Raw genomic sequence first — 55964 nt, forward strand, 5'->3', positions numbered from 1 at the left:
GGGCCCGTCCGACATCGTCGGCCCGCCTGCCCAAGGGCCTGAGTTCGCCGACCGCGGCGCTGGTGGAGCGGGTGTTGCGGGAGCGGCCCGGCGGGGTGTCGGCCACGGAGTGCGCGGAGGCGACGGAACTGGCCCGCGTGTCGGCACGGCGGTACTTGGAGCACTTCGTGGCCATCGGAAAGGCCGAGGTGCGCCTGCGGTACGGGGGAACGGGCAGGCCGGAACGCCAGTACTTCTGGCTCGACTGACACCCGCTGGAGGCCTAGTCCCAGCGGCCGGTGCGGCCCTGCTTCGTCTGCGCCCGGCGCTTCTTCTCCGCGATCCGGCGCTCCTGCGAGCCCTTGGTCGGCTTGGTGGGCCGCCGCTTGGGCGGCGGGGGCGCGGCCGCGTCCCGCAGCAGCCGGACCAGCCGCTCCCGTGCCGCCTGCCGGTTCTTCAGCTGGGTCCGGTGTTCGCTCGCCGCGATGGTCAGCACGCCGTCCACCAGCCGGTTGTCGAGGCGGGCCAGCATCCGGGCCCGCAGGTGCTCGGGAACCGCCGGCGAGGACGCCAGGTCGAACGACAGCTCGACCCGGCTGTCCGCCGTGTTCACGCCCTGGCCGCCGGGGCCGGAGGACCTGGAGAAGCGTTCGCTCAGCTCGGCCGCCGGCACCACCAGCGTCCGCGTCACCACCAGGTCCTCGGCCACGCGACCAAGGTTAGAACGTCAGGCCGGGGATCGCCGCCAGCTTTACCGCCTGCTCGGCGGTCAGCGGCCGTTCGCCGTTGCCCACGGTCTTGTCACTGCTGTTCGACACCTGGACGTGCACCCGGCCGCCCGGGATGGCGACGTCCACCAGCAGCAGCCTGATGCCGTTGAACTCGCTGGTGCTGACGAACACCTCCCGGCCGTCGGGCTGCCGGACCACCTCGCACCCAGGGTCGCACGTCGGCGCGGCACCGGGCGAGAGGTAGATCAGCACCATGCCCTTCCCGGCCGGCGTGGTCACGTCGGTGACGACGCGGTACTCGTTGCCCGAGGCCTGGAACTCCCACGGCGGCAGCGGGTCCCGGGGGATCGGCTTGGCCTGGGCGTCGGCCGGGATCGCGCCCGAGGACGCGAGCAGCGCGGTGAGCTGCCGGGCGCGTTCCTCGGTCACCGGCCGCGGCGGTTCCGGGCGGGGCATGGACGGCACCTCCGCGCCCGGCTTGGTGGTCACCGTGTCCTGCGGTGGCACGTTGGCCGTGGACGACGCGGGCGGAGCGGTGGTGGTGGTCAGGGTGGTCGACGGCGGAGAAGCCGCGACCTCCACCGAGCCGGTGGAGCCCCCGCTCGACCCTCCGCTGGACCCGAGCATGGCGGGCACGCACACCGCCGTGACGGTCGCGAGCACGGCGACGCCGGTCGCGGCGCGGCGCACGGTCACCCGGCGCTTGCCCGCCTTCACGATCTTCGGCACGTCGAGGGTGAGCGGCGGCTCGCCGTCGAACGCGGTTTCCAGGGTCTGCTTGATGTCGGTCATCGCTGCTCCTCGAAGACGTGGCGGCCGAGAAGTTCCCGCAGCGCGGCCAAACCCTTCGCCGCCTGGCTCTTCACGGTGCCCTCGGACCGACCGAGGAGGCGGGCGGTCTCGGTGATGCTCAGGTCCTCCCAGTACCGCAGGACCACGACGGCGCGCTGCCCCTTCGGCAGGGCCGCCAGCGCCTCCCGGACGTCCAGGTCGGCGGGACCGGCGCCGGGCACGGGTGTGTCCGGCAGCCGCTCCACGACCGTCTCCCGGCTGCGGAACCCGCGCCGCGACTCGTCGATGGCCGCGCGGACCAGGGTCTTCCGCGCGTACGCGTCCAGCCCGCCGTCGCGGCGGACCCGGGGCCACGCCACGTACAGCTTGGTCAACGCGGTCTGCACCAGGTCCTCGGCCCGGTGCCAGTCGCCGCACAGCAGGTACGCGGTCCGCCGCAGCACCAGCGCGCGGGCTGCGACGAACTCGGCGAACTCGCGGTCGCGTTCCACTCGCCCTCCCTCGGTCGCCGGTCAATACGGGACCGGGACGGCGCGGGGTTGCCTCACGAGTCGAACGACATCCCGGCGTCCACGTCCAGCTCGACGCGGTCACAGCCCCCGCCCGGGCCGCGTTCGGCGGTGAACACGAACTCCCGGCCGCTGACCAGCGGGAACTCCACCCGGTCGGTCGGCTCGCCGGTGCCGACCGCCACCCCGTCCACGGTCACCCGCCACCGCACGTCCGCGTCGCAGCCCGGCTGGTGCACCGACAGCCGGCCGACACCGTCCCGCGGCCCCCGCCGGTCGACCCCGGCGAACCGGGTCTCCACCTTCCCGCCCGCCGCCAGCTCGTAGCGGTACACCTGCTGGCACACGGTGGAGTCGTTGAGCTGGAAGCACTGGTCCACGGTCCGCGGCCGGTCACCGCCGACGACGTCGACCGCCACCCGGTCCGGCAGCAGCCGGCCGATGGCGAAGGCGGCGAGGATCAGCACCACCGCGGCCCCGGCCGCCGCGGTCACCGCCCGCAGCCGCTTCCGCAGCGCCGCGTCCCGTCGGCGCTCCTCCGCCTCGAACTCCGCCAGCAACTCCGGCTTGTCCGTGGCCAGCGCGACCACCTTGACGAAGTCGCGCGAGGACGCCTTGGCCGCGCGACCCGCCATGACCGCCGCGACCAGCGCGACCACCGCGCTGAAGATGCCCGCCAACCACGAGAAGCGCTCGATCGACTCCCACGACACCCGCACCATCCAACCGGACGGCGCGGGCGGTCATGAGCGTTTCCCTAGAACCTCGGGTGGTCGCCGACGAGCGCGGTCGCGCCGTCGTCGGACCGGGTCACCTCGCCGAGCACCCAGGCGGGCACGTGGCGGGCGGTCAGCACGGCCAGGGCGCGGTCGACGTCCTCCGGGGACACCACGGCGACCATGCCGACGCCCATGTTGAACGTCTTCTCCATCTCCTCGCGCTCCACCCGGCCGCGCTGGGCGATCATCTGGAACACCGGCGCCGGCGTCCAGGTGCCGCGGTCCAGCGTGGCGTGCAGGCCCTCGGGCAGCACGCGGGCCAGGTTCGCCGCCAGGCCACCGCCGGTGACGTGCGCGAACGTCCGCACCTCGGCCTCGGCGGCCAGCGCCAGGCAGTCCTTGGCGTAGATCCGGGTCGGCTCCAGCATCTCCTCGCCGAGGGTGCGGCCGAACTCCTCCACGTGCCCGGACAGCGGCATGCGGGCGATGTCCAGCAGCACGTGCCGGGCCAGGGAGTACCCGTTCGAGTGCAACCCGGACGACCCCATCGCGATGACGACGTCGCCGTGCCGCACCCGATCCGGCCCGAGCATCCCGGACGCCTCGACGACGCCCACGCCGGTGCCGGAGATGTCGTAGTCGTTCTCGCCCATCAGACCGGGGTGCTCGGCGGTCTCGCCGCCCAGCAGCGCGCAGCCGGCCTGGACGCAGCCCTCCGCGATGCCCTTGACCAGCGCCGCGACCTTCTCCGGCACCACCTTGCCGATGGCGATGTAGTCCTGCATGAACAGCGGTTCCGCGCCGCACACCACCAGGTCGTCCACGACCATGGCGACCAGGTCGATGCCGACGGTGTCGTGCTTGTCCAGCGCCTGGGCGACCGCGATCTTGGTGCCGACGCCGTCGGTGGACGACGCGAGCACCGGCTCCTTCCAGCGGTCCAGGCGCAGCTGGAACAGGCCCGCGAACCCGCCGATGCCGCCGAGCACCTCGGGCCGCTGCGCCTTCGCCGCCCACGGCTTGAGCTTCTCCACCGCCTCGTCACCTGCGGTGATGCTGACTCCGGCGGCGGCGTAAGTGGCCTTGGGGGTGTCGGTCACGTCACTGGCTCTCATGTTGTGCGGGCAGGTCTGTCAGGGACGCCGCAAGGCGTCCTCGGCACCGTACCCGTTCGCCAGAACGGGAGCCGCCGAGCCCGCCACGCCCCGGATGCCCTCCAACAGGTGCTTGCCGATCAGGGCGTCCTCGGGCAGCGGGATGGGGTACTCGCCGTCGAAGCACGCCGAGCACAGCCGGGTGCGGGGCTGTTCGGTGGCCGCGACGAGCTGCTCCAGCGACACGTAGCCCAGCGAGTCGGACCCGATGGAGCGGCGGATGCCGTCGTCGTCGAGGCCGTTGGCGATCAGCTCGGCGCGGGAGGCGAAGTCGATGCCGTAGAAGCACGGCCACTTGACCGGCGGGGACGCGATCCGGACGTGCACCTCGACCGCGCCTGCCTCGCGCAGCATCCGGACCAGGGCGCGCTGCGTGTTGCCGCGCACGATCGAGTCGTCCACGACGACCAGGCGCTTGCCGCGGATGACGTCGCGCAGCGGGTTGAGCTTGAGCCGGATGCCCAGCTGCCGGATGGTCTGCGACGGCTGGATGAACGTGCGGCCCACGTAGGCGTTCTTGACCAGGCCGGACCCGTAGGGGATGCCGGAGGCCTGCGCGTAGCCGATCGCGGCGGGCGTGCCGGACTCGGGCACCGGGATGACCAGGTCGGCCTCCACCGGGTGCTCCTGGGCGAGCCTGCGGCCGATCTCGACGCGGGTGGCGTGCACGGACCGGCCGGCGATCGTGGTGTCCGGGCGGGCCAGGTAGACGTACTCGAAGATGCAGCCCTTGGGCTCGGGGTTGGCGAACCGGGACGAGCGCAGGCCGTTCTCGTCGATCGCGATCAGCTCGCCGGGCTCGACCTCGCGGACGAACGAGGCGCCCACGATGTCCAGCGCCGCGGTCTCGCTGGCGACGACCCAGCCGCGCTCCAGCCGGCCCAGCACCAGCGGGCGCACGCCGTGCGGGTCACGCGCCGCGTACAGCGTGGACTCGTCGGAGAAGGCGAGGCAGAACGCGCCGCGCAGGGTCGGCAGCAGCTGCATGGCGGCCTGCTCGATGCCGATGTCCGCGGCCTGCGCCGCGAGCAGCCCGCACACCAGGTCCGAGTCGGTGGTCGCGCCGTGGCTGGTGTCCACGCCCAGCTCGCGGGCGCGGGCCAGCAGATCGGCGGTGTTCACCAGGTTGCCGTTGTGGCCCAGCGACAGGCCCGAGCCGGTGGCCGTGGTGCGGAAGGTGGGCTGGGCGTTCTCCCAGGTCGTGGAGCCGGTGGTGGAGTACCGGCAGTGGCCGACGGCGACGTGGCCGCGCAGGCTGGACAGCACCTGCTCGTCGAACACCTGGCTGACCAGGCCCAGGTCCTTGAACACGACGACCTGGCTGCCGTCGCCGACCGAGATGCCGGCGGCTTCCTGCCCGCGGTGCTGCAACGCGTACAGGCCGTAGTAGGTGAGTTTGGCGACCTCTTCACCGGGCGCCCAGACACCGAAGACCCCGCATTCCTCGCGGGGCTCCTGCTCGGTATCGGTGCGGCCGGCTGCTGACTGGTCGGTGACCACCGAGTGCTCCCTAGCGACGCGGGCGGGGCTGCACGTCCGAGTGTAAGGCGAACGGGGGGTGAACCACCCCCATCAGGACCCGTGGGACGTGAGCAAGCACACCCCGTCAGTCCAGCTTGATCACGCTGAGCACGCTCTGGTCACCGGTGGTCTTGAGCGGCAGCCGACCCCACAGGCCGTAGTGCACGATCTGCGCCTCGCCGGTGATCTGGAGGTCGGTCTCCTCCCCCGGCCACGCGGCCCGCAACTCCGGCACCACACCGGGTTCGAGGGTGACCACCCAGGCCTCGGGGACATCGGTGAGCTGGATGAACGCGGTGCCCTTGGCGGTCGGGGGGACGTCGGTGGCGTACTTGGCGGCCAGCAGGGTGCCCAGGGACTCCTCGATGCCGTCCACGGCGAAGTCGGTGTCGCCGCTGACCAGCTCGCGCAGGGCGGCTTGGGCGTCCCAACGGCGCAGGTCGAGTTCGTGGGCGATGCGGCGGTGCCAGACCCAGGCCAGGTCGGGCGAGGCGGGCGAGAACGTCCAGGCGGGGCGGTTGCCGGGGACGGCGGGCAGCACTTCGGCGGCCAGCGCGAGCTGCGCGTCCAGGTACTCCAGCGGCACGATGTCCTGCGGCACCGGGGGCAGGTTGAGCCGGACCGTGCTGCCGCTGCGCAGGTACTCGAGGGAGGTCTGGAGGAACCGCCCGACGTGCAGGGTCAGCTCGGTGAACGTCCAACCAGGGCAGCTCGGCACCTTGGCCTCCGGGTCGGCCTTCCCGACCGCCTCGCGGAACATCGCGGCCTGTTCGTCGAACTTCGCCGTCCACCGCTGCGGGTTCCAGCCAGCCACTTGCGCCTCCCGGTGTTCCTGTCACGCCGCCTCCACCGACGCGGCCACGGCGGACATGGTTCCGCATTCCCGACTTCCGGGCGTGGGAACCGGGGATGATCGTGCTGCGTCGGACCGTCCAGCGGGTAGCGGCACGAAGGGTGGGGAACCGTGTTCGGTGTGCGACCAGAGACGTTGCGCGCGGCGTCCAAGCAGTTCCACGAGGGTGCGGACGCGGCGGGCGACGGTGCCGAGATGATCTCCATGCTGCGGCTGGACGCGAGCGCCCTGGGCGAGGTCGCCGCCGCCGCCGAGTTCGCCGACGCGCTGGCCAAGTGGGCCGGCGAGCAGTCCGACGACCTGCGCCGCGGCAGCGCCTGGTACCGCGACGCGGGCGACGGCCTGAACGAGAACGCCGACGCCTACCAGCGCGCCGACGACGACTCCAACAACTCGTTCCGCTCCCTGGAAGGTGGCCTGGCGTGAGCTACGTCGACCCGGAGGTCCTGTACCGGCAGCTCGCGTCCGGCGACGCGGGCCGAGTCGCCGCCGCCGCGGACCCCATCAGCGGCGCGCAGAGCGCCGTGGGCAGGGCGGGCCAGTCCGTGACGACGGGCGGCCAGACCGCCACCGCGAGCTGGCAGGGCGAGTCCGCCCAGAAGTTCGGCGCCCGCGCCGAGCTGTCGAGCAGGTCCGCCACCGTCGCCGGCGAACGCCTGGCCGCGGGCATCGACATCGTCCAGGCCGCATCGAGGGCCTACGGCCAGATGCGCGGCAGCGCCGACCAGCTCATCGACTTCTGGCGCGGCCGGTCCCCCGCGCTGGACGAGGCCCAGACCCGCGAGTTGGCCAACAAGGTCAACGAACAGCTGACCAACGTCAAGAACAGCTACGAGAACGTCCTCCGCTCCTACGCGAAGGCCCTGTCCGGCGTCCGCCCCGCCTTCCAGGAGGTGGCCGCGAAGGACGCCGGCTGGAACACCGCCGTCCAGGCCATGCGCACCACCGCCACCGTCCCGCCGCCGGGCACCGACCCGAAGAAGGTCGCCGAGTGGTGGAAGTCGCTGACGAAGGAACAGCAGGACGAACTGCTGCGCACGAAGTTCCAGGAACTGGGCCAACTCCGCGGCCTCCCGTCCGAAGTCCTCGACACCGCGAACCGCGCCCGCATAAAGGACGACATCCAGCGCTTCGGCGCGGAGCGCGACCAGCTCCAGTCGCAGATGGACGCCCGCGCCCGCGAGCTGGGTCTCGACCCGAACAAGTCCGAAGACTTGAACAAGCTCATGAACGACCCGCAGTACGCGTCGCTGTCGGAGCAGCGGCAGGAAGCGGCCACCAAGGCGGACAACGCCGCGAAGGCCGAATCCAGCCTCCGCGACGCCACGCGGATCGCCGGGGAGAAGGGCTGGAACGAGAGCGACGTCCGGGTGCTCGCCTACGACCCGTACGGCCCGCGCGGCGACGGCGGCATGGCGATCGCCTACGGCAACCCCGACACGGCCAAGAACCTCGCCGTGTGCGTGCCGGGCACCGGTTCCGAGCTGGACAGCTTCTCCGTGGGCCAGGCCGCCAACCTGCGCGAGGCGATGGGGCCGAACGGCAACGCCACCATCCAGTGGCTCGGTTACGACGCACCCGGCTGGGCGCCCGGCGAGGTCGACAACCCGGCGCAGGCCCGCGAGGGTGGCGCGAACCTCGTGGCCGACGTCGACGGCTACCGCGCCGCCGCCGAGGCAGCGGGCAACCGCCAGCACCTCACGGTGATCGGCCACTCCTACGGCTCCACCACCGTCGGCTACGCGGGCATGAACGGCCTCGCGGCCGACGACATCGCCTTCGTCGGCTCGCCGGGCGTGGGCGCGTCCAACGTCAACCAGCTCTCGGTGGGTCCCGGCCACGTCTACGCCGGCGCGACCGAGCACGACCCGGTGGTCCAGGGCACCAGCTCGAGCTGGTTCACCCAGGACGGCTCGTCGATCGGCCCGTACGACGACCGCTTCGGCGCGAAGGTGTTCGGCACCTCGGACTCGTCCATGATCGACCACGCCCACTCCGCCTACTACGACAAGGGCTCGGAGTCGGTGCAGAACCTCGCCCGGATCGCCAACGGCGACGGTGCCTCGGTCACAGAGCAGAAGTGGCACGACAACCCGGTCGGCCCTTCGCTGCCCGGCTCGCACATCCCGGTCGTAGGCCCGGTCATCGACGCGGTGAGCGGCACGGCCGTCGGCGCGGCCGACCTGGTGACCGACGCCGGTTCCGGCCTCTACAACGCGGGCCGCGAGGCGTGGAACGGCAACTGGTCCAACGCGGGCACCGGCCTGGTCAACACCGGCAAGGAGATCGTCAGCGACGGCCTCGACGTCGTGGTCGGCGGTGTCGGCGACGTCGTCGAGGGTGGCCGGGACGTCGTGGAGGGCGCGAAGGGCGCCTGGGACCGGACGGTCGGTTCCTGGTTCTGACCGGTCAGGGTCGGCGGCACGGCCCGGTCTCGTCCTGGGGGTCGATGCCGTCGAGCCCGTTGTCGTCCCAGCGGCGGTGGTGGCAGACCACGACGTCGCCGACCTTGATGTCGGGCGGGAACTGGTCGACGTTCGCGCCCTCGGTGGTGATCGGGGGCAGCCCCTCGGGCTGCTCCTGGTCCAGCTCCATCACGACGTAGGGCGGGCGCGTCTGACCGACGCTTCGTACGCGGGGGGATGCGGACGACCTTGAACCGGATCTCGCCCGTCCACTCGCTGCACCCGGTGAGGAGCGAACCGGCCACCAGCAGCACCGCACCGATGTTGACCGCCTTCACGGGGCAGACGTTAGCCGGCCGCTCGCGGCGCTCAGGCTTTGCGGCAGGAACTGATGGCCTGCACACCTTCGGCGTCGTCGAACTTGCTCTCGTCGCGCTGCTTCACCTTGCAGACCAGGGTGTCGCCGACCTCGACACCGGAAGGCGCCTCGTCGAGCCGGACGAAGCCCCCGGTGATGGGTGCCGCGCCGGACGGCTGCTCCTGGGCGAGTTCCAACGACAGCTGGCCCTCCCACTTCTGGCCGGACACCAGCACTTCGTCCTTCGTGACCTTGGTGACCTTGAAGCGGACGTCGCCCTCCCACTCGCTGCTGCCGCACCCGGCGAGGACCGTTCCGACCGCGAGGATGGCGGCGACCGCCTTGAGCGCCTTCACCCGGTCGAGCTTAGTCAGATCCGGACGACCGGGAGCAGGGTGGACAGGTCCGCCCTGCTCCCGGAGGCCGTCACCTTCGCGTCCTCCACGGCCTGGGACCACTCCAGGCGGCCCGTGGCCAGGAGGAGCCACGTCTCCGGGTCGGTTTCCACCACGTTCGGCGGGGTGCCGCGGGTGTGGCGGGGGCCGGCTACGCACTGGACCGCGGCGAAGGGTGGGACCCGGACCTCGACGCTGCGGCCCGGGGCGAGTTGTTCCAGGGTGCGCAGGCTGAGCTTCACCGCCGTGGCCAGAACCGGGCGGTCCGGTTTGTCGGCCTCGCCCGTCAGCCAGGGGAGGACGGCGGCCACGGCGGTGCGCAGCTCGGTCGGGTCGACGGGCTTGGGCGGCATCCGACCAGGTTAGCGGTGGCGCAGGGCGCGTTGGGCCTGGTGCAGGTTGCGGGGCTCGACCGGCGTGCCGTAGGACTCCAGGACCGAGTCCAGCGGGCCGGTGAAGTCCGGTTTGTCGATCTGGCCGAACTCGGTGACCTCGCTGATGCCGGCGGTCGCGCTGAGCGGGGCCACGTGGTCGATCTTCACGCAGCCCGCGCGGCCGTTGGTGACCGTCACGTTCCAGTGGGTGAACCTCGCCCCGTACAACGGTCCCGCGTCCGCCGAGCCGCCGTGCGCGCCGTCGTTGTGGATCGTGATCTCGGTGCGGACGTTGGCGAACGGCAGGCCGCGGTGGGTGTCGAACGTGCCGGCGTCCATCCGGCCGCGGGACCAGACGTTGCCGCACGACAGGCCTTCCACGTTGATGCCGTGGTGGCCGGAGCCGGGGGTGGGCGGTTCGGTGAACGCGCCGATCGCGAAGTCCTGCACCAGGTTGTCGTGCGACTGCTCGCGGCACGCGTAGGAGTGGTGCTGGCCGCGGCCCTCGACCCGGGTGCGGAGCAGGGAAACACCCTTGGCGGACACCAAGAGGAAGCCGTTGTCACTGTCCACAACGGACACGTCGTCGGCCCAGCAGTCCCAGGCGCACTGGAACGCCAATCCGTTGTACCCCTTGTCCCGCAAGTGTGCCGGGCGGACGGTCTTCACCATGCGGATGGTCAGGCCTTCGATGCCGGCGCCCGTGATCGGCGGCACGAGCGTGGTCAGGCGGGGGTTGAACGACGGGCGGGCGTCCAGCGGGAGCGGTTGGGCGAGGCGGACCTTGTTGCCGCGCACCGACTCCACCCGCACCGGCCACACGAAAGGCCGGTAGGACAGGAGTTTCGTCTTGTCGCTCCACTTGTAGGTCCGCGTGCCCGGGATGTCCCCGCACATGTGCTTGAACAGCCCGTAGTCGCCGTCGTCGTCGAGCTGGAGCAGAACCCGTTGCCCGCCAACGATTTCGGCCCCGTTGGCAACGGTCAGTTCAAACGCTCCGCGATCCGCGTGTTCAACAATTCGCGCCAGGAGGGTGGTTTCGTCACCAGCGTTGCCGGTCCACCCCTCGAACGGCCACCGCTGCGCCTTGATCGCGTCGACCAGCCCCCGGAACCGGTCCCGGTGGCACACCCACACCAGCCCGCCGCTCCAACTCCAGGCGGAACTCGTGCCGCCGTACCGACTGCGGTTGACGCCGACGATCTCCTCCAGCGAGCGCGTGGCGAACAGGGTCGTCCGGTCGCTGCCGACACCGCGGAGGACGACGTCGGAGTAGCCGATGCGGACGATGTCGTCGATCCGGTAGGTGCCGGCGGGCAGCAGAACGGTGCCACCACCACGCCGACCGACGTCCTCGACGGCCCGGTTGATGGCGGCGGAGGCGTCGGCGGAACCGTCCGGCTTGGCGCCGTAGCGCAGGACGTTGGCGCGGACGGCGGGTCGCGGGGGACGTCGGCCGGTCCGGTAGCCGGCGAAGGCGACGTTGGGGATGCGCGGGTGCGCGTAGGGGTTGGCCGCCAACTCCCGCCACAGCCCGCTGGTGTCGATGTTCGGCATTCCTGCGTGCAGGGGCTCTGCGTGCGTGGGTCCTGCATGCGCGGTGCCGGCGAACACCGCGCTACCGAGTAGGGCCGCTCCGGATCCGATCAGGAACTGCCGTCGCTCGATGGTCATCCAGCCGTCTCCTCGTGCAAGGGGGCGGCGGCGGTGACCAGATCAAACCCCAGGAACGACCCGAACACCAGACCCGGAAGCCGGAAACGGAAACGGGACCGGACCGGGACGGCGGGAGCTGAAGGCTGAGGTGCTGATCGCGCTGCGCGAGGATGAGCGGGATTCGAGGATTGGGCGTTTGCGGCGGCTGCGGGCGGGGATGGCGGCCGCGGCTGCCGTGAAGGCGCGGCTGCCGGTTGCTGGGGGAGGGCGTCAGCGGGGATTGTCGTACCCGTGTGGGATGATCGAGACGGGGGCCGGAGGCCGGCCCCGCCCACGAAACACCCGCAAAACCGCTGGTCAGATCTTCGCCGCCCGCACGGCCTCCGCCAGCAGCTCCTCCACCTGGTGCATCAACCGCCGCGCGTCGGTCGGCGTGAACGTGCTCCACGGCTCCGACCCGTTCGACGCCCGCCGCTGCTGCAAGTACCGCCCGTCCTCCGTGTCGAAGAACGCCACCACCCGGTCCGGCCGGCACCGCTTGCCGTACTTGTCCCTCGCCGCCGCGCCGAAGTTGCCGGTGTGGACCAGGCCGGTGAACATCTTCACCAACGTGGTCGCGTCCTCCTGGCGCACGCCGTGGTTGCGCAGCGAGTTCTCCAGGCTCTTGGGCGAGCCGTCGGAGTTCTTCACCGCCTTCTCCAGGTCGGCGCTGGGCATGGTCACCGAGTGGCCGGACCCCGCCGGGTGTGCGGGCAGCGTGCCGAGCACCGCGCTGGGCAAACCGCTGCCGGCCGCGCGGCGGAAGGTCAGCTGGTTGTCGGTCAGGGTCGCGACGGCGCCGTGGTCGCCGTTGGCCACGCCGAGCACGCGCACGCTGCGGCCCACCCAGATCCGGCCGTCGACCTCGCGCTCCGGCCGGACGAACTGCCGCAGCAGGTAGTCCAGCTCCGGGTGCAGCCCCGTCGGACCGCCCAAGCCGCGCGCGCCGACCGCCTGCCACACGCGGCGTTCCAGGTCGGCCCGCTCCTGGTGGGTCTTGCCCGGCGAGGGCACCTTGATCACCAGCGGCATCGGCCCCAGGTCGAGCCGCTCCCACAGGACGTCGAACTCCTCGGCGGAGAGGGTGATCGGCTCCCTCTCGGCCTGCCCCCCGAAAATGGTCACTGCCGCTCCACGTCACCGAAAGCACCGGCCCCACCCCGACGATGGGGCCCTCTTGCCAGTCCAGGCCGGGACCCGCGAGGAGGTCCCGGCCTGGACGCCGAACTGTCGAGAACTACTGCGGGGTCTCGCCGATCACCGGCGGCGCGACGAGGCGGTCGTCGCCGAACACGTCGTCCGTCTCGACCAGGTAGTCGGCGGCCTTGTGCTCGATGTCGTCCTCGCCGTTCGCGCCGTGACCGACCGCGCCACCCGCGCCCATGCCCGCGCCCGGACCACCGGGACGGCCACCGGGTCCACCCGGACCGCCAGGGCCACCGGGACCGAAGCCGCCGACACCGGCCATGCCGCCGCGACCGGGCATCCCGCCCGGGTTGCCGCCCATGCCGGGACCACCGGGCATGCCGGGCATACCCGGACCGAAGCCGCGGCCGGCACCGGGACCACCGGGGCCACCGGGACCGCCCGGCACGCCGGGCATGCCCGGACGCATCGGCGGCCCGCCCGGCCGGTTCTGGCCACCGGGCACGCCCGGGCCCTTCGGCGGGACCGGCGGGTTCGTGCCGGGCTTCCAGCCACCCGGCGGCACCGGGCCGGTGGGCGGGGTGCCCGGGGGCAGCCCGCCGATGGGCGGCGTCGGCGTCGGGGTGACCGGCGGCGGGGTCGGGGTCGGCGTGGGCGTGACCCACGACGGGTTGGTGTTGCCACCCTGGAACGTCGGCGGCTGCGCCGTGGGCGGCGCGGTCGGCGGCGGGGTCCACGACGGCTTGGTGGTGCCGCCGTTGTCACCCGGCGGGGTCCAGGACGGCGTGGTGTTGTAGTTCGCGCTGCTGTTGTTGTAGCTCTGCTGACCGCCCGGCGGCGGGGTGTCGACGACGACCTGCGGCGGGGGGACGAACTCGCCCAGCGTGTTGGAGTTCCACTCGCTGCTGGACTGGTAGTTGTTCATCACCTCGACGGCCTTGGCCTCGGCGTTGTCCTGCGCCGCTTCCTGGGCCTCGTGGTCCTTCTGCTGGTTGATGACGTGCATCATCCCGGCCGGGCCGCCCAGCGCGCCGAGGATCTTGTCCCCGGTCGACGGGGCCTCGGTGGTCACCTTGACCGGCTCGGGCATCTCCTTGCGGGCGTCCGCGATGTAGTCCGCCTGCAGCTGGGCGGAGGCCTTCATCGTGTCCGAGCCCTGCTTGGCGTCACCGGCCCACTGCGCCAGCGGCGACAGCGCCTTCTGGGTCTCGTCGGCCGTCGAGCCCTCCCACTTCGCGCCCAGCTTCTCCAGGCCGCGGTGGATCGACTCGTCGATGTCGGCGAGGGTGTCCGAGAGCGCCTTCCACTTGTCCTCGATGGGACGGGAGGCGGCGACACCCGGGCCTTCGTTGATCATGCGGTACAGATCGGGGTGGGCATACCCGCGCCAGCGGTGGTCACCCATCGTGCTCGCCCCCCTCGGGTGCGTTGTCCATCAGTCTGTGGTCGGTGGTGGTCAGTCGCGCTTGACGCGTCCCCAGGAGGCGACGTTGTCACCCTCGACGCGGCGGTAGTTGTCCTCGATCGCCTGGAGCTGCTGCACCACGCCGTGGAGCTGGTTGCGGTACTCCTTGATGGCGGTGTACGCGGCGGAGTCACCGGCCTCGAAGGTGTCCTGGTTGAACTTCTGGGCGGTCTCCCGGCTCACCGGGTCGCCCGCCCAGTTCCGCGCCCGCAGCGCGTCTTCCGCGTCGCGCAGCTGGACGTCGAGGCGGTCGAGGGCCTCGACGAACACCTTCTTCGCCTCGGGAATGGCCGAAGGGTCGACGTGCAGCTTCTGCTGCGTCCCGCTGTACGCCGGCGGAGTATCCGTGGTACCCCCGCCACCACCATCCGCGATGAACACGGCACACCCTCCTGTAGTGCTGCACACATACCCCAGCGTGTGCATTTGGGACGACTCTAGCTCTGATGCGTCACGCGAGTGGATGGTTCCACGTGCAAACCGAGTAGTTTTACTCGTCTCACCGCGCCGCGAGGGTCGTCGTGGCGGCGCCGGCGACCTGCTGCGCCAGCTCGCACAACCGGCCCTGCTCGACATCGCCGTTGACGCTGGTCGTCTGGGCCACCACCATCTGGCCGTCGGACACGTCGACCGCCACCCAGCACGAGGTCTTCTGCTTCGGGGTGCTGGCGAGCACCGCCGGGAACCCGGCGACCTGGAGCTGCTGGGCCTCCGCGTCGAAGCTGCCGTCGGTGTAGAACTCCACACCGGCCTTGGTGGCGGTCACCACGGTGGTTCCCCACGTGCGGTCCGACCGGTCGAAGCCGCAGGTCGGCGACTGGTGGACGGTGGACGTGCTCTTCTGCGGGGGCCGGTCGAGGCCGAGTTCGCCGCGCTGGGCGTCGGTCAGCAGGGTGCAGGGGTCGACGTCCTTCAAGTTGATCGTCTTCGGCCGCTTGGCCGGTTCCTTGGACGTGGACGTCGGCTTGCCGGAGGACTGGGTGCTCTCCCCGGTCGTCGAGCCGGCGGTCGGGGAGCCGGTGGTCGACTCGGAGCAGCCCGCGAGGAGCAACACGGCGGCGAGGAGCGGCACGGCACGGCGCATGGGCCCCAACGTATCCGATCGGCGGGCACGGAGCGTCGCCATTGGGAACTCCCGCGTCACCCGTCGGCAGCACCGTCCGCGCCGCGCAGGCCGGCGTCGTAGCCTCTGCCCGTGGGTGACACGGTGCGGGCCGCGATGGTGGTGCCAGGCAAGCCCGACCTGGCGACGGTGGTGGACCACGAGGTCGAGGCGCCGCCCGGCGACGTGCAAGTCCAGGCCCTCCTCGCCGGGATGTGCGGGACCGACGTGGAGATCATCCGCGACGGCTTCGGCTGGCTGCCGCCCGGGCGGGACAGCCTCGTGCCGTTCCACGAGTCGGTCGGCCGGGTCGTGGCCGCGCCCGACGGGTCCGGGTTCGCGCCGGGGGACCTGGTCGCCGGTGTCGTGCGCCGACCCGACCCCGAGCCCTGCCCGGCGTGCGCCGCCGACGCCTGGGACTTCTGCCGCAACGGCAAGTACCAGGAGCGCGGCATCAAGGAACTCGACGGGTACGGGATGCGGCGGTGGAGCGTGCCGCCCAAGTTCGCCGTCCGGCTGGACCCCTCACTGGGTGACCTGGGCGTCCTGACCGAACCTGCCTCCATCGTCGCCAAGGCCTGGACCCAGGTGGAACGGCGCTCGGAAAGCGCCCACGTGAAGCCCAGGTCGGCACTGATCACCGGCGCGGGCCCGATCGGACTGCTCGCCGCCCTCCTGGGCGTCCAACGCGGCCTCGAAGTCCACGTCGTCGACCGGGTGGACAAGGGGCCGAAGCCCGACCTGGTCCGCGCCCTCGGCGCGCACTACCACCGCGACCTCGACGAGGTGGGCGAAGTCGACGTGGCCATCGAGTGCACGGGTGCGGCCAACGTCCTCTGGGAAACCGTCCGCCGGGCGTCGACCACGGTCCTCGCGGGACTGTCCGGCGAACACGGCCCGGTCCCGCTCGACCCCTCGGTCTTCGACGGGATCGTGCTGCACAACAAGGCCGTCGTCGGCACGGTGAACGCCGGCCTCGCCGACTACCGGACCGGCGCGGACGCCCTCGCCGCGGCGGACCGGACGTGGCTCGCCGGACTCGTCACCCGGAAGGTCCCGCTCGACCGCTTCACCGAAGCGCTGGACAAGCACGACGACGACGTCAAGGTGGTCATCGACCTCACCTGACCCGACCGCACCGGACCGCCGACGGACCGGACCTATCGCCGGAGCAGCTCGTCGATCTCGCCGGGGGTCATCGGCTTGGCGAAGAACCAGCCCTGCCCGGTGTCGCACCCGATCCGGTGCAGCCGCTTGGCCTGCGCCGGCGTCTCCACGCCCTCCGCGGTGACGCCCAGCCGCAACGCGTGCGCCAACTGCACCAGCGTGGACACGATCTGGACGTCGACCGGGTCCTCCTCGTCGGCCGCCCGCAGACCTTCCATGAACGACCCGGCGATCTTCAGCTCGTGCACCGGCAGGTGCTTGAGGTAGGCCAGGTTCGAGTACCCGGTGCCAAAGTCGTCGATGGCGATCCGCACGCCCATCTCCGACAATGCCCGCAGCGCCTCCAGCGGCTCGTCCGCGGTGCCCATGATGGCGCTCTCGGTCAGCTCCAGCTGGAGGTGGTGCGGCGGCAGGGCGCACTCGTCCAGGATGCGCTTCACGTCCCGCACCAGCTCCGGGTCGCGCGACTGCCGCACGGCCAGGTTCACCGACACGAACGGGGCGGTGTCGCCGAACTCCTCCAGCCACTGCCGCGCCTGCCGGCACGCCGCGCGCAGCACCCACCGGCCCAGCGGCACGATGAGCCCGGTCTCCTCGGCCAGTTCGATGAACCGGTCCGGCGCGAGCCGCCCGAACTCCGGGTGCTGCCAGCGGACCAGCGCCTCGACACCCACGACCGTGCTGTCCTCCAGCCGCACCAGGGGCTGGTAGTCCACGTAGAACTCGTCGCGCTCCAGCGCCGCGGGCATGGTCGCGGACAGGGTGAACCGGGCGACCTCGCGGGCGTTGCGCTCCGGGTCGTACAGCGCCCAGCGGGATTTGCCGTCGGCCTTCGCCCAGTACAGCGTGATGTCGGCGTCGCGCATCAGGTCGGCCGCGGTGGTGCCGGACAGCGCGCGCTCCACGATGCCGATGGACGCGGACACGGTCAGCTCGTGGCCGCCGATGCGGATCGGGGACTCCAGCTCCCGTAACACCCGGTCGGCGACGTCGACGATGTCCTGGGTGTCCGCCGAGCCCTCCACCAGGATCACGAACTCGTCGCCGCCCATCCGCGCGACCAGCTTGCCCTCGCCGGACACCGAGTGGTCCAGCCGCCGGCCCACCTCGACCAGCAACTGGTCGCCGATGTCGTGGCCCAGGCTGTCGTTGATCACCTTGAACCCGTCGAGGTCCAGGTAGCACAGGCCCGCCCGGCGCCGGGCGCGGTTGTTGAACACCCGGCCCAGCCGCTCCAGGAACAGCGCCCGGTTGGGCAGGCCGGTCAACGGGTCGTGCAACGCCTGGTAGCGCAGCCGGTTCTGCAGCAGGTGCCGGTCGGTGACGTCCTCGATCATCGCCACCTGGTACTGCGGGTCGCCGTGGTCGTCGCGCACCAGGGACAGGGTCAGGTGGGTCCACACCTGCTCGCCGTCGGCGCGGCGGAACCGCTTCTCCGCCCGGTAGTGGTCGCACTCGCCCGCGGTGAGCTGGTCGTACAGCCGCCAGACGCTGGAGCCGTCCTCGGGGTGCATCAGGTCGCGGATGTTGTACTGCCGCATCTCCTCGACGCTGAACCCGAGCATGTCCTGCAACGCCTGGTTGACGTCCAGGATGCGGCCCTCGATGTCGGCGATGCCGATGCCGATCGCGGCCTCGGTGAACATCGCCCGGAACCGCGCCTCGGACGCGCGCAGCGCCGCCTCGGCCTGGTCGCGGGCGTCCAGCACGGCCGCCCGGATCGCCTCCTGCTCGGCCAGCGTCCGCTCGCGCAGCGCGCGGGCGTACCCGGCGGACAGCGCGCCCTGCAACGCGGCCAGCCGGGACCGCATCAGCTCGTCGGGCGCGATGCCCAGCTCGCCCAGCAGGTCGTCGCCCAGCAACTGGATCGTGCGGCCCAGCGTGTCGGTGCCGGTGAAGTGCGCCTCCACCAGCCGCGCGCCGATCTCGTAGCCGGGCGCGGTGCGGAACGGGCTCGCGTAGAGGGCGTGCACCAGGACCTCGGTGAGGGCCTGGAGGTGCTCGGCGACCTCGGTGCGGGTCATCGGGACGTAACTGCTGCCGATCACCGCGGTGGCCCACGTCCGGGCGAAGGACTCCGCCCCGGCCAGTACGGCGGGGTCGAGGTTCGATCGGCCCGGTGCTGCCACCCGATGGTCAACCTGTTCCGTCATGTCCGCCGGCCTACCGCCACAACGCAGAGGATACGGGCGAGCGCGGGCTGGAGTCGAACATCAGGGCTTCCGCCCCGCCGCGCCGAAGCCCAGGAAGTGGGCGGCGTCCTCGTCCACGTCGTCGGGCGACTCGGGGTGCCACAGGGGCAGTCGCGCCACGCCGGGCTCGACCAGCTCGAAGCCCTCGAACAGGGCTTCCACCTCGGACTTCTTCCGGTAGGTCATCTCGCTGACGCCCCGGTTGTAGGTGCCGCGCGCCTCGTCCCACGCCGGGTTCCACTCGCCCTCCTCGTAGCCCGCGTGGGAGACGGCGAGGAAGCTGCCCGGCGGGATCGCGTCTCGATAGGCGGCGACGATGCCGTGCGGGTCGTCGCTGTCCGGGATGAAGTGCAGCAGCGCGATCATCAGCACCGCGATCGGCCGGTCGAAGTCCAGCAGGTCCTGCACCTCGGGGGACTTCAGCACGCCCCGCGCGTCCCGCACGTCGGTCTGCAGCACGTTGACCGACTCGTTGCCGGTGAGGATCGCGCGGCTGTGGGCGACGGCGACCGGGTCGATGTCGACGTAGACGACCTTCACGTCCGGGTCCACGGCCTGCGCGATCTCGTGCACGTTGCCCACGGTCGGGATGCCGGACCCCAGGTCGAGGAACTGCCGGATGCCCTGCGACAGCAGGTACCGGACGGCGCGCCGCAGGAAGGCGCGGTGGTTGAGGATGACGTTCTTCAGGATCGGCACGTCGGCCAACACCTTGTCGCCCACGGCCCGGTCGACGGCGAAGTTGTGCGCGCCGCCCAACCAGTAGTCGTAGACCCGCGCGATGCTCGGGCGCCCGAGGTCGATGTCGACGGGCGCCCAGTTCGGCCGCTCCACGCTGTCCACGGGGTTCTCCTTACGCCTTGGTCGGGCTCACGCCTTCGTCCGGCCGGTCGCCCGCCGTTGCGGTGACCCACACATCATGGGCCAATCCGGTGAGTTGGCACACCGGTCCCCGGCCGGTAGTTGTGTTCCCGTCACCGTGTCGGCGGTCACCGGGAAGAATGCCCCGCTTGTGGGTTACCTGTGGATCGCGGGCGCGGTGACCGTCGCGGGGGCCTGGGTGTGGCTGCTGGTGCGGGCCAAACAGCGGCGCTCCCGGGTCAAGCCGGTCCTGGTCGCCGCGGCGGGCTCGTTCCTGCTGGTCGCGGGCGTGCTGCTGGCGCTGGACCCGGGCGCGCCCAAGCACGAGGCGATCAAGACCGGCGGGCTGGCGGGCGGTTCGATCGTCGCCCTCTACGCGCTGTGGCTCAACGACCGGCGTCGCCGGATCGACGAGAAGCGCCACGACCTGGAGACCGCGCGGCAGGAGCTGGAGATCGCGCGGGCCGAACACGACCGGTCGCGGGTTGCCGATGAGAGGTTCGCCCGATCGGTTGAATTGCTGGGTCACGAGACCGAACAGGTGCGGGTGGGCGCGATGCACGCCCTGGCCGGCCTGGCGCGCTCCCGACCGGAGTACACGCAGACCGTGCTGGACGTCCTGTGCGCCTACCTGCGCCGCCCTTTCAAGCCCGAGACCGCCGAGGACGCCGACCGGCAGGACTCCGCGCAGTACACGCCGGAGAGCGAGCGTGAGCTGGAGGTCCGGCTGACCGCCCAGCGCCTGATCGCCGACCTGCTGCCGCCCGACGACCAGGGCGGGGCCGAGCTGTACGACCTCAACCTGACCCGCGCCTACCTGGAGTACTTCGACCTCTCCCACCGCCAGGTCGGGGAGCTGACGGTGCGGGCGGCCCGGCTCGCCCGGTCCAACTCGTTCCACCACCTCGTCGTGCACGGCGGGGCGTGGTTCACCGACTCCCACAGCGAGGGCCGGCTGCACATGCACGACATGGTGTTCTGCGACCTGGGCTGGTTCAGCCGCCTGCGCTGCGACGACCGGGCGGACTTCGCGCGGACCCGGTTCTTCGGGCCGGCCAAGTTCGCCGGGGCGCGGTTCCGCGGGCCGGTGTCGTTCGAGGGCGTCGAGTTCGAGGACTCGGTGGACCGGACCGACCTGCAACTACCGGCGGACGCCGTGCTGCCGGCGGGCCGGGTCGACGAGGCGGTGGGGAGTTGAACGCGCGGGGACGCGCCTTGCTGGCGGTGAGCGTGGCCGCCGCGGTCCTGGTGACCGTGGTGACGACGTTCGTGCTGCTGTGGGTCGAGCCGAAGCTGTCCAAGGCGGAGGCGATCAAGACCGGCGGGCTCGCCGGTGGGGCGGTCGTCGCGCTGTACGCGCTGTGGCTCAACGACCGGCGCCGCCGCACCGAGGAGGCGCGGCACGAGCTGGAGAGCGACAAGGTCGCCGACGAGCGGTTCGCGCGGGCCGTGGAGATGCTGGGCAACGAGGCCGACCAGGTCCGGGTGGGCGCGATGCACGCCCTGGCCGGGCTCGCCCGGTCCACGCCCCGCTACAAGCAGACCGTGCTCGACGTGCTGTGCGCCTACCTGCGCCGACCATTCGAGCACCCGGCCTACGAGGAGCTGCCCGAGGACCCCGACCAGGCGTTGCACCGGAACCCGAACAGCGGCAAGAAGCCGACGCCGGAGGAGGACCGCGAACGCACCGTCCGGCTCACCGCGCAGCGGCTGATCACAGACCTGCTGCCGTGGGGCCAGGACACCGACCCGGTCCTCTACCACCTCGACCTGACCGGGGCGGACGTCGAGTACTTCCGGCTGGAGGGCCGCCGGGTCGGCCGGCTGACCGCGCGGCGCACCCGGTTCCACGGCATCACCGCGTTCCACGAGGTCCGGTTCGGCAAGCCGGCGCTGTTCTCCGGCGGGCACTTCAAGGGCCGGGTGGACTTCCGGCGGGCGCAGTTCGCGGGCGGCCTGTCGTTGCAGGACGTCCGGTTCGACCGCCGGATGGAGGTCAAGGGCGCGCAGGTGGGCCTGTTCCTGCACCTGCCGCCCGCGCCGCCGCCGCAGCTGCTCGGGGCGCTGGAGCTGCTGCCGGAGACCCGGGTGAAGGAGGACCCGACCGGCTGGGAGCTAACCGGTCGCGAGCGCGCGACCTTCCAGGACCATGTCGAGCAGGACTGACGCCGCCGCGCTCACGCTCGCCCCGGTGACCACGGACGTGCCGGTCGTCGGGGCGTCCGTGATCGGCACGAACCGGGCGCGGGTCGGCTTGTGCCGGAACGACTCCGGCACCAGCGCCACGCCCAGCCCGAAGCCGACGAAGTCCAGCAGCGAGTGGACGTCGTTGACCTCCACCGCGACCCGCCGCTCCACCCCGGCCTGGGCGAGCGCCCGGTCGACGTCGTCCCGGGTGCCCCAGTCCGGGTTGAAGTCCACGAAGGACTCTCCGGAGAGGTCCGCCAGGAACACCGAATCCTCTTGCGCGAACCGGCTTTCCGGGCCGCACACCAGCACCATCGGTTCGGTGTCCAAAGTGGACTGGGGCAGGTCGCCTGCGGGCGCCGAGGTGATGAACGCGAGGTCCAGCCGACCCGCCCGCACCTCCTCGGCCAGCTCGCCGGAACCGCCCTGGCGCAACCGGATCTCCACGCCGGGGTGCCGGTCGTGGAACCGCGCCAGCACCTCCGGCAGGTGCACCGCGTGCAGGCACTGGACGGACCCGACGGACAGCGTGCCGCGCAGCAGTCCCTGCACGCCGGCCACCGCGTTGCGCGCCGCGTCGACCGAACCGAGCACCCGCCGGGCCTCGACCAGCAGCGCCCGGCCGGCCTGGGTCAGCTCGACCTGCCGGGTGGAGCGCAGGAACAGCGGCGCGCCCAGCTCCACCTCCAGCGCCCGGATGGACGCGGACAGCCCGGACTGGGCCACGCGCATCCGCCGCGCGGCGCGGGTGAAGTGGCACTCCTCGGCGACCGCGACGAAGTACTCGAGCTGGCGGAACTCCACGATTCATCACCCGAAATGCTGAATGGCATCAGGTCCTTCTGTTGGACAGCTTAATGCGAACAGCGCAGGCTGGTGGCACACCAGACGGAAAGGACGAGCACACCATGCAGCAGCGCCGGATCGCCGACGCCGAGGTCAGCGCCATCGGACTGGGCGCCATGCCCCTGTCCATCCAGGGCAGGCCGTCGCGCGAGCAGGCCCTGGAGACCGTCCGGGCCGCCCTCGACGCCGGGGTCACGCTGATCGACACGGCCGACGCCTACTCCCTCGACGAGCACGACTTCGGGCACAACGAGGAACTGCTCGGCGAGGCCCTCAAGGGCGTGACCGGCGTCATGGTCGCCACCAAGGGCGGCCACACCCGCACGGCCGGCGGCGGCTGGGGCCTGAACGGCCGGCCCGAGTACCTCAAGGCCGCGTGCGAGGACTCGCTGCGCCGGCTCGGGGTGGACGTGATCGACCTGTACCAGTACCACCGGCCCGACCGGGACGTGCCGATCGCCGAGTCCGTCGGCGCGCTCGCCGAGCTGCTGGACGAGGGCAAGATCCGCTTCGCGGGCGTGTCGAACTTCAACCCGGCGGAGATCCGCGAGGCCAACGACGTGCTCGGCGGGCGGCTCGCCGCCGTGCAGAACCAGTTCTCGCCGGCGTTCCGGTCCAGCGAGCCGGAGCTGGAGCTGTGCCACGACCTGGGGATCGCGTTCCTGCCGTGGAGCCCGCTGGGCGGGATGGGCGCGGCCGGGCAGCTGGGCGAGCGGTTCGGCGAGTTCGCCGAGGTGGCCCGCGACCACGGGGTGAGCCCGCAGCAGGTGTGCCTGGCGTGGATGCTCGCCAAGTCGCCCGTGGTGGTGCCGATCCCGGGTTCGTCGCGGCCGGCGAGCATCCGCGACTCGGCCGCCGCCGTGCACCTGGTCCTCACCGAGGAGGAGCTGAAGCGCCTGGACGGGTGACACCCGCCCGGATGCGGAACGGCACGTGTTGGCCGACGATCTAGACCAGGCGCACCAACGGTCTACGGCGAACGAGGGGCTCGACGATGAGGTTCCGCACCTGCCTGGCGCACCTGGGCGCGGTCGCCATCACCCTGGCGGCCGCCCCGGCCGCGCAAGGCCTCCCGGAGGGTTCCGCCGACCACTTCGCGGGTTCGCAGATCGCCAAGCACGAGGGCTGGGGGCGCACGGCCGATCCCCCGACCGACGGCAAGGTGCCGGGGATGGACGTGAGCAGCCACCAGGGTGACGTGGACTGGCCGAAGGCGTGGGCGGACGGCGCGCGGTTCGCCTACGTCAAGGCGACCGAGGGCACCGGGTACCGCAACCCGAAGTTCGCCCAGCAGTACGACGGTTCCTACGCGGTGGGCATGATCCGCGGGGCCTACCACTTCGCCCTGCCGGACCGGTCGTCCGGCCGCGAGCAGGCGGACTTCTTCGTGGGCAACGGCGGCGGCTGGTCGCCCGACGGCCGGACGCTGCCCGGCGCGCTGGACATGGAGTACAACCCGTACGGCGACACCTGCTACGGCCTGGACCAGGCCGCGATGGGCGCGTGGGTCAAGGACTTCAGCGAGCGGGTGCGGGAGCGCACCGGCCGGCACCCGACCATCTACACGTCCACGAGCTGGTGGAACAAGTGCGTCGGCGCGACTGAGTCGTTCGGCCACACCAACCCGTTGTGGGTCGCGCAGTACGACGACACCCTCGGCCCGCTGCCGCACGGGTGGAGCTACGAGACCATCTGGCAGTGGCGGGCGGCCGGGCTGTTCCCGGGCGACCAGAACCTGTTCAACGGCGGCGAGGACCAGCTGCGCCGATTCGCGCTGGTGTAGCCCCGGCTACTCCGTCTTCGTGACCAATTAACACGAAGTCTGGCTATCCGGTTAGAACAGCGGCACACTGCCCAACGAGTCAACCCCTGCACTGGCTCGAAAGGTGTTCGCCATGAGAGCACTCCTCCGCGGCGCCGTGCTCGCCGCGACCACGCTCGCCATGATCACCACCACCCTGACCCCCGCCCAGGCCGCCCCCGCCGTCGACGACCACGCCATGGGTTCCCAGATCCGCAAGCACGAGGGCGGCGGCGACCGCCGGATCGTCATCAACACCGACCCCAGCGCCCAGGCCGCGGTGTACGGCATCGACGTCAGCTCCCACCAGGGCAACGTCGACTGGGCGTACTGGTGGGGCCAGGGCAAGCGGTTCGCCTACGTGAAGGCGACCGAGAGCACCACCTACCGCAACCCGTACTTCGCCCAGCAGTACAACGGCTCCTACAACGTCGGCATGATCCGCGGCGCCTACCACTTCGCCCTGCCCGACCGGTCCAGCGGCGCCGCCCAGGCGGACTTCTTCGTCAACAACGGCGGCGGCTGGTCGAGGGACGGCAAGACCCTGCCCGGCGCGCTGGACATGGAGTACAACCCGTACGGCTCGACGTGCTACGGCCTCAGCCAGGCGTCGATGATCGCGTGGGTGCGGTCCTTCTCGGACCGGTACCACTACCGGACCGGGCGGTGGCCGGTCATCTACACGTCCACGAGCTGGTGGAACCAGTGCGCGCCGGGCGACTTCACCACCACCAACCCGTTGTGGGTGGCCCGGTACGCGTCCACGGTGGGCACGTTGCCCTACCGGTGGAGCTACTACACGTTCTGGCAGTACTCGTCGAACCCGATCGACCAGAACGTCTTCAACGGCGCGTACGACCGTTTGCAGGCGTTGGCCAACGGATGAGCGAAAGGGCGCGCGGCGACCGCAGTCACCGCGCGCCCTTTGGTGGTTTCTCAGTCGAACAGGGCCGGCAGGGTGCCTTCCCAGGCCTCGCGGAGCTCGGCCAGGCTCAGCTCGCCCAGCCCCTGGACCTCCAGCGCCTGCGACTCCGGGTCCACCACGCCGACCTTGCGCCACGGCAACCCGCGGGCCGTGCACATGTCGGTGAACCGCAGCTCCTCGGTGCGCGGCACGGCGACCAGCACGCGGCCGGCGGACTCGCTGAACAGCTCGGTGAACAGGTCCCCTTCCAGGAACACCCGGGCACCGGTCTCACCGATCAGGCAGGTCTCCACCAGGGCCTGCGCCAGACCGCCCTCGGCCAGGTCGTGCGCGGCCGACAGCATGCCGTCGCGCGACCCCGCCACCAGCACCTCGGCCAGCAGCTTCTCGCGGGCCAGGTCCACCTCGGGCGGGAGGCCGCCGAGGTGGCCGTGCACCACGTGCGCCCACTCGGAACCGCCGAACTCCTCGTGCGTCTCGCCGAGCAGCAGCAGCGTCTCGCCGGCCTCCGCGCCGATCCCGGTCGGGATGCGGCGACGGACGTCGTCGATCACGCCCAGCACGCCCACGACCGGGGTCGGCAGGATCGCCGTGGCGCCGGTCTGGTTGTAGAAGCTGACGTTGCCGCCGGTGACCGGGATGCCCAGCTCGGCGCAGCCGTCCGCCAGGCCCTTCACGGCCTGCTCGAACTGCCACATCACCGCCGGGTCCTCGGGCGAGCCGAAGTTCAGGCAGTTGGTGACCGCCACCGGGGTCGCGCCCGTGGTCGCCACGTTCCGGTACGCCTCGGCCAAAGCCAGCTTCGCGCCCGTGTACGGGTCGAGCTTGGTGTAGCGGCCGTTGCAGTCCGTGGACAGGGCGACGCCGCGGTGCGTCTCCTCGTCGATCCGGATCATGCCCGAGTCGGCCGGCTGCGCGAGGACGGTGCCGCCGCGCACGTACCGGTCGTACTGCTGGGTGACCCACTGCCGCGAGGCCAGGTTCGGCGACGCGGCCATGGTCTTGATCAGGTCGAGCAGCTCCTCGCGGGCCGGCTTCGGCAGCCGGTCCGGGGTGTCCGCCTGGAGGGCGTCCTGGTCGGCGGGGCGCTCGATCGGGCGGTGGTAGACCGGGCCCTCGTGGGCGACGGTGCGCGGCGGGACGTCCACCACGACCTCGTCGTGCCACGTGATGACCAGGCGGTCGCCCTCGGTGACCTCGCCGATCTCGGTCGCGATCACGTCCCACTTGGCGCAGACGGCCATGAACGCGTCCACGTCCTCGGGCCGCACGACCGCGCACATGCGCTCCTGCGACTCGCTGGACAGCACCTCGGCGGGCGTCATGCCGGACGCGCGCAGCGGCACCCGGTCCAGCTGGACGCGCATGCCGCCGTCACCGGCGCTGGCCAGCTCCGACGTCGCGCACGACAGGCCCGCGCCGCCCAGGTCCTGGATGCCGACGACGAGCTTCTGCCGGAACAGCTCCAGCGAGCACTCGATCAGCACCTTCTCGGTGAACGGGTCGCCCACCTGGACGCTCGGCAGCTTCTTGCGCTTGCCAGCGGTGTCATCGAACGTCTCCGAGGCCAGCACGGACACGCCGCCGATGCCGTCGAGCCCGGTCCGCGCGCCGTACAGGATGATCTTGTTGCCCGCGCCCGAGGCGTGCGCCAGGTGCAGGTCCTCGACCCGCATCGCGCCCACGCACAGGGCGTTGACCAGCGGGTTCCCGGCGTACGACTCGTCGAACACGACCTCGCCGCCGATGTTCGGCAGGCCGAGGCAGTTGCCGTAGCCGCCGACGCCCGCGACGATCCCGGGCAGCACCCGGCGGGTGTCCGGCGCGTCGGCCGGCCCGAACCGCAGCGGGTCCATCACGGCCAGCGGCCGGGCGCCCATAGCGAGGATGTCCCGGACGATGCCACCCACACCGGTCGCCGCGCCCTGGTAGGGCTCGACGTAGGACGGGTGGTTGTGGCTCTCCACCTTGAACGTGATGGCCCAGCCGTCGCCGATGTCGACGACGCCCGCGTTCTCGCCGATGCCCGCGAGCATCTTCTCGCGCATCTCGTCGGTGGTGGTCTCGCCGAAGTACTTCAGGTGCACCTTGGACGACTTGTAGGAGCAGTGCTCGCTCCACATCACCGAGTACATCGCCAGCTCGGCGTCCGTGGGGCGGCGGCCGAGGATCTCGCGGATGCGGGCGTACTCGTCGTCCTTCAGGCCCAGCTCCTTGTAGGGCTGCTCCTGGTCGGGCGTGGACTCGGCGTTCTTGACCGTGTCGAGGCTCATGCGCTCACCACCGCGTCGAGCAGGGACAGGAACATGCCGAGGCCGTCGTCCGTGGGGCCGGTGAGGGCGTCGATCGCGTGCTCCGGGTGCGGCATGAGGCCGACGACCCGGCCGTTGGCGCTGGTGATGCCCGCGATGCCGTTGCGCGAGCCGTTCGGGTTGTCGCCGACGTAGCGGAACACCACCCGACCCTCGCCCTCCAACTCCTTCAGCGTCTCGTCGTCGGCCTGGTAGCCGCCCTCGCCGGACTTGAGCGGGACGAGGACCTCGGCGCCCTTGTCGTAGCGGGTGGTCCAGGCGGTCTCGTTGTTCTCCACCTTCAGCCACTGGTCGCGGCACACGAAGTGCAGCTTGTGGTTGCGGATCAGCGCGCCGGGCAGCAGGTGCGCCTCGCACAGGATCTGGAAGCCGTTGCAGATGCCCAGCACGGGCATCCCCTTGTTCGCGGCCTCGACCACTTCCTGCATCACGGGGGCGAACCGGGCGATCGCGCCGCAGCGCAGGTAGTCGCCGTAGGAGAACCCACCGGGGACGATGACCGCGTCCACGCCCTTCAGGTCGTGGTCGGCGTGCCAGAGGCTGACCGCCTCCCCACCCGCGTACCTGACCGCGCGGGCCGCGTCGACGTCGTCCAACGTGCCGGGAAAGGTGATGACCCCGACCTTCATGCGTCGACCCGCCGGACGACCCAGTCCTCGATCACGGGGTTGGCGAGGAACGTCTCGGCGATCTTGGCGAGCGTGGCGTCGTCGACGTCGTCGGCGACCTCCAGCTCGAAGTGCTTGCCCTGGCGGACACTGGCGATTCCGTCGAACCCGAGGCGGGGCAGCGCGTTGGCCACCGCCTGTCCTTGCGGGTCGAGGATTTCGGGCTTCGGCATGACGTCGACGACGACTCGGGCCACGACAGGCTGCTCCCTGGTAGGAGGGCTGGCGGTACTGCCGAAGCCTACCTGACCTGGGTGTTCATCAACTTCACAGGTGGCGGGGGGCACACGTTCACCTGGGTTCACCCGATCGAGAGGAGGGGGTGCGGGGGTGCCGGGTGCCAATCTGATCACGCCCCGGCCGGTGGCTCGGGGAAGTGAGCGCGGCACCCGTCCGGACGGTCGGCTGGCCGCGCTTCGCGCTTTCCAGGGCCGATCCAACCGGACGACGTCCCCCGACACCGGCCCGATCCGCCGAGCCCAGTCACCACCCGCGCCGTGGCACCAGGCGGCGACATCCGCGATCCACAACAGCGGCTCGTCCTGGCTGGCGACGTGTTCGTAGGCGAAGGGCGCCTCACAACCAGCGTTGCCGAGCACCCGCCCGATGGTCTGCCGGTCGCGGAGGTCACGCCCCTCGCGACTGTCGAGCACGAGGCGCATGGCGCCCACCCCGAGCAGGTCGTGCGTCAGCCGGGTCACGCACTCCTGTCGTGCCCGCTCCTCGCCCAGGCGGCAGTTCGCCGAGTAGAGGTCGACCTCCCCGCCGAGGGTGCGCAGTGTGGAGACGATCAGACGCTTGCTGGGAAGCGTCTCCTTCTTGAAGCGCAACTCCCGCTGACCGGGGAAGAGCAGCCGCGCAGCAGCGACCTCGCGGAGCGCAGCAGACGGGGTTGGATGATCGCCGCAGCCAGGGTGTCCTGGCGGCGGGATTCGTCGACGAAGGCGTGCACGGTCACGACCGTGTATCGGCATACGACCGACCGGGCTACAGCACCCGAACGCCTGTTCACCCGAGCCGGGCGCTTCACCCGATCGAGAGACGGGTTTTGCGAGTGGCCGGTGCTAGCCTTGTGGTGCTCCGGCCAATAGGCCGGGGAAGTGAGCGCGGCACCCTACCGGACGGCAGGCTGGCCGCGCTTCGCGCTTTCTACGGCCAGTCCAGCCGGGTCACCGAGCCGATCACCGGCGCGATCCGCCGAGCCCAGTCGCCACCCGCTCCGTGGCACCAAGCGGCGATGTCCGCCAGCCAGAGCAGCGGATCGCCGGCGCTGTCCATGTGCTCGTAGACGAACTCGTGGTCGGGTGCGCGCTTCTTCAACGCGTTCCTGATCGTGATCCTGTCGAGCGGATCGCGTTGATCCCGGCTGTCCATGACCAGGCGGTGCGCCCCGATGTCGAGCATGTCCTCGATCAGCCGCGCCAAACACTCCTGCCGACCGCGCTCCTCGCCCTTGCGGCAACTCCCGAGGTAGACGTCAACCCGAACCTCGAACCGCACGACCTCGGCCAGGACGGCTCGACGGCGCACGGGTTTCTCGTTGTAGAAGTGGAGTTCACGCTGACCGGGGAAGAGCAGACCCCGCAACCGCGAACGCAGCCGCGGCCAGGTCTCGGGGTTGGACGATGGCGGCGGCCAGGTAGTAGGTGTCCTGGCGGCGGGATTCGTCGACGAAGGCGTGCACGGTCACGACCGGGTATCGGCATGCCGCCGTCCGGGCTACAGAGCCCGAACACGCGTTCACACGCCCGCGCGTTCGCCGTGGGCTGATCGGCTGGCGACCGGTGCCGAAGCGCCGGAGGGTGGGGATCATGCGGATCCTGGTGCTGGGTGGGACGGTCTTCCTCGGGCGGGCGGTCGCGAAGGAGGCTGTGCGGCGGGGGGTTGAGGTGGTTTGTGCGGCTCGGGGGGAGTCCGGGGTGGTGCCGGACGGGGCGGTGCACGTGCCGGTGGACCGAAACCGGGGGCTCGGGGAGCTGCAAGGGGAGTGGTTCGACGGGGTTGTGGACGTGGCGCGCAGTGTGACCTGGGTGCGGGACGCCGTCAGATCCCTCCAGGCCCGGCACTGGACGTTCGTCTCCACCTGCTCCGTCTACGCCGACCACGCCACCCCGGGCAGCACCGAAACCCTCCCACCGCTGGAAGACGACCCCGACGCGCCGATGACGCCCGAGCGGTACGGCAGCGTGAAGGTCGCCAGTGAGAACGCCATCAAAGAGGTCCGGGACGCGTTCATCGTGCGGGCTGGGCTGATCACGGGACCCGGCGACACCAGCGACCGGTTCGGGTACTGGCCCAACCGGCTCTCGCGCGGCGGCCGGGTCGCCGTGCCGGACACCCCCGACCAGCCCGCCCAGCACATCGACGTCCGCGACCTGGCCGCCTGGATCGTCGACGCCGCCGAGAACGGCCTCACCGGCACCTTCGACGCCATCGGCCCCTCGAACCCGCTCAGCCTCGTGCTCGGCGAGATCGCCGGCGCCACCGCCCCACCCGGCACCGAACTCGTCCGCATCCCCGAGGAGGTCCTCGAACAGCACGAGATCGCGCCCTGGGCCGGACCGCGCTCCCTCCCGCTGTGGCTGCCGTCAAGCCACCGCGCGCTGATGTTCCGCGACGCCGGACCCGCCCTGGCCGCCGGCCTCAAACCCCGGCCCACCGCCGAGACCGCGCTCGACTCCCTCGAGTACGAACGCGGCCTCGGCCTCGACCGTCAGCGCCGCGCGGGGCTGCCCGCGGACGCGGAGGCCGAACTGCTCACAGCAGTGGGTTGACCTGCGCCGCGATCAGGTCGATCCGCACCCCCTGGTTCGGGCACCCGCCCCAGTGGTGCAGGCCGATCACCTTGTGCGTCCGCCGGGACAGCACCGGCGAACCCGACGACCCGCCCTCGGTGTCGCACTTGTACGCGATGTCGGACTGCGCGGAGTCGCCGTTCACCCGCACCGCGGTCACCTTGCAGTACCCGCCGCCGTTCTGGTCGTCGCGCAGGGACAGCTTCTTCAGCTTCCCGGCCGGGTGGCCGACGATGTACATCTCCTCGCCGACGGCCGGCACGCGGGCGTCCAGCTCCAGGTAGCCGAACGAGCTGATGGTCGAGAAGTTGGTGACGCTGAACAGCGTGTAGTCCAGCGCCGCGCTGGTCTTCAGCACCGACGACACCAGGACCTTGGTGACGGTCGCGGACGTCGTCCCGCCGCACGTCGGGCACTGGTAGTTGAACCACACCTCGATGCCGGTGCCGCTGGTGAAGCAGTGGTTGTTGGTCAGCATCCGGTTGTTCGGCCCGACCCGCCACGCCGTGCACAGCGAGCCGCCGTTGCGCAGCAGCTTGGCGACGGACCGGACCTTGCCGAACTCGGTCGGGTTGCTCGTCTGGTAGCACGCGACGTCGCGGTAGTCGTTGGTGCCGCAGATGCTCTGCGGCGAGATCTCGGCTTCCCGGGCCAGTTCGGCGTCGGTGAACCCGCGGGTGATCCTGTCGAGCTTCACCCGGGACGCCGGGTGCGGCGCGCCGCCGTCCCGGCCCTTGATCGACACGACCGCGCGGTCGCCGGTGATCGACATCGCCCAGAACCCGGTGGCGTCGGCGGACGCGGTGCCGGACGCGAGCGGGTCGGCGGTGTACCGGTAGGACTCGGTGCCCGCCGGGTTGGCCACGGTCAGGACGTCGCCCGCCACCAGCCGCAGGGCGCTGAAGTGGGCTTTGAGGTACCACGCCCCGGGCCGGGAGATCGTGGTCTCGGTCGAGCGGCCACCGACGACGGTCGAGACGACCTCGTCCTGGCCGACCTTCCGGGTCTGCTCGAAGTGCTCCGCCGAGGCGGCGGTTGCGGTTCCCGTCAGCACGGGTACAACGAGCAGGGCGGCAGCGAGGAGGCGCAGGGTGCTCCGCACTGGTTCACCTCACGTTGTGAGCAGGGACAATTACATCCAGTGATGCTCCTCACATCACCCGATCGTGTCTCCCCGCCGAAGGTCGGTACTTCACGCGGAAGGTTTCAAGGATGCGAATCGTCCACTTCGGACACTCGTGCGTGCTGGTGGACACCGGCACCGCCCGCCTGCTGTTCGACCCGGGCTCCTGGTCCACCGGGTTCGAGGAGGTCAGGGACCTGGACGCGGTCCTGGTGACGCACCGCCACCCCGACCACCTCGACCCCGGCCGGCTGGGCGACCTGCTCGCCAACAACCCGAACGCGGCCTTCTACGCGGCCGACGAGCTGGACGGCGCGATCGCCGCCCGCCCCGGCGAGGCGCTGGACGTCGAGAACGTCTCCGTGCGCGTGGTGGACGCGCCGCACGAGCAGATCCACCCGTCCGTGGAGGTGCCCGCCAACGTCGGCTACCTGGTCGAGCACGGCGCGTTCTACCACCCGGGTGACTCGCTCACCGTGCCCGACATGGAGGTCGACATCCTCGCCGTCCCCACGGCCGCGCCCTGGATGAAGGTGTCCGACGCCGCCGACTTCATCGCCAAGGTCCGCCCGCGGATCGCCATCCCGATCCACGAGGCGATCGTGGCCCGGACCGAGATCTACTACCGGGTCCTGTCGAGCACCGCGCCCGACGGGACGGAGTTCATGGTGCTGCCCAGGGGTGAGTCGGCGGAGCTGTAAGAACCGGGGACGGCCTCGTGGTGCAGGGCCAGGTCCACGGCCTCCAGAAGAGCGTCGCGCACGCCGATCCGGTCCAGGTCGGCCGCGTCCACGCCGATCCGCACCAACCCGCCGCGCCGGGCCGCGCGCGCCACGCCCGCCAGGTAGGTCCAGTGCTCGGTCACCATCCGCACCCGGCCCGCCCGCACGTCACCGGTGCGCAGGTCGCGCACGCCCGCCATGTCCGCGCACACCGCGAACCGGTGCCGGCGCAGCGCGACCAGCGTGCCCGGTGACGCCAGCCAGCCCGGCGGCGCGAAGGAGTCCGTCGCCAGGCCCAACCGGTGCAGCGCCGACCGGGCGGCGACCAGCCGCAGACCCGCCTCGTGCGCGGGCAACGCGGAGAACTCGGCCCGCCGGCGCAGCGACACGGGCCGCCGGCACGGGTCGGCGTCGTGGTCGAACCCGTGCAGGACCAGGGCGTCCGCGCCGCGCACCCGCGCCCGCACCCACTCCAGCGCCTCGCCGGGCACGGCCTTGCGCGGCGCGAGCAGCAGCGACAGCGGCACCCGCCGGCGGTCCAGCTCGTCGGCCAGGTCGGCGCACCGGGCGAACGTGCTCGGCCCGATGCCGGCCAGCGAAACCACGAGGGTGGCGACCATGCCGTCCAGTGCGCCGCACCGGCGTGTCGCCCGCCTGACGACGAGGTGACGTGCCGTGACCGATCGCGCGAACTCCGCCTACGAGATCCAGTCGTCGAACGACAGCCCGGTGATCCGCTCGTACGCCTCGACGTACCGGGCGCGGGTCGCGGCGACCACCTCGTCCGGAAGCGGCGGGGGCGGCGCGTCCGACGCGCGGTCCCAGCCCGACTCCGCCGAGGTCAGCCAGTCGCGCACGTACTGCTTGTCGAACGAAGGCTGCACCCGGCCGGGCTGGTAGCCCTCGGCCGGCCAGTAGCGGGACGAGTCCGGCGTCAGCACCTCGTCACCCAGCACCAGCGTGCCGTCGGCGTCCAGCCCGAACTCGAACTTGGTGTCGGCCAGGATCACGCCGCGCGACCGGGCGAACTCGCGGGCCGCCGCGTACACGTCCAGCGTCGCGGTCCGGAGCCGTTCGGCCAGGTCGAGGCCGACCGCACCCACCACGTGCTCGAACGACACGTTCTCGTCGTGCTCGCCGATCGCGGCCTTCGTCGCGGGCGTGAAGATCGGCGAGGCCAGCTCGGAGGCCTCCACCAGCCCCGGCGGCAGCTCGACCCCGCACACCGCGCCGCTCTGCCGGTACTCGACCATGCCCGACCCGGTCAGGTAACCCCGCGCCACGCACTCGACCTGCACCATGTCCAGCCGCCGGACCAGCAGCGCCCGGCCCCGCACCTCGGCCGGGATGCGCGGGTCGTCCCACGCCACCAGGTGGTTGGGCACCAGCTCCGCGAACTTCTCGAACCAGAACACGCTCATCGCGGTGAGCACGCGGCCCTTGTCCGGGATGGGCGTGGTCAGGACGTGGTCGTAGGCCGAGATCCGGTCCGAGGCGACGAGCAGCAGGAGCTTGTCGTCCACCTCGTGGATGCTGCGGACCTTGCCGGCCGCGATCTGGCGGTAGTCAGCGAGCTTGGGCACGGGCCGAAGCCTACTTCGTCCCAGGTCATGGGCGGCCCTTCCCACCTGCGGCAAGATTCCTGCCATGCGTGCACCCGCATCGATACTCACCGTGGCCGCCCTGCTGGCCGCCGCCTGCGCCCCCGCGGACCAGGCCACCCCGACCCCGACCCAGGTGGACGGCGTCGCCTGCACCAAGGACAAGCTGGCGACGCTGACCCCCGGCAAGATCACCTTCGGCACCGACCAGCCGGTCTACCAGCCGTGGTTCGTGGACGACGACCCCACGAACGGCAAGGGCTTCGAGTCGGCCGTCGCCTACGCGGTCGCGGAGGAACTCGGCTACGCCAAGACCGACGTGGTGTGGACGCGCGTGCCGTTCAACGCGGCCATCCAGCCCGGCAAGAAGTCCTACGACGCCGACATCAACGAGTTCTCCATCACCGAGGAGCGCAAGCAGGCGGTTGACTTCTCCGCGCCGTACTACGACGTGGACCAGGTGCTGATCACCCTCAAGTCGTCCAAGGCCGCGTCGGTGAAGACGCTCGCCGAGGTGAAGAAGGTCAAGATCGGCGCGCAGGTCGGCACCACCTCGTTCGAGGCGGCCAAGCGCCTGTCGCCCGAGCAGGACGTGGCCGTCTACAACACCAACGACGACGCCAAGGCCGCCCTGCGGGCCGGGCAGATCGACGCGCTGGTGGTGGACCTGCCGACCGCGTTCTACATCACCTCCGCCGAACTGGAGGACGGGCAGATCATCGGCCAGGTCCCCGCCGGCGACGGCCGGCCCGAGCAGTTCGGCATCGTGCTGGACAAGGGCAGCCCGCTCACCGGCTGCGTCTCCAACGCCGTCGAGTCCCTGCGCTCGAAGGGCACGCTCGCGAAGCTGGAGCAGGAGTGGCTGTCGTCGGCGGGCAAGGCGCCCGAGCTGAAGTGACCGTCTCCGAGTTGCAGCGGGAGCGCCTGGCGTACAAGCGCTTCCGCTCGCGGCGGTCCACGGTGGTCGCCCTGCTGTCCACCCTGGTGTTCGCCGCGGTCGCGTACGCCACCGTCACCGGCGCGCCGGGCTGGCCGCGGGTCCGCGACTCGTTCTTCGACGTCGACGTGGCGTGGCGGGCGCTGCCCGCGGTGCTCGAGGGCCTGTGGCTGAACCTGCGCGTGCTGATGGTGTGCGGGGTGCTGATCGTGGTCCTCGCGCTGGGCGTGGCGGCGCTGCGCACGCTGCGCGGTCCGGTGTGGTTCCCGGTGCGGGCGCTGGCCACCGGGTACGTGGACCTGTTCCGCGGGATGCCGCTGATCCTCACCCTGTACCTGGTGGGGTTCGGGCTGCCCGCGCTGCGGCTGACCGGCGTGCCGAACGACTACGTGGTGCTGGGCGGCGCGGCGCTGGTGCTGACCTACACGGCCTACGTGGCCGAGGTTTTCCGCGCCGGCATTGAATCGGTCCATCCGTCGCAGGTCGCGGCGGCCCGGTCGTTGGGGCTGGGGCCGCGCCGGACGCTGCGGCTGGTGGTGCTGCCGCAGGCGGTGCGCCGGGTGCTGCCGGCGCTGTTGAACGACTTCGTGGCGCTGCAGAAGGACTGCGGGCTGATCTCCGTGCTCGGCGCGGTGGACGCGGTGCGCGCGGCGCAGATCGAGCAGGCCCGGACGTTCAACTTCACCCCGTACGTGCTGGCCGGCCTGCTGTTCGTGCTGCTGGCCGTGCCGTCGGCGCGGTTCGCCGACGCGATGGCGCGGCGCGCGGAACGCCGGGAGGGCCGCCGATGACCACGCCCGTGCTCAGCGTGCGGAACCTGGTCAAGCGCTACGGGCCGCACACCGTCCTGGACGGGGTCGACCTGGACGTGCGGGAACACGAGGTGGTGGCGCTGATCGGCTCGTCGGGGTCGGGCAAGTCGACGTTGCTGCGCTGCGTGAACCTGCTGGAGGAACTGGACGACGGCCAGGTGCTGCTGGACGGCGTGGACGTGTCGGACCCGAGGGTCGACGCCGACGTGGCGCGGCGGGGGATGGGGATCGTCTTCCAGGCGTTCAACCTGTTCCCGCACATGTCCGTCCTGGACAACATCACCCTCGCACCCCGCGTGGTGCACCGCGTGCCGCGAGGCGAAGCCGAACGCACCGCCCTGGAACTCCTGGACCGCATGGGCCTGGCCGACAAGGCCCGCAGCTACCCGGACCGGCTGTCCGGGGGCCAGCAGCAACGGGTCGCCATCGCCCGGTCCCTCGCGTACTCGCCCCGGCTGCTGCTGCTGGACGAGATCACCAGCGCGTTGGACCCGGAGCTGGTCGGCGAGGTGTTGGCGCTGGTCAGGGAGTTGGCGGGGCAGGGCCGGACCATCCTCATGGCCACCCACGAGATGGGCTTCGCGCGGCAGGTCGCCGACCGGGTGTGCTTCCTGGACGGGGGACGCCTGATCGAGTCCGGCCCGCCCGCGCAGGTCCTGGGCGAGCCGGAGCACGAGCGGACCCGGCAGTTCCTGCGCCGGATCATCGAGGCCGGCCGGTTGTAGCGACTGGTCGAACGCCGGGTGGAGGCCGGGTGAGGAGAGGGCCACTTGGGTATCGGACGGGTGCCCCCTACCCTGCTACCCGTGATGGCACGGAAGGTCGTCTGGGCACCGGTCGCGGTAGGCGTCGGCCTCCTGGTGCTGGGCGCGTGCGGCAAGCCCCACGCGTCCCCCACCCCGGTGCCGGTGCCGAGCATCACCCCGTCCCCGACGAAGGTCTCGGTCCCCGCGAACGCCTCGATCTCGGTCCGACCCGCTCCGACCACGGTGACGACGACGGTCGCCGCCACCACCGAGCCACCGCCGCCACCGCAGGCCCAGCAGCCACCCGTCCAGGTGCAGCCCGAGCCGACGTGGGTCGAGCCGACCCACCAGCCCGTGCACGAGGTGGCCCTGCTCGGATTCCCCTGCGACGCGGAGGGCGAGACGGCCGTCGACCCGGCGGGCAGGCCGCTGGTCTGCGAGAAGTCCCGCCGGGGCAAGCTCTACTGGGCGCGCCCGTAGCGCCGCGCGGCGGCCGTTCCCCGCCGCGCGGCGGGTTCCGCTAGAGGATCGGCGCCGGCACGTACCCGGCGGCGGTCGGGTACTTGGCCAGGACGTCCTCGACCTGGGCCACCACGCTCGCCACCTGCTGCCCGGCCACGCCGGTGAACGACAGCCGGTCGTCCAGCAGCGCCTGCAACTCCGCCCGGTCCAGCGGCAACCGCTCGTCGGCCGCCAGCCGGTCGAGCAGGTCGTTGCCCGCGCCCTCCTCGCGCATGGCCAGGGCCACCGCCACCGCGTTCTCCTTGATGGCCTCGTGCGCCGTCTCGCGCCCCACGCCCCGTCGCACCGCGGCCATCAGGACCTTCGTGGTCGCCAGGAACGGCAGGTAGCGGTCCAGCTCGTTCGCCACCACGGCCGGGTACGCGCCGAACTCGTCGAGCACCGTCAGGAACGTCTCCAGCAGGCCGTCGAGGGCGAAGAACGCGTCCGGCAGGGCCACCCGGCGCACCACGGAGCACGAGACGTCGCCCTCGTTCCACTGGTCGCCGGCCAGTTCGCCGACCATGGACAGGTACCCGCGCAGGATCACCGCGAAGCCGTTCACGCGCTCGCAGGACCGCGTGTTCATCTTGTGCGGCATGGCGCTGGAGCCGACCTGGCCCGGCTTGAAGCCCTCGGTGACCAGCTCGTGCCCGGCCATCAGCCGGATGGTCTTGGCCAGGCTCGACGGACCCGCGGCGAGCTGGACCAGGCACGACACGACGTCGAAGTCCAGGGAGCGCGGGTACACCTGGCCGACGCTGGTCAGCACCCGCTCGAAGCCCAGGTGGCCGGCGACGGTCGCCTCCAGCTCGGCCAGCTTCTCGTGGTCGCCGTCGAGCAGGTCCAGCATGTCCTGGGCGGTGCCGACCGGGCCCTTGATGCCGCGCAGCGGGTAGCGGGCGACCAGTTCGTCCAGCCGGCGGAAGGCCACCAGGACCTCGTCGGCCGCCGACGCGAAGCGCTTGCCCAGGGTGGTGGCCTGCGCGGCCACGTTGTGCGAGCGGCCGGCCATCACCAGGTCCGCGTGCTCGGCGGCGAGCCGGGCCAGGCGGGCCAGGACGGCGGCGGTCTTGCCGCGGACGTGCTCCAGCGAGCGCAGGACCTGCAGCTGCTCGACGTTCTCGGTCAGGTCGCGGGAGGTCATGCCCTTGTGGACGTGCTCGTGGCCGGCGAGGGCGTTGAACTCCTCGATGCGGGCCTTCACGTCGTGCCTGGTCACCCGCTCGCGCTCGGCGATCGAGGCGAGGTCGACCTGTTCGAGCACCCGCTCGTAGTCGGCCACCGCCCCGTCCGGCACGGCGACGCCGAGCCCGGCCTGGGCCTTGAGCACCGCGAGCCACAGCTGCCGCTCCAGCACGATCTTGTGCTCGGCGGACCACAGCGTGGCCAGCTCGGCGGAGGCGTAGCGACCTGCGAGGACATTGGCGATCCTGGGCTTGCTCGTCACCGCCACAGGATAGTTGCCCGCCAGGCGCCCGCCCGACGCCTCAGCCGGTCACGGTCAGCATCGGGTCGGTGGCCATGGCGATGAGCTGCTCGGAGGTGACGGGCGGGACCGTGTCCGTGCTCTTGTCGTAGTTGTGGCCGGTGATCATCACGACCGTCCCGTCGGTGCGGAAGTGGGCGACCATGTGGGTGAACAGCTCGCGCTGCGGGGCGGCGGACGACGCGACCTCGACGCGGCTGCCGTCCGGCTGGATGCGGGACGGGTCGCACCGCGCGGGGGCGCAGAAGGCGGCGCGCGTCACCACGACCGGCGGGCCGATCAGCTCGACGGTGAGGCGGGCGGTGCCCCGCTTGTCGGACAGGTAGACGAAGCCGGTGACGTGGCCGGGGGCCTTCTCGACGTCGGGGAAGTCGACCTTGACGTCGAACGTGGTCGACACGACGTCGGCGACCCGCTTGGTCAGGTACCCGGAGAGGTGCTTCACGCCCCCCTCGACGGGCACCGTGGTCACGGGGAGGCTCGCGGCCGGCGACGGGGTCGCGGACGGCAGCTCGGTCGTGGTCAGCACGCGGGCCGCGTCGACGGTGCCCCGCGGCGGGGCGAGCACGCTGGGCAGCGCGAGCACCGTCCCGATCAGCGCAAAAGTCGCCACACCCACCGCCACCAGCGCCCGCCGGCGCCGGCGAAAGGACTCCGCCCGCGCGATCAGGACGTCCGGGTCGAAGTTCAGCGGCGGCTCTTCGGCGACCGCCGCGCGCAGGCTCTCCCTCAGCTCCGCTTCGCTCATGACGCCACCACCGCCCCTTCCTCCAGTTGCTCCACGGCCGCGCGCAACGCGGCCAGCCCACGTGCCGTCTGGCTCTTGACCGTCCCCTCGGTGCACCCCATCGCCACCGCCACCTCGCTGACCGGCAGGTCCTCGAAGTACCGCAGGACCAGCACCGCCCGCTGGCGCGGCGGCACCCGCAGCAGGGCCGCGTGGACCAGGTCGCGGGCCCACAGCTGCTCCTCGGCCAGTTCCGGGTCCGCCGAGAGGTCCGCCCGGTCGGGCACCTCGCCGTCGCGCTGCTCGGCCCGCCGCCACGGTCTGCGCTTCTCGTCCAGCCACGTGCGCAGCAGCACCTTCCGCGCGTAGGCGGACGGGTTGTCCCGCCACTCCACGCGGTGCCACGCCTGGTAGAGCTTGAGCAGGCTCGCCTGCATCAGGTCCTCGGCGGTGTGCCAGTCGCCGCAGAACAGGTAGGCGGTGCGCCGCAGCGCTGCGGCGTGGCCCACCGCGAACTCGCGGAACCCCTGCTCATCGGCCTTGCCCATCCGCACCCCTTCCGGCCCTCCACCCCTTACACGTCCGAGCGGGTGCCAGGGGTTGCACCGGGTTCAGCGCAGGCCCATGGCCTTGGCGAGCATCCGGCGGGCGGCTGCGCGCGGGTCGGGGCTGATCTCGATCAGGGCGTTGACCACGGCGCCGTCGACCAGGGCGATCAGCTCCTCCACGCGCTCCTGGCCCACCGGTTGGCCGGCGTGGGTGAAGATGTCCAGGAGGAGGCCGTGCAGTTCGCCGCTGAGCTTGCGCATCAGCGGGCGCAGGTACGGGCGGCGGCCGGTGGCCACCAGGCGCTCGTAGCGCAGCAGCACGGCCTCGGCGTCGCGGTCGCCCGCGGGCGGGCCCAGGAGGAGGTCCAGGACGAGGTCGATGAACGCCTCGCCGCCGCACTCCTCGGGGTCCAGCTCGGCCAGCCGGGCCTTGCCGTACTCCAGCTCGGCCCGGCCGTGGAACTCCAGCGCGGCGGTGACCAGGTCGTCCAGCGAGTCGAAGTAGTACGTGGTGGACGCGAGCGGCAGGCCGGCGCGCTCGGCCACCGCGCGGTGCCGGACCGCGTCGAAGCCGCCGTCGACCAGGAGGCCGGCGGCGGCTTCGACGAGCGCCTGTCGGCGGCGCTCGCCCTTGGGCGTCGCTGCAGTCATCGGGAGAAAGGTACTAGTGCCCGCCACCGGCGAGGTTCAGGCCGATGACACCGCTCACGATGAGCCCCAGCGACACGAGCTTGAGCGTCGAGACGCCGTCGCCCAGCCACACCATGCCGATGACGGCGGTGAGCGCCGCGCCGATGCCGGTCCACACCGCGTAGGCCGGTCCGGCGGGCAGCTGCTTCATCGCCCACGCCAGGCCCGCGAAGCTGACCAGCGCGAACACCGCGAACGCGACCGTCCACCACAGCCTGCTGAACCCGTCGGACAGCTTCAACGCGACCGCCCAGCCGGCCTCGAACAGGCCGGACACGATGAGCACCGCCCACGCCATGACGACCACCTCCGGAGTAATCTGGCACAACCGTACCAAATTACTGGCACAGCCGTACCAGAAGGTGGCCGACACCTCCGGTTCAGAACTCCGCGGCGATCTCCCGCGCCAACTGCGCCAGCTCCGCCGCGAACGGCGCCACCGACGACCCGGCCTCCGGCTCGCTCAGCACGTGCACCACGCCGGTCCGCCCCGGGCTCGACGCCTCGGCGGTCGCGCTCGACGGCACGGTCGACGTCCCCGGCGGCACCAGCACCACCGACACCACACCGGGGATCGAACCGTCGCGGACCAGGTACGAAGCGCCCCGCGCGCCCGGCGGGCACTGCGCGGCGGCGGGCGCGGCCCGGAGGCCGTCGGCGGCCGGGAGCTTGTCGGCGAGGGCGACGGCAAGCTCCCGGTCCACCTCCTGGCACCCGGAGGTGCCACCGGGCGCGATGCGACCGGCCGTCCCCGACGTGCCGTCCCCCTGCGTAGACGGGGCGTCGGGGCCGCTCTTGGGCGGCACTTCGCCGCGTTGGTCGGTCTCCGCGCGCGGTTCGCCCTCCTGCGGAACCGCGAACGGGGTGAGGTTAGGGGACGGGGAGTCCTGAGCGGAACCCGCCGAGGCCGTGAGCCCCTCGGGCTCCTCCCGCGCGAGGTCGGTCGTCACCAGGACGCCGCCGAACAGCAGCACCACGGCCAGGGTGGACCCGAGCGCGATCCGCGTCCGGTGCTTGGCGGTGGCCCGCGCCGACGCGGCGCGCACGCTGCCCACGTCGAACGACGGCGGCGGCGCACCGCCCGCCGCGTCGCGGAACAGCTCCGCGAGCTTGCGCTCGTCCACTCTCAGCACCTCCCCTTCACGACGCGGGCCGCAGGTCGTCGATGGCGTCCCCCAGCGCCTCCCGCAGGGCTTCCAGCCCGCGCGAGGTCTGGCTCTTCACGGTCCCCTCGGAGCACCCGAGCACCTCGGCCGCGGCCGACACGTCCAGGCCCTCCAGGAACCGCAGCACGAGCACCGCCCGTTGCCGCGGCGGCACCCGCTTCAAGCCCGCGACCAGGGTCTCGCGCGTCGCCACCGCGTCGCCGACCTCCCCGTCGCGCGCGGGCGTGTCCGGGACCTCGTCCACGAACCGCTCGCGCCGCCAGGGCCGCCGCGACTCGTCGATCACCGCGCGCACCAGCGTCCGGCGGACGTAGGCGTCCAGGGCCTGCTTGTCCCGGACCTTCCGCCACCTCCGGTGCAGCGCGACGAACGCGGTCTGCGCGAGGTCGTCCGCCCGGTGCCAGTCACCACAGAGCAGGAACGCCGTTCGGCGCACGGCCTCCCGGCGAGCTGCGAAGTACTCCGCGAACTCCTGCTCGTCGCGCTGATCCACGCGGACTCTCTCCGCTCGTCGTGCTTGCACCTACCGGACGGAGCCGGGGTCGCCCACGGTTGCACGCCCTGCGTCCGAGACTTGCGTCACCCCCATCGTGGTACCGGCGACCGCGCTCGGTAAGGCCTTGCCGCGTGTGATGTGATCCATTCGTGACCCAGCTCGCACCCCTGGACTTCCGGTCCGACACCGTCACCCGCCCCGACGAAGCCATGCGGCTGGCCATGTCCACCGCCGTGGTGGCCGACGACGTCCTCGAACACGACCCGACCATGCTCGCCCTGGAGGAGCGGGTCGCCGACCTGCTGGGCGTGGAAGCGGCCCTGTGGGTGCCGTCCGGGTCGATGGGCAACCTGATCGCGCTGACCGTGCACCTGCGCCCCGGCGACCGGTTCCTCGCCGCGCGCGGCGCGCACGTCCTGGACAACGAGCTGGGCACCGCCGCCTGGATCGCCGGCGGGATGCCGCACCCGCTGGAGTGGGACGCCCCCGGCCGGTTCACCCCGGACGCCGTGCGCGCGGCGGCGGGCGCGGACGGCCCGTACTACTCGCTGCGCACGACCCTGCTGTGCCTGGAGAACACCCACAACGCCGCCGGCGGCACGGTCACCCCGCCCGACGAGCACGCCCTGCTGGTGTCCGCGGCCCGCGAGACGGGGCTGAAGGTCCACCTCGACGGGGCGCGGCTGTGGAACGCGGCCGTGGCGCTGGGCGTGCCGCCGGCGGCGCTGACCGTTGGCGTGGACACCGTGCAGGTGTGCCTGTCGAAGGGGCTGGGCGCGCCGGTCGGGTCGGTCGTGGCGGGCACGTCGGCGTTCGTCGCGGAGGCGCGGCGGGTGCGCAAGATGCTCGGCGGCGGCGTGCGGCAGGGCGGTGTGCTGGCGGCGGCCTGCCTGGTCGGGCTGGACCGCATCGACGACCTGGCCACGGACCACGCCAACGCCCGCGAGCTGGCCCGCGGCCTGACCGAGCTGGGCTGGCAGGTGGTCGAGCCGGAGACCAACATCGTGCTGGCCGGCGTGCCGGACCTGGAGATCACCCTGACCGGCCTGCGCCACCTCGGCGTGTTCGCCGGGCCGATGGCGGGCAAGGTCCGGTTCGTGCTGCACCGGGACGTGACGGCGGCGGACGTGGCGGAGGCGTTGCGGAGGATCGGGTCGGTCAGCTCGTGACCCGGTGGGTGGTGTTCTAGGTGCTGCGGGAAGCGCGGAGTTCGGCGCGCAGTTCGGCCAGCTCCGCCTTCACCGACCGCAGCTCGGCCAGCGTGGCCTCCTCGGCCTCGGCGACCTGGCCCTCCACCCCGCTCAGCCGCTCCACCAGCCACGACGCGATGGTGCCGGTGATGACGCCGAGCAGCGCGATCCCTCCGATCATGAGCAGCGCCGCGACCAGCCGGCCCTCCCAGGTGACCGGGTAGCGGTCGCCGTAGCCGACGGTGGAGATCGTGGTCAGCGTCCACCAGGCGGCGTCGCCGAAGGTCGTGATCGTGGCGTCCGGGTGGTTGCGCTCGGCGTCCAGCACCGCCAGCGACGCGGACAGCCCCACCAGCACCGTCACGCCCGCCGCGTACAGGCCGATGCGTTGGCGCATCCTGACCGCGAACCGCCGGTTGAGCACTTTCAGGACGGTGATCAGCCGCAGCACCCGGAGCTGGCGGACCATCGGCAGCAACACCGTGAGCAGGTCGAACAGGTGCGTGGCGAAGAACCGCCGCTTGTCCACGGCCAGCGCGAACCGCGCCAGGTAGTCCAGCGCGAACACCAGCCACACGCCCCACAGCACGACCTCTAGGGCCAGGTGGAGCCCGTTCGTGGCCCGGTTGTCGAGCACCTGCCAGGCGTAGGCCACGAGGAAGACGACCGCCAACAACGTCAACGGCCACTCGACCCGCCGCTCCCACTGGGCGAGCCTGCGCTCATCACTGTCCAACACCGCCCCATGGTGAACTTCGGAGCAGCGGTTTTCCAGCTAACGAGGCCCGTTGATGCCCTTCCGACCGCTGCTCTTGATCGCCCCGTAGGCGGCCGTGCCGAGGAACAGCACCCCACCGATCACGGCGAGCCAGAACAACCCCTCCACGACCGCGCCCACCAGGCTCAGCGCCACCCAGATGGCGAGCAGCCACAGGATTATCTTGACCATGCCCGTCTCAACGGGTGGGCTGACCTGGGAGTTCCGGCAGCCACGCCTTGAGCCGGCGCAGCGCCTCGGTCATGTCGTGCGCGCTGCCCGCGAAGGAGAACCGGACGAACTCGTGGCCGTGGACGGGGTCGAAGTCGATGCCGGGGACGATCGCCACGCCGGTGTCGGCGAGCAGCTTGCGGCAGAACGCCATCGAGTCGTCGGTGAGGTGCGAGACGTCGGCGTAGGCGTAGAACGCGCCGTCCGCCGGTGCGATCCGGGTGATGCCGAGGTCGTGCAGGCCCTGGAGCAGGACGTCACGGTTGTGCCGGTACCCGTCGACCAGGGAGGCGGTGTACTCGTAGGACTCGGGCGTGAACGCCTGGACCGCCGCGTGCTGGGCGAGGGCGGGCGGGCAGAGGGTGAAGTTGCCGGTGAGCCGGTCGGCGGCGGCGCGCAGGGCCGGGGGCATGAGCATCCAGCCGAGGCGCCAGCCGGTCATGGCGAAGGCCTTGGAGAACGAGTTGACGACGATGGAGTCCCTGCTCGTCTGCCACGCGCAGGCGAGCGGGGTGCCGTAGCTGATGCCGTGGTAGATCTCGTCGCTGATCAGGCGGGTGTTGTTTGCGGTGCACCACTCGGCGATGTTCCTCAGCTCGTCGGGCGTGAGCGCGGTGCCGGTCGGGTTGGCCGGGCTCGCGACGATGAGCCCGGCCAGCGGGCCGGCGGCGTCGAGCATGTCGACGGTCGGCTGGAACCGGGTTCCCGGGCCGCACGGCAACTCGACGACTTCGCAGCCGAGGGCGCGGAGGATGTTCCGGTAGGCGGGGTAGCCGGGTCGGGCGAGGGCGACGCGCGCGCCGGGGTCGAAGGCGGAGAGGAAGGCGAGGAGGAAGGCGCCGGACGAGCCGGTGGTGATCACGAAGTCGTCGGCGGTGACGTCGAGGTCGTACTGGCGGCCGTAGTGGGTGGCGAGGGCGGTCCGGAGTTCGAGGATGCCGACCTGCTCGGTGTACCCGAGGGGGTTGTGGCGCAGCGCGTGCTCGGCGGCGCGCAGGACGGGTTCGGGGGCGTGGCTGGAGGGCTGCCCGGCGGCGAGCGAGACAACGTCCCCGTGCGTCCGCTGCCGCTGGGCGGCGGCGGACACGATGTCCATGACGTGAAACGGCGGCACGTCGGCCCGCGCGGCAACACCCAACATGCCCCCAGGCTAATCCGCCCAACCCTCACATCTCCCGCGCCCGTCCCCCATGGGCCCGCGACGACGCGCGCGGCCATCCACACCCAGCCCGCCGCGCAGGTGCCTTCCCACCTGCGACACAGCCGCACACCAGCCCGCAGCACAGCCACCGATCCGACCGCCGATGCCCACCCCGCCGGCTCAACCACCCCACCCCCCGCCGGTTCCGCCGCGCCTCCCCGGCCGCAGCCCGCCGCCGGTCTTGCCGCGCCTTCCCGGCTCTACCCCGCCGGTTCCGCCGCACTTCCTCCCGCCGGCCCCGCCGCAGCCTCCCGGCCCACCAGCTCCGCCGCACCTTCCCGGGCACACCCCGCCGGCTTACCGCCCTGGCCCCCCCAGTCCGTTGGCCCCTCGATCCCACCGCACCACTGAAATATTTAGTCCACTGAACTAAAAATTTCAGCCGTCTGGAACGGTACGGCGCCGGAGGACATGTCAGACGTCCGACGGGAGCGCAGGTCAAGGTCAGAGATCGTCCAGCAACGCGCTCACCGCCGAGCGCAACACCGTCGGATCGGTCGGACCGTGGAAGTCCACGACGTCCGACGCCCGCCTCCGGTTCCCATCGGCGTCCAGCACAGCCGCGCCGAACCGTCCCCGCAGATCGGCACCACCGACGTGCCCGCCGCCCAGCACCGGCAGCAGCCCGACGAGTGCCGCCGCCAGGTCCGACTCCAGCTCCCGGACCGTCACCACGTCACCGGTCAGCACCGCCAGCACCGTCCCGTTGCCCGCCGACGCAGCCAGCGCCCGCACTGCCGATCTGCCGATCCCCAGGCGCAGGTCCGCCGACCGCGGCGGGTTGGCCAGCAGCTTGAAGGCCGCACCCAGCCACGGGTCCAGCTCCGCGCCGCGGGCGAGTCCGGCGGCGGTCAGGTCGTGCCACGGCGCGGGCTCGTCCGGCACGTGCAGGACGATCGGCATCGCACCGAGGTCGAGGTGGTCCCAGGCGGTGCGGAACGCGGCGGCGCTCATCGTCGCGGTGGTCACCAGACGTCACTCCCGGCTGACGGCGGGCCGTGGTGCCCGCAGGTGAGTTGACGCGGCGACCGCCGCCCGGGTTCCCGTCAGACCTCGTCGATCAGCTCCCACACGCAGGTGGCGAGGCGCGCGTTGTCGATCGGGGTGACGGTCGACCAGCTCCGGCCGTCCGAGCTGGGGCGCACGAGGTGCAGGTAGCGGCCGGACGGGGTGTCGTGCCAGGCGACGACGCGCCGCGCCCGTGCCGGCGGACCGCCGCGCTGCGCCCGTTCCGCGCCGAACTGGCCGCGCGTGCTCATGCCGTCGCACATGCCCGCCAGTTCCTGGGCGTCGCTGAGCGGCAACCCGTGCCGTTCGAGGGCGAGCACCAGCTTCTCGGCGTTGCGCCCGGCCTCGTCGGACGCGGCGCGCAGCACGTCGTTGGGCAGGCTGATGGACCGGCCGCGCCCGGCGGGCATCTCGCCGGTGACCGACACCGCCGCCTCCGCCAGCGCACTGGCCCGCGACTCGATCAGCCACACTTCGTCGCCGTCCACCACGGCGAGGATCGCCTCCTCGCCGGACGCGGCGGCCAGTCCCTTGATCTTGCGGCGGTCCACCCAGATCCAGATGTCCACCGAGATCTGGGGGTTGGCCAGCAGGGCGAAGGTGTCCGCCAGTTCGGGGACGAGCCTGCGCCCACCGGCCAGCCCGCGCTGCTCCAGCGACGCCCACGCCTGCTCCACGAACCCGGCCCGTTCGGTGTGCGTGACACCCGGGCTGGGCACGTCGAGGGCGACGTTGCGCCGCTGGAGCCGTTCGGCCTCCCACGCGACGTCGAACTCCAGCGTGGACAGGACGACCGCGTTGCTCACTTCTTCTCGGGCTCGTCGCCGATGACCTGCTGCACGACCATGCGCTCGTCACCGAAGACGTCGTCGGAGTCCACGCCGTACTTGCGGATGTGCTCCGCGTCCTCCTCGCCGTCCTTGCCCCGCGGCGAGGCGGCGGCCTGCATCATCGACCCGGCCCCGGCCTTGCCCGCCGCGGCCCCGGCGGCCGTCCGGTTGCCCGGAACCCGCTCGTCGGCGTCGATCGCGCCGATGGTCGCGGAGATCCCGGCCTTGCCCGCCAACCCGTTCGCGCCGGGAACGGCACCCGGCATCCCGGGCTTGCCACCACCGCCGGGACCCTTCGCCCCGTCCGGCTTGCCCGTGCCACCACCGGGCGGCACCGGCGTCGGCGAGTTCCGCACGACACGGGCGGCCTTGGCGGTGGTCGCGAGTCCGGTCAACGTCGCACCGGCCGCGAGCCCCAACCCGAGCCCGAGCCCGAGGTGGTTCGACCCGCCGACCTTGCCCGGCAGGACCGGCGACGCACCGGGCGTCGGCACGGAGGTCGTCGGCGGCAGGACCCCCGTCGAACCGCCCGGGACCTGCGGCGGCAGCGGAACCTGACCACCACCGGGCACCTGCGGCGTCCCACCGGGCAGACCCCCCGGCACACCGCCGGGCACCTGGCCGATCCCACCACCGGGCTGCTGCACGGCGGCGACCGGCGTGCCGACCGCGCTGGAGGCCGTGGTGACCTCGAAGGTCGGCGGCTTGTTCATGCCCTGGTACTGGTTGAGCGAGTCCCGACTGGCGTCGACGTACTGGTCGAACCCGCGGATGACCTGCTCGCGAGCCGCCTGCGTCTCCTTGACCTCTTTGGCGTGGTCGGTCTCGTAACCGAAGAAGCCGCCGGCGTCGTCCCAGAAGTTGGTCTCGGTGTCGCCTTGCAACCTGGAGGGCTCGGGCATGCCGTTGCGGGAGTCGCTGTAGGCGTCACCCTGGACGGCGGTCGCCTTGGAGTTCCGCTGGCCCGCCTCGGTCCCGGAGGTGGCAGCCTCGGCGGTGTAGGTCACCTTCTCGTGGCCGACGTCACCCGCGGCGCCCTGCCAAGCGTGGCCCATCGGAGCCAGCAGGCCCCGGATGGTGTTGTCGACGGATTCCAGGCTCGCCGCCAGCTCGCGCAGCGCCTGCGAAGCCCGGCTGAACCGCTCGGCCGCGTTGCTCTGCGTGAACTGCTGCACCAGCGTCATGAGGCCGGCGTTGTCAAGGCCCTGGAACCGGTGGTCCTTGAGCTGCTTGAAGTCGGTCACGCTGTCCCCCTCACTTCAAGGTCTGCAAGGTCGCGAGCGCCAACTCGGCACCCTTGGCGGCGTTCTGGCACATCGTGTCCTGCGTGGTGTCGCGGCCGATCGGCAGGAACTGCACGAAGAGTTGCTGGCCGTCGGCGACGTCGACTGCCACCGAGCAGTCCACGGAACTGGTGCCCTTGAAGGTGACCTGCTTCGCGGGGAAGCCGGAGACCTTCTTCTCGGCGATGTCGAGGTTGCCCGACGAGTTCCAGTAGTCGATGCCCTTGCTGGTCACCAGGTGCACCGCGTACGAGTAGACCTTGGAGGCGCCCGGGCCGGTCAGGAAGGTGCAGGCCGGCGTCTTCGCACCCTCGACCACATCCGACTGCTCGGCTTGCGTCACCACCGTGCCGAGCTGCTTCTGGTCGTTCGCGGTGAGGGCCTTGCACGGGTCGAGGCCGTCGACCTTGATGTTCTTGGGGCGCTCCGAGGGCGCGGACGTGGCCGACGTCGACGTCTTCGAGGCCGCCGTCGTCGTCGCGGGAGTCGGGTTGCCGCCCGTGCCGGACGTGCAGCCGGCGAGCGTCAAAGCCGAGAGCGCCACCACGGCGCTCCACTTAACGAGACGCACCGACTGCCCCCATCGCGGCGTTGATCTCTTCTTCGGTGAAGCCGTACTGCTCGGCCACCTTGCGGAGCTGCTCCGCGAGGCCGCTCAGGCTGGCGATGTACTGGTCGACGCGGGCCGCGTACGACTCGGGGTGCTGGAGCAGCCGGTCGTTCCACGCCTCGGCGATGTCCGCGTTGACCTCGTCCATGCCGTTGAGGTTGATCCGCATGCCGCTCAGCGCCTTGGCGTAGGCCAGCTGGAGAATGGTCACCTGGTCCTGGATGACCTTGCCCATGTTCAGGACGTCGTCCTTGTCGACCGCGAAATGCGTGCCCCCGGCCGGCGCCCCGGCCAGGGTGTCGTTCAAGTGCTTCTCTGCCGCGAACATGTCGCCGACCGCACGCCCGATGGCTCCACCCACGCCGGCGACGGCTCCCAGTAGGCCGTTCTCCTCCACCACGACGTCCATCCCCCGTACGGTCGGTAACGGATCGGTCCCGGTTCGCAGGCTACCAACGTGCGCGTGAACCGGGTCTGAGGTTGGACGAACTCGACCGCCGTCCGGTTCCGGCCCGATCGTGGGCATGGCGACGAGCCCGCGCCACCAGGGAACGGGCTCGGATCGCGCAGACCTACGGGACCTCGATCTCGCCATTCGCCGCGCGCAGCGCGATGTCGGTGCGGTGGTGGGAGCCGGTCAGGTGGACGCCCGCCACGCGGCGGTACGCGGCGGCGCGAGCGGCGGACAGCGTCTCCCCGGTGCCGACCACGGACAGCACCCGGCCACCCGTCGACACCACTGCGCCGTCCACGCGGCGGCGGGTGCCGGCGTGCAGCACGCCCTCCGCCTCGCCGCCCGTCACGACGTCCCCCGTGCGCGGACGACCCGGGTAGCCCTCGGCAGCGACGACGACCGTCACCGCATAACCCTCGGACCACTCCAGAGCACCGACACCAGAAAGCGCACCAGTAGACGCAGCCAGGAACAAGCCGGCCAGAGGGGTCTTCAGGAGGGCCAGTACGGCCTGGGTCTCCGGGTCGCCGAAGCGGCAGTTGAACTCGATGACCTGGGGACCGGTGGAGGTCAGGGCCAAGCCCGCGTACAGCAGGCCGGTGAACGGCGTACCTCGGCGCGCCAGCTCGTCGACCACCGGCTGCACGCAAGTCGACACGATCGTGTCCACCAAGTCCGCCGGCGCCCACGGCAATGGCGCGTACGCGCCCATGCCGCCAGTGTTCGGCCCCGAGTCGCCGTCGCCCACCCGCTTGAAGTCCTGTGCCGGCAACAACGGCACGACGGACACGCCGTCGGTCAGGCAGAACAAGGACACCTCGGGGCCGTCCAGGAAGGACTCCAGCAGCACCGGGTGGCCGTTGTCGAGCAGGGTCATGGCGTGCGCACGGGCGGTGTCGCGGTCGGAGGTGACCACGACGCCCTTGCCGGCCGCCAGGCCGTCGTCCTTGACCACCCAGCGGGGGCCGAAGTGGGTCAGGGCGGCGTCCAGGCGGGCCGGGTTGTCGACGACCTCGGACGTGGCCGTGGGCACCCCGGCCGCCTGCATGACGTCCTTCGCGAACGCCTTGGAGCCCTCGATGCGGGCCGCCGCGGCGGACGGGCCGAAGCAGGGGATGCCGGCGGCGCGCACGGCGTCCGCCGCACCCGCCACCAGGGGCTGCTCCGGCCCGACCACGACGAGGTCGGCGTTCCACTCCTTGGCCAGCGCGGCGACCGCTGCCGGATCGCCCACGTCGACACCGTAGGTCTCGGCCGCGCCCGCGATCCCGGCGTTGCCGGGCGCGCAGGCCAGCGCGACGACCGCCGGGTCGCGCGACAGGGCGAGGACAAGGGCATGTTCACGGGCGCCGGACCCGATGACCAGGACACGCACGGTGGGCCAGCCTAGATGACGCAGTGGGTCATCCGCCGAACGCGTCCAGCGAACCGGCGTGCAGCGGTACCGGGTCGGTCATCGCGGCCTTCTCCTTGATGATGTCCTTGGCCGCCGGGTGCACCTTCTCCAGGTCCGCCTTCTTCTCGAAGACGAGCTTGGTGACCGCGCACGCGTTGGCGTCCGGGAAGTCGGCCTTCACCAGCAGCAGGTTCGGCACCACGACGGTCGGGATGTCCGCGGGCTGCCCGTAGGTGGCGGCCGGGATGGTGCCCTTGTCGTAGACCGAGTTGATCTCCTTCAGCTTCTGCAGCTGCGGGGTGATGTCGATGAACTTGACCTGGTCCTTCAGCGACGTGGTGATGTCGGTGATCTGGGCGGTGGGCAGGCCGCCGGACCAGATCAGGCCGTCCAGGCTGCCGTCCTTCATGCCGTCCGCGGTCTTGGCCAGGTCGAGGCGCTGCGCCTGGACGTCCTTCTCCGGGTCGAGCCCGGCGGAGGCGAACAGGCGGTTGGAGATGACCTCGGTGCCGGACTTGGGCGAGCCGGTGGAGATCCGCTTGCCCTTCATGTCCGCGATCGAGTTGATGCCGCTGTTCGCGCGCACCAGGACCTGCGTGTAGTTCGGGTACAGGCGGGTCAGCGCCTGGATCTTCTGCGGCTTGCCGTCGAACGCGCCCTTGCCGCTCACCGCGTCGGCGGCGGTGTCGGCCAGCGAGAACGCCATGTCGTAGTCGCCCGCGACGAGCTGCTGGATGTTCTGCACGGACGCGCCGGTCTCGGCCGCGGTGGCCTTGAGCTTGGTGTTGTCGCTGATCAGCTTGGCCAGGCCGCCGCCGACGACGTAGTAGACGCCGCCGGAGTTGCCGGTCGCGATGGTGATCCGACCGTCGGCCGCCTCGCACGCCGCGGTGCCGGAGCCGGTGTCCGTTGCCTGGCGCTTGCCGCCGCACCCGGCGGCGACGAGCGCCACCGCCAGGACGGCGACGGGGACCTTCCAGCTACGCATGGTGTTCCTTTCGCATCTTCGGCAGGAGCAGGTGCACGGCCACCGCGGCGACGAGGAACCCGATGCCGACGGCGATCGTGACCGGTTGCAGGTAGAGCAGGGCGATGGCGGCGGGGATGCACAGCAACCGCTCGGGCAGCGCCGCCTGGCGGACCAGCCAGCCGCCGGTGACCACGGCGAGCGCCGCGACCCCCAGCGCCGAGGCGGCGAAGACCCAGAGCGAGTCCACGAACGACGCGCGCAGCAGCAGGGCCGCGCCGTCGTCGGTGAGCACGAACGCGAGCGGCACGAGGAACGCGGGCAGCGTGTACTTCCACGTCCGCCACATCGTCTTCATGACGTCGCCGCCGGTGATGGCGGCGGCGGCCACCGCGGCGAGCGCCGTCGGCGGCGTCACCTCGGACAGCACCGCGTAGTAGAAGATGAACATCGCGGTCTCTTCAGGAGCCACGCCCAGCTCCATCAGCGCGGGTCCGATGACGACCCACGAGATGATGAAGGACGCGGTCACCGGCACGGCGAGCCCGAGCACGCTCACCGCGACCGCGGCCAGCACGACGGTCACGAACAGCACGACCGACGGGTTGGACGAGATCAGGCCGGCGATGTCGACCAGCGCGGAGGCCAGTTCCTGCCCCAGCCCGGTCTTGGTGATGGTCGAGGTGATCACGCCGGCCGCCGCGCACACCGCGATCACCGGCAGCGCGCTGCGCACCCCGGTGGACAGCGAGTCGAGGATGGTCCGCCCCCAGGTACGGACATCCCCCTTGTGCGCGATCAACGCGAACAAAGCCGCGACCCCCGACGCGTACACCACGGCCGAGTAGACCGGGATGTCCAGCGCCAGGAAGACGACGATCACCCCGAGCGACAGGAAGTGGTACCCGCCGCGCTTGAGCAGCGCCCACGGGCTGGGCGCGTCGATCTCCACGGGCTTGGCCCCGAACCGCCGGGCGTCGATCTCCACGGCGAGGGCGATGCCCAGGTAGTACAGGAGGGTCGGCAGGATCGCCCAGATCAGCACCTGGAGGTACGAGGCCTCCAGGTACTCGGCGATGATGAACGCCGCCGCGCCCAACGTGGGCGGCGACAGGATCGCCCCGATCCCGGACGCGGCCAGCAACCCGCCCGCGCTCTCCTTGGGATAACCGGCCTTCTTCAGCATCGGCCAGGTGACCGCGCCCAGTGAGACGGTCGTGGCCGTGCCCGACCCGGACACCGTGCCGAGCAGGAACCCGGCGGTCGCGGCCGTGCGCCCCGGCGCGGTCCGCGACTTGCGGAACGCCGAGAAGCTGATGTCCACGAAGAACGTCCCGGCGCCGGACGCGTTGAGCACGGCGCCGTAGATCGTGAACAGCACGATGTACGTGGCGGCGACGTCCAACGGCGTCCCGTAGAACCCGGTCGCGTCGTTGTAGAACCCGTTGATGATCTGCGCGAAGTCCACGCCCGCGTGCGAGATCGCCCAGGCCGGCGGCAGGTACCCGCCGTAGTAGGCGAACGCGACGAACCCGAGGCACACCAGCGGCAACACCCACCCGGTGGTCCGCCGACAGGCTTCGAGGATCAGGAGCAGCAGGATCGTCCCGGCGATGACGTCCAGGTCGGTCAACTGCCCCTGCCGGTCGAGGAACGCGTCGAACCCGCCGAACAACGGGTACGCCCCGACCGCGAACGCCAACACGGCCAACGTCCAGTCCAACGGCCCGGGGTCGTCCGCCCCACCCTTGCGCGGCCGGTAGCAGAGGAACACCAGCGGCAACGTGACGGCGAGGAACATCACCAGGTAGTACTGCCCGCCCTTGGCGAACGGCCAGAACACCTGCTTGAGCACCAGCAGGGCCACCAACAACCCGGCGACCCAGATGCCCAACTCCCACCGCCGCGACAACGACCGCGAGGGCCGTTCCTCGTCGTACTCGGCGATCAGCTCGGCGACATCAGCCTGTGGCTTCGTCGACACGCGCACTCCTTCGTGTCGCGCAGGGATCATGCGCCCCAGAAGCTACTTGTGGTCGCTCTCACAGCCATAGACCCACCATCTAAAGGGACTGTAAAGACCTCCACCAGCCCTCAGCTGAACCGATCAGCCACGTTCACACCGGCACCTGACCACCCTTCCGGCACCAGCACGGCGCAGTCAGCTTTTCGGCGCGAAGCGCCGTTGGATTGGGCCTCCGGTGGAGGCCACGGCTCGGCTTGGGCTTTTGCTTGTACCCTCCCCGCATGACCTGCCCGAAGGGCTACCCACAGATTTCCCGGGTGCAGCCGAAATTTTTTGTGAGGAACGAGCAAAAGTTTTCAGCGGCGCCCGGGAAATCCGTGGCAGGCTCCGCCAGGTCATACGGGGAGGGCACAAGCAAAAAGCCCCCGCAGTTTCTTTTGCTGGTGCCCAACCCCGGTGGCCTCCCAAGCCCGCTTTTGATCTTGAGAGCGCGTCAGCGCGTTCTTCTCGACACTCTTAAAGCGCTTTAAAGCTTTGAGAAACGCGCTTCGCGCTGGTCAACGCGCTGACGCGCTCTCAAAATCAAAAGCGGCCCGGAGAACCACCGATGGGGAGGGAAGGGCATCGGTTCCCCCACCGCACGACCTGGCAAAGCCAACCACGCTTTGGTCGGGTGCCGCTGAAAATTTGCTCGTTCCTCACAAAATTTTCGGCCGCACCCGACCAAAGCGTGGTAGCCCTTCGGGCAGGCCATACGGTGGGGGAACCGAAGCCCCGCCGTGGCTGGGAGCCGGCCCGCCGCGCGGAGCGCGGCCTAAAAGCAAGCCGCTGCGCGGCGAAAACACGCGACTCGCGGTGGAATGCTTGCGATGCGCGGGCGGATTGGTCGATTCGCGGCACAGCGAAGAACTGGCCCGCTTCCGCCGGACCTGAAGACGTGTCGGGCCGCACCGGGGGATTCCTCGTCGAAGGTGAAACCTGAGGACCGATCGTCCGTACTGGATTAGACCACTCGGCCGTCCTCATAGCACCAGCGCCAGTCCTCGCCCGGCTCGAAGGACTTCATCACCGGGTGCCCCTCCTCGTGGAAGTGCGCCGTGGCGTGCCGTCTCGGGCTGGAGTCGCAGCAGGCCACGTGGCCGCAGGTCAGGCACATCCGCAGGTGCGCCCAGTTGCGTTCGCCGGCGGCGAGGCAGTCGGCGCAGCCGCCGGTCGCGTCGGGGGACACCGCCTGGGGCAGGGTGGCGAGGTGAGGACAGGTCATGGCGGCCATCATCACGCAAGATTGCGGCATGCACGGACCGGAACTCCTGCTCCTCCTCGTCGGCGCGTTGCTGGTCACGGCCGGGGCCAAGCGGCTCGGGTGGCCGGCGCCGCTCGTCCTCGTCGCCGTCGGGCTCGCGGTGTCGTTCATCCCGGGACTGCCGGAGTTCGCGCTGGAACCCGAGTTGATCCTCGTGCTCGTCCTGCCGCCGCTGCTCTACTCGGCCGCGCTGGACAGCTCGTACCACAACATCCGGGCCAACCTGCGGCCGATCGGGCTGCTCGCGGTGGGTCTGGT

At 71.5% G+C, this 55964-nt stretch carries 62 protein-coding genes (2 of these 62 running past the window's edge); 17 read left to right on the forward strand and 45 right to left on the reverse strand.

Annotated features, from left to right (window positions below):
- Positions 1-248 carry the 3' end of a response regulator gene (locus tag RIN75_RS00755; RefSeq protein WP_309109756.1) on the forward strand. It extends 421 nt beyond the left edge of the window, so the window shows 248 of its 669 coding nt (coding positions 422-669); its start codon lies off the left edge, out of view; its stop codon occupies positions 246-248.
- Between the two features lie 14 nt (positions 249-262).
- On the opposite strand, the gene arfB is transcribed toward RIN75_RS00755, so the two are convergent.
- From arfB to RIN75_RS00790, 7 genes are all read right to left on the reverse strand, one after another.
- Positions 263-688 carry an alternative ribosome rescue aminoacyl-tRNA hydrolase ArfB gene (gene arfB / locus RIN75_RS00760; RefSeq protein WP_121224382.1) on the reverse strand — a complete coding sequence of 142 codons (426 nt, stop codon included), beginning with the start codon at positions 686-688 and terminating at the stop codon, positions 263-265.
- Positions 689-698: 10 nt separating this feature from the next.
- Positions 699-1502, reverse strand: coding sequence for a hypothetical protein (locus RIN75_RS00765; protein WP_309109757.1), 804 nt, complete (start codon positions 1500-1502; stop codon positions 699-701).
- Entirely contained in the window at positions 1499-1993 is a 495-nt protein-coding gene (locus tag RIN75_RS00770) for a SigE family RNA polymerase sigma factor (RefSeq protein WP_309109758.1), read from the reverse strand. The genes RIN75_RS00765 and RIN75_RS00770 overlap by 4 nt, the downstream gene beginning before the upstream one ends.
- Positions 1994-2046: 53 nt before the next feature.
- Complete coding sequence (locus RIN75_RS00775; RefSeq protein ID WP_309109759.1) at positions 2047-2724, reverse strand: hypothetical protein; 678 nt, start codon at positions 2722-2724, stop codon at positions 2047-2049.
- Between the two features lie 44 nt (positions 2725-2768).
- On the reverse strand, positions 2769-3845 hold the full coding sequence (gene purM, locus RIN75_RS00780; RefSeq protein ID WP_375295883.1) for a phosphoribosylformylglycinamidine cyclo-ligase: 1077 nt from the start codon (positions 3843-3845) through the stop codon (positions 2769-2771).
- A gap of 18 nt (positions 3846-3863) precedes the next feature.
- Positions 3864-5384: an amidophosphoribosyltransferase gene (purF, locus tag RIN75_RS00785; RefSeq protein ID WP_309109761.1), complete on the reverse strand. Its 1521-nt coding sequence runs from the start codon at positions 5382-5384 to the stop codon at positions 3864-3866.
- Positions 5385-5490: 106 nt separating this feature from the next.
- Positions 5491-6219, reverse strand: coding sequence for a maleylpyruvate isomerase N-terminal domain-containing protein (locus RIN75_RS00790; RefSeq protein ID WP_309109762.1), 729 nt, complete (start codon positions 6217-6219; stop codon positions 5491-5493).
- Positions 6220-6378: 159 nt separating this feature from the next.
- Here RIN75_RS00790 and RIN75_RS00795 point away from each other — a divergent pair, with 159 nt between their 5' ends.
- On the forward strand, positions 6379-6684 hold the full coding sequence (locus tag RIN75_RS00795) for a hypothetical protein (RefSeq protein WP_309109763.1): 306 nt from the start codon (positions 6379-6381) through the stop codon (positions 6682-6684).
- Positions 6681-8663 carry an alpha/beta hydrolase gene (locus RIN75_RS00800; protein ID WP_309109764.1) on the forward strand — a complete coding sequence of 661 codons (1983 nt, stop codon included), beginning with the start codon at positions 6681-6683 and terminating at the stop codon, positions 8661-8663. The genes RIN75_RS00795 and RIN75_RS00800 overlap by 4 nt, the downstream gene beginning before the upstream one ends.
- 4 nt (positions 8664-8667) lie before the next feature.
- Here the strand turns inward: RIN75_RS00800 and RIN75_RS00805 are convergent, their stop codons facing one another.
- The 8 genes from RIN75_RS00805 to RIN75_RS00840 all read right to left on the reverse strand — a co-directional run bounded on the left by RIN75_RS00805 (position 8668) and on the right by RIN75_RS00840 (position 15180).
- On the reverse strand, positions 8668-8853 hold the full coding sequence (locus tag RIN75_RS00805; protein ID WP_309109765.1) for a hypothetical protein: 186 nt from the start codon (positions 8851-8853) through the stop codon (positions 8668-8670).
- Between the two features lie 179 nt (positions 8854-9032).
- Positions 9033-9377 carry a hypothetical protein gene (locus RIN75_RS00810; protein WP_309109766.1) on the reverse strand — a complete coding sequence of 115 codons (345 nt, stop codon included), beginning with the start codon at positions 9375-9377 and terminating at the stop codon, positions 9033-9035.
- Positions 9378-9391: 14 nt separating this feature from the next.
- Positions 9392-9769: a sterol carrier family protein gene (locus RIN75_RS00815; protein ID WP_309109767.1), complete on the reverse strand. Its 378-nt coding sequence runs from the start codon at positions 9767-9769 to the stop codon at positions 9392-9394.
- A gap of 9 nt (positions 9770-9778) precedes the next feature.
- The gene (locus RIN75_RS00820; RefSeq protein ID WP_309109768.1) at positions 9779-11464 is read right to left on the reverse strand and encodes a glycosyl hydrolase family 28-related protein; all 1686 of its coding nucleotides are present in this window, start codon (positions 11462-11464) and stop codon (positions 9779-9781) included.
- 339 nt (positions 11465-11803) lie between these two features.
- Positions 11804-12610 carry an ESX secretion-associated protein EspG gene (locus RIN75_RS00825; RefSeq protein WP_309109769.1) on the reverse strand — a complete coding sequence of 269 codons (807 nt, stop codon included), beginning with the start codon at positions 12608-12610 and terminating at the stop codon, positions 11804-11806.
- A gap of 112 nt (positions 12611-12722) precedes the next feature.
- Positions 12723-14036 (reverse strand): PPE domain-containing protein, encoded by a 1314-nt coding sequence (locus tag RIN75_RS00830; protein ID WP_309109770.1) that lies wholly within the window; start codon positions 14034-14036, stop codon positions 12723-12725.
- Positions 14037-14087: 51 nt separating this feature from the next.
- The gene (locus RIN75_RS00835; RefSeq protein ID WP_309109771.1) at positions 14088-14477 is read right to left on the reverse strand and encodes a transcriptional regulator; all 390 of its coding nucleotides are present in this window, start codon (positions 14475-14477) and stop codon (positions 14088-14090) included.
- 118 nt (positions 14478-14595) lie between these two features.
- Entirely contained in the window at positions 14596-15180 is a 585-nt protein-coding gene (locus RIN75_RS00840; protein ID WP_309109772.1) for a DUF3558 domain-containing protein, read from the reverse strand.
- Positions 15181-15291: 111 nt separating this feature from the next.
- Between RIN75_RS00840 and RIN75_RS00845 the strand changes: the two genes are divergently transcribed.
- Positions 15292-16326 carry a glucose 1-dehydrogenase gene (locus RIN75_RS00845; protein ID WP_309109773.1) on the forward strand — a complete coding sequence of 345 codons (1035 nt, stop codon included), beginning with the start codon at positions 15292-15294 and terminating at the stop codon, positions 16324-16326.
- Between the two features lie 32 nt (positions 16327-16358).
- Here the strand turns inward: RIN75_RS00845 and RIN75_RS00850 are convergent, their stop codons facing one another.
- Positions 16359-18518, reverse strand: coding sequence for an EAL domain-containing protein (locus RIN75_RS00850; RefSeq protein WP_309109774.1), 2160 nt, complete (start codon positions 18516-18518; stop codon positions 16359-16361).
- Between the two features lie 60 nt (positions 18519-18578).
- Positions 18579-19400, reverse strand: a complete 822-nt coding sequence (locus RIN75_RS00855) for an SAM-dependent methyltransferase (protein ID WP_309109775.1) — start codon at positions 19398-19400, stop codon at positions 18579-18581.
- A gap of 169 nt (positions 19401-19569) precedes the next feature.
- On the opposite strand from RIN75_RS00855, the gene RIN75_RS00860 reads away from it, so the two are divergent.
- Together RIN75_RS00860 and RIN75_RS00865 are read left to right on the forward strand one after the other, a co-directional pair.
- A complete protein-coding gene (locus RIN75_RS00860) occupies positions 19570-20616 on the forward strand; it encodes a pentapeptide repeat-containing protein (protein ID WP_309109776.1) in 1047 nt (348 codons plus the stop codon).
- The gene (locus tag RIN75_RS00865; RefSeq protein WP_309109777.1) at positions 20613-21584 is read left to right on the forward strand and encodes a pentapeptide repeat-containing protein; all 972 of its coding nucleotides are present in this window, start codon (positions 20613-20615) and stop codon (positions 21582-21584) included. Before RIN75_RS00860 ends, RIN75_RS00865 begins: the two co-directional genes overlap by 4 nt.
- On the opposite strand, the gene RIN75_RS00870 is transcribed toward RIN75_RS00865, so the two are convergent.
- Positions 21534-22409, reverse strand: a complete 876-nt coding sequence (locus tag RIN75_RS00870; RefSeq protein WP_309109778.1) for a LysR family transcriptional regulator — start codon at positions 22407-22409, stop codon at positions 21534-21536. The genes RIN75_RS00865 and RIN75_RS00870 overlap by 51 nt on opposite strands.
- A 104-nt stretch (positions 22410-22513) precedes the next feature.
- Here RIN75_RS00870 and RIN75_RS00875 point away from each other — a divergent pair, with 104 nt between their 5' ends.
- From RIN75_RS00875 to RIN75_RS00885, 3 genes are all read left to right on the forward strand, one after another.
- Positions 22514-23359, forward strand: a complete 846-nt coding sequence (locus RIN75_RS00875; protein ID WP_309109779.1) for an aldo/keto reductase — start codon at positions 22514-22516, stop codon at positions 23357-23359.
- A gap of 86 nt (positions 23360-23445) precedes the next feature.
- Positions 23446-24234 (forward strand): lysozyme, encoded by a 789-nt coding sequence (locus RIN75_RS00880; RefSeq protein WP_309109780.1) that lies wholly within the window; start codon positions 23446-23448, stop codon positions 24232-24234.
- A 112-nt stretch (positions 24235-24346) separates the two neighbouring features.
- Positions 24347-25138: a lysozyme gene (locus RIN75_RS00885; protein ID WP_309109781.1), complete on the forward strand. Its 792-nt coding sequence runs from the start codon at positions 24347-24349 to the stop codon at positions 25136-25138.
- Positions 25139-25188: 50 nt separating this feature from the next.
- Here RIN75_RS00885 and purL read toward each other — a convergent pair whose 3' ends face one another.
- The 5 genes from purL to RIN75_RS00910 all read right to left on the reverse strand — a co-directional run bounded on the left by purL (position 25189) and on the right by RIN75_RS00910 (position 29847).
- Positions 25189-27450, reverse strand: a complete 2262-nt coding sequence (purL, locus tag RIN75_RS00890; protein ID WP_309109782.1) for a phosphoribosylformylglycinamidine synthase subunit PurL — start codon at positions 27448-27450, stop codon at positions 25189-25191.
- Entirely contained in the window at positions 27447-28118 is a 672-nt protein-coding gene (gene purQ, locus RIN75_RS00895; protein WP_309109783.1) for a phosphoribosylformylglycinamidine synthase subunit PurQ, read from the reverse strand. Before purQ ends, purL begins: the two co-directional genes overlap by 4 nt.
- On the reverse strand, positions 28115-28354 hold the full coding sequence (gene purS / locus RIN75_RS00900) for a phosphoribosylformylglycinamidine synthase subunit PurS (protein WP_309109784.1): 240 nt from the start codon (positions 28352-28354) through the stop codon (positions 28115-28117). The genes purQ and purS overlap by 4 nt, the downstream gene beginning before the upstream one ends.
- Before the next feature lie 952 nt (positions 28355-29306).
- The gene (locus RIN75_RS00905; protein ID WP_309109785.1) at positions 29307-29687 is read right to left on the reverse strand and encodes a hypothetical protein; all 381 of its coding nucleotides are present in this window, start codon (positions 29685-29687) and stop codon (positions 29307-29309) included.
- A 25-nt stretch (positions 29688-29712) separates the two neighbouring features.
- The gene (locus RIN75_RS00910) at positions 29713-29847 is read right to left on the reverse strand and encodes a hypothetical protein (RefSeq protein ID WP_309109786.1); all 135 of its coding nucleotides are present in this window, start codon (positions 29845-29847) and stop codon (positions 29713-29715) included.
- 121 nt (positions 29848-29968) lie between these two features.
- On the opposite strand from RIN75_RS00910, the gene RIN75_RS00915 reads away from it, so the two are divergent.
- Positions 29969-30931 (forward strand): NAD-dependent epimerase/dehydratase family protein, encoded by a 963-nt coding sequence (locus RIN75_RS00915; RefSeq protein WP_309109787.1) that lies wholly within the window; start codon positions 29969-29971, stop codon positions 30929-30931.
- Here the strand turns inward: RIN75_RS00915 and RIN75_RS00920 are convergent.
- The gene (locus tag RIN75_RS00920) at positions 30915-32054 is read right to left on the reverse strand and encodes a serine protease (protein ID WP_309109788.1); all 1140 of its coding nucleotides are present in this window, start codon (positions 32052-32054) and stop codon (positions 30915-30917) included. The genes RIN75_RS00915 and RIN75_RS00920 overlap by 17 nt on opposite strands.
- Positions 32055-32164: 110 nt before the next feature.
- On the opposite strand from RIN75_RS00920, the gene RIN75_RS00925 reads away from it, so the two are divergent.
- Positions 32165-32776: an MBL fold metallo-hydrolase gene (locus tag RIN75_RS00925; RefSeq protein WP_309109789.1), complete on the forward strand. Its 612-nt coding sequence runs from the start codon at positions 32165-32167 to the stop codon at positions 32774-32776.
- Here RIN75_RS00925 and RIN75_RS00930 read toward each other — a convergent pair.
- Both RIN75_RS00930 and RIN75_RS00935 read right to left on the reverse strand, forming a co-directional pair.
- Positions 32698-33417 carry a DUF2334 domain-containing protein gene (locus RIN75_RS00930; protein ID WP_309109790.1) on the reverse strand — a complete coding sequence of 240 codons (720 nt, stop codon included), beginning with the start codon at positions 33415-33417 and terminating at the stop codon, positions 32698-32700. The genes RIN75_RS00925 and RIN75_RS00930 overlap by 79 nt on opposite strands.
- Before the next feature lie 78 nt (positions 33418-33495).
- Complete coding sequence (locus tag RIN75_RS00935; protein ID WP_309109791.1) at positions 33496-34380, reverse strand: phosphoribosylaminoimidazolesuccinocarboxamide synthase; 885 nt, start codon at positions 34378-34380, stop codon at positions 33496-33498.
- 64 nt (positions 34381-34444) lie between these two features.
- Between RIN75_RS00935 and RIN75_RS00940 the strand changes: the two genes are divergently transcribed.
- From RIN75_RS00940 to RIN75_RS00955, 4 genes are all read left to right on the forward strand, one after another.
- Positions 34445-35296: an ABC transporter substrate-binding protein gene (locus RIN75_RS00940; protein ID WP_309109792.1), complete on the forward strand. Its 852-nt coding sequence runs from the start codon at positions 34445-34447 to the stop codon at positions 35294-35296.
- Positions 35293-36126, forward strand: coding sequence for an amino acid ABC transporter permease (locus tag RIN75_RS00945; RefSeq protein ID WP_309109793.1), 834 nt, complete (start codon positions 35293-35295; stop codon positions 36124-36126). Before RIN75_RS00940 ends, RIN75_RS00945 begins: the two co-directional genes overlap by 4 nt.
- Positions 36123-36872 carry an amino acid ABC transporter ATP-binding protein gene (locus RIN75_RS00950; RefSeq protein ID WP_309109794.1) on the forward strand — a complete coding sequence of 250 codons (750 nt, stop codon included), beginning with the start codon at positions 36123-36125 and terminating at the stop codon, positions 36870-36872. The genes RIN75_RS00945 and RIN75_RS00950 overlap by 4 nt, the downstream gene beginning before the upstream one ends.
- A gap of 81 nt (positions 36873-36953) precedes the next feature.
- On the forward strand, positions 36954-37373 hold the full coding sequence (locus RIN75_RS00955) for a hypothetical protein (protein ID WP_309109795.1): 420 nt from the start codon (positions 36954-36956) through the stop codon (positions 37371-37373).
- Between the two features lie 40 nt (positions 37374-37413).
- Here the strand turns inward: RIN75_RS00955 and purB are convergent, their stop codons facing one another.
- The 7 genes from purB to RIN75_RS00990 all read right to left on the reverse strand — a co-directional run bounded on the left by purB (position 37414) and on the right by RIN75_RS00990 (position 42507).
- Entirely contained in the window at positions 37414-38844 is a 1431-nt protein-coding gene (gene purB / locus RIN75_RS00960; RefSeq protein ID WP_309109796.1) for an adenylosuccinate lyase, read from the reverse strand.
- 40 nt (positions 38845-38884) lie between these two features.
- Complete coding sequence (locus RIN75_RS00965) at positions 38885-39631, reverse strand: hypothetical protein (protein ID WP_309109797.1); 747 nt, start codon at positions 39629-39631, stop codon at positions 38885-38887.
- Positions 39628-40158 (reverse strand): SigE family RNA polymerase sigma factor, encoded by a 531-nt coding sequence (locus tag RIN75_RS00970; RefSeq protein ID WP_309109798.1) that lies wholly within the window; start codon positions 40156-40158, stop codon positions 39628-39630. Before RIN75_RS00970 ends, RIN75_RS00965 begins: the two co-directional genes overlap by 4 nt.
- A 63-nt stretch (positions 40159-40221) precedes the next feature.
- On the reverse strand, positions 40222-40809 hold the full coding sequence (locus RIN75_RS00975) for a TetR family transcriptional regulator (RefSeq protein ID WP_309109799.1): 588 nt from the start codon (positions 40807-40809) through the stop codon (positions 40222-40224).
- A gap of 13 nt (positions 40810-40822) precedes the next feature.
- Positions 40823-41146, reverse strand: a complete 324-nt coding sequence (locus RIN75_RS00980) for a multidrug efflux SMR transporter (RefSeq protein WP_309109800.1) — start codon at positions 41144-41146, stop codon at positions 40823-40825.
- Between the two features lie 82 nt (positions 41147-41228).
- Entirely contained in the window at positions 41229-41972 is a 744-nt protein-coding gene (locus tag RIN75_RS00985) for a hypothetical protein (protein WP_309109801.1), read from the reverse strand.
- A 16-nt stretch (positions 41973-41988) separates the two neighbouring features.
- The gene (locus RIN75_RS00990) at positions 41989-42507 is read right to left on the reverse strand and encodes a SigE family RNA polymerase sigma factor (RefSeq protein ID WP_309109802.1); all 519 of its coding nucleotides are present in this window, start codon (positions 42505-42507) and stop codon (positions 41989-41991) included.
- Between the two features lie 152 nt (positions 42508-42659).
- Between RIN75_RS00990 and RIN75_RS00995 the strand changes: the two genes are divergently transcribed.
- A complete protein-coding gene (locus RIN75_RS00995) occupies positions 42660-43679 on the forward strand; it encodes a GntG family PLP-dependent aldolase (RefSeq protein ID WP_309109803.1) in 1020 nt (339 codons plus the stop codon).
- 16 nt (positions 43680-43695) lie between these two features.
- Here the strand turns inward: RIN75_RS00995 and RIN75_RS01000 are convergent, their stop codons facing one another.
- The 12 genes from RIN75_RS01000 to RIN75_RS01055 all read right to left on the reverse strand — a co-directional run bounded on the left by RIN75_RS01000 (position 43696) and on the right by RIN75_RS01055 (position 55667).
- On the reverse strand, positions 43696-44439 hold the full coding sequence (locus tag RIN75_RS01000; RefSeq protein WP_309109804.1) for an ion channel: 744 nt from the start codon (positions 44437-44439) through the stop codon (positions 43696-43698).
- A gap of 36 nt (positions 44440-44475) precedes the next feature.
- Positions 44476-44649 (reverse strand): hypothetical protein, encoded by a 174-nt coding sequence (locus tag RIN75_RS01005; RefSeq protein ID WP_309109805.1) that lies wholly within the window; start codon positions 44647-44649, stop codon positions 44476-44478.
- Between the two features lie 7 nt (positions 44650-44656).
- Complete coding sequence (locus RIN75_RS01010; RefSeq protein WP_309109806.1) at positions 44657-45829, reverse strand: pyridoxal phosphate-dependent aminotransferase; 1173 nt, start codon at positions 45827-45829, stop codon at positions 44657-44659.
- 504 nt (positions 45830-46333) lie between these two features.
- Positions 46334-46858 carry an ESX secretion-associated protein EspG gene (locus RIN75_RS01015; protein WP_309109807.1) on the reverse strand — a complete coding sequence of 175 codons (525 nt, stop codon included), beginning with the start codon at positions 46856-46858 and terminating at the stop codon, positions 46334-46336.
- A 77-nt stretch (positions 46859-46935) separates the two neighbouring features.
- A complete protein-coding gene (locus RIN75_RS01020) occupies positions 46936-47703 on the reverse strand; it encodes an ESX secretion-associated protein EspG (RefSeq protein ID WP_309109808.1) in 768 nt (255 codons plus the stop codon).
- The gene (locus RIN75_RS01025; protein WP_309109809.1) at positions 47700-48971 is read right to left on the reverse strand and encodes a hypothetical protein; all 1272 of its coding nucleotides are present in this window, start codon (positions 48969-48971) and stop codon (positions 47700-47702) included. Before RIN75_RS01025 ends, RIN75_RS01020 begins: the two co-directional genes overlap by 4 nt.
- Before the next feature lie 10 nt (positions 48972-48981).
- Positions 48982-49581, reverse strand: coding sequence for a DUF3558 domain-containing protein (locus RIN75_RS01030; protein WP_309109810.1), 600 nt, complete (start codon positions 49579-49581; stop codon positions 48982-48984).
- Complete coding sequence (locus tag RIN75_RS01035) at positions 49568-50029, reverse strand: hypothetical protein (protein WP_309109811.1); 462 nt, start codon at positions 50027-50029, stop codon at positions 49568-49570. The genes RIN75_RS01030 and RIN75_RS01035 overlap by 14 nt, the downstream gene beginning before the upstream one ends.
- A gap of 163 nt (positions 50030-50192) precedes the next feature.
- Positions 50193-51449: a phosphoribosylamine--glycine ligase gene (gene purD / locus RIN75_RS01040; RefSeq protein ID WP_309109812.1), complete on the reverse strand. Its 1257-nt coding sequence runs from the start codon at positions 51447-51449 to the stop codon at positions 50193-50195.
- A gap of 28 nt (positions 51450-51477) precedes the next feature.
- A complete protein-coding gene (locus tag RIN75_RS01045; RefSeq protein ID WP_309109813.1) occupies positions 51478-52458 on the reverse strand; it encodes a TAXI family TRAP transporter solute-binding subunit in 981 nt (326 codons plus the stop codon).
- Positions 52451-54451 carry a TRAP transporter fused permease subunit gene (locus tag RIN75_RS01050; protein ID WP_309109814.1) on the reverse strand — a complete coding sequence of 667 codons (2001 nt, stop codon included), beginning with the start codon at positions 54449-54451 and terminating at the stop codon, positions 52451-52453. The genes RIN75_RS01045 and RIN75_RS01050 overlap by 8 nt, the downstream gene beginning before the upstream one ends.
- Positions 54452-55406: 955 nt before the next feature.
- On the reverse strand, positions 55407-55667 hold the full coding sequence (locus RIN75_RS01055; protein WP_309109815.1) for a UBP-type zinc finger domain-containing protein: 261 nt from the start codon (positions 55665-55667) through the stop codon (positions 55407-55409).
- Here RIN75_RS01055 and RIN75_RS01060 point away from each other — a divergent pair.
- A protein-coding gene (locus RIN75_RS01060) for a Na+/H+ antiporter (RefSeq protein ID WP_309109816.1) crosses the window boundary here: on the forward strand, positions 55666-55964 show its 5' end (the start). The gene runs 1285 nt beyond the window's last position; the window shows 299 of its 1584 coding nt (coding positions 1-299); the start codon lies at positions 55666-55668; the stop codon falls past the right edge of the window. The genes RIN75_RS01055 and RIN75_RS01060 overlap by 2 nt on opposite strands.

The sequence above is a fragment of the Saccharothrix sp. genome, assembly GCF_031180885.1.
In the GTDB taxonomy this organism is placed as follows: domain Bacteria; phylum Actinomycetota; class Actinomycetes; order Mycobacteriales; family Pseudonocardiaceae; genus Actinosynnema.

What these genes read in the sequence shown, in the direction of transcription:
- RIN75_RS00765 (WP_309109757.1), bottom strand. Translation starts at nt 1,502, where the DNA reads ATGACCGACATCAAGCAGACCCTGGAAACCGCGTTCGACGGCGAGCCG.
- purM (WP_375295883.1), bottom strand. Translation starts at nt 3,845, where the DNA reads ATGAGAGCCAGTGACGTGACCGACACCCCCAAGGCCACTTACGCCGCC.
- RIN75_RS00805 (WP_309109765.1), bottom strand. Translation starts at nt 8,853, where the DNA reads ATGGAGCTGGACCAGGAGCAGCCCGAGGGGCTGCCCCCGATCACCACC.
- RIN75_RS00815 (WP_309109767.1), bottom strand. Translation starts at nt 9,769, where the DNA reads ATGCCGCCCAAGCCCGTCGACCCGACCGAGCTGCGCACCGCCGTGGCC.
- RIN75_RS00820 (WP_309109768.1), bottom strand. Translation starts at nt 11,464, where the DNA reads ATGACCATCGAGCGACGGCAGTTCCTGATCGGATCCGGAGCGGCCCTA.
- RIN75_RS00830 (WP_309109770.1), bottom strand. Translation starts at nt 14,036, where the DNA reads ATGGGTGACCACCGCTGGCGCGGGTATGCCCACCCCGATCTGTACCGC.
- RIN75_RS00840 (WP_309109772.1), bottom strand. Translation starts at nt 15,180, where the DNA reads ATGCGCCGTGCCGTGCCGCTCCTCGCCGCCGTGTTGCTCCTCGCGGGC.
- RIN75_RS00850 (WP_309109774.1), bottom strand. Translation starts at nt 18,518, where the DNA reads ATGACGGAACAGGTTGACCATCGGGTGGCAGCACCGGGCCGATCGAAC.
- RIN75_RS00875 (WP_309109779.1), top strand. Translation starts at nt 22,514, where the DNA reads ATGCAGCAGCGCCGGATCGCCGACGCCGAGGTCAGCGCCATCGGACTG.
- RIN75_RS00880 (WP_309109780.1), top strand. Translation starts at nt 23,446, where the DNA reads ATGAGGTTCCGCACCTGCCTGGCGCACCTGGGCGCGGTCGCCATCACC.
- RIN75_RS00885 (WP_309109781.1), top strand. Translation starts at nt 24,347, where the DNA reads ATGAGAGCACTCCTCCGCGGCGCCGTGCTCGCCGCGACCACGCTCGCC.
- purL (WP_309109782.1), bottom strand. Translation starts at nt 27,450, where the DNA reads ATGAGCCTCGACACGGTCAAGAACGCCGAGTCCACGCCCGACCAGGAG.
- purQ (WP_309109783.1), bottom strand. Translation starts at nt 28,118, where the DNA reads ATGAAGGTCGGGGTCATCACCTTTCCCGGCACGTTGGACGACGTCGAC.
- RIN75_RS00915 (WP_309109787.1), top strand. Translation starts at nt 29,969, where the DNA reads ATGCGGATCCTGGTGCTGGGTGGGACGGTCTTCCTCGGGCGGGCGGTC.
- RIN75_RS00925 (WP_309109789.1), top strand. Translation starts at nt 32,165, where the DNA reads ATGCGAATCGTCCACTTCGGACACTCGTGCGTGCTGGTGGACACCGGC.
- RIN75_RS00930 (WP_309109790.1), bottom strand. Translation starts at nt 33,417, where the DNA reads ATGGTCGCCACCCTCGTGGTTTCGCTGGCCGGCATCGGGCCGAGCACG.
- RIN75_RS00940 (WP_309109792.1), top strand. Translation starts at nt 34,445, where the DNA reads ATGCGTGCACCCGCATCGATACTCACCGTGGCCGCCCTGCTGGCCGCC.
- RIN75_RS00950 (WP_309109794.1), top strand. Translation starts at nt 36,123, where the DNA reads ATGACCACGCCCGTGCTCAGCGTGCGGAACCTGGTCAAGCGCTACGGG.
- RIN75_RS00965 (WP_309109797.1), bottom strand. Translation starts at nt 39,631, where the DNA reads ATGAGCGAAGCGGAGCTGAGGGAGAGCCTGCGCGCGGCGGTCGCCGAA.
- RIN75_RS00970 (WP_309109798.1), bottom strand. Translation starts at nt 40,158, where the DNA reads ATGGGCAAGGCCGATGAGCAGGGGTTCCGCGAGTTCGCGGTGGGCCAC.
- RIN75_RS00975 (WP_309109799.1), bottom strand. Translation starts at nt 40,809, where the DNA reads ATGACTGCAGCGACGCCCAAGGGCGAGCGCCGCCGACAGGCGCTCGTC.
- RIN75_RS00980 (WP_309109800.1), bottom strand. Translation starts at nt 41,146, where the DNA reads ATGGCGTGGGCGGTGCTCATCGTGTCCGGCCTGTTCGAGGCCGGCTGG.
- RIN75_RS01005 (WP_309109805.1), bottom strand. Translation starts at nt 44,649, where the DNA reads ATGGTCAAGATAATCCTGTGGCTGCTCGCCATCTGGGTGGCGCTGAGC.
- RIN75_RS01010 (WP_309109806.1), bottom strand. Translation starts at nt 45,829, where the DNA reads ATGTTGGGTGTTGCCGCGCGGGCCGACGTGCCGCCGTTTCACGTCATG.
- RIN75_RS01035 (WP_309109811.1), bottom strand. Translation starts at nt 50,029, where the DNA reads ATGGACGTCGTGGTGGAGGAGAACGGCCTACTGGGAGCCGTCGCCGGC.
- RIN75_RS01045 (WP_309109813.1), bottom strand. Translation starts at nt 52,458, where the DNA reads ATGCGTAGCTGGAAGGTCCCCGTCGCCGTCCTGGCGGTGGCGCTCGTC.
- RIN75_RS01050 (WP_309109814.1), bottom strand. Translation starts at nt 54,451, where the DNA reads ATGATCCCTGCGCGACACGAAGGAGTGCGCGTGTCGACGAAGCCACAG.
- RIN75_RS01055 (WP_309109815.1), bottom strand. Translation starts at nt 55,667, where the DNA reads ATGACCTGTCCTCACCTCGCCACCCTGCCCCAGGCGGTGTCCCCCGAC.